48 protein-coding genes are annotated in these 57,413 nt (G+C 69.9%); 16 read left to right on the forward strand and 32 right to left on the reverse strand.

The window, feature by feature from the left end; translation table 11 throughout:
• Positions 1-77: 77 nt before the first annotated feature.
• Complete coding sequence (locus tag ABTZ59_RS23880; protein WP_351413716.1) at positions 78-1,121, reverse strand: NAD-dependent epimerase/dehydratase family protein; 1,044 nt, start codon at positions 1,119-1,121, stop codon at positions 78-80.
• Between the two features lie 114 nt (positions 1,122-1,235).
• Between ABTZ59_RS23880 and ABTZ59_RS23885 the strand changes: the two genes are divergently transcribed.
• Positions 1,236-2,027, forward strand: coding sequence for a hypothetical protein (locus tag ABTZ59_RS23885; RefSeq protein ID WP_351413721.1), 792 nt, complete (start codon positions 1,236-1,238; stop codon positions 2,025-2,027).
• Positions 2,028-2,086: 59 nt separating this feature from the next.
• On the forward strand, positions 2,087-3,679 hold the full coding sequence (locus ABTZ59_RS23890; RefSeq protein WP_351413731.1) for a PepSY-associated TM helix domain-containing protein: 1,593 nt from the start codon (positions 2,087-2,089) through the stop codon (positions 3,677-3,679).
• 111 nt (positions 3,680-3,790) lie between these two features.
• On the opposite strand, the gene ABTZ59_RS23895 is transcribed toward ABTZ59_RS23890, so the two are convergent.
• Both ABTZ59_RS23895 and glnII read right to left on the reverse strand, forming a co-directional pair.
• Positions 3,791-4,564 carry a winged helix-turn-helix domain-containing protein gene (locus ABTZ59_RS23895; protein ID WP_351413736.1) on the reverse strand — a complete coding sequence of 258 codons (774 nt, stop codon included), beginning with the start codon at positions 4,562-4,564 and terminating at the stop codon, positions 3,791-3,793.
• Between the two features lie 389 nt (positions 4,565-4,953).
• Positions 4,954-5,973, reverse strand: a complete 1,020-nt coding sequence (gene glnII, locus ABTZ59_RS23900; protein WP_351413745.1) for a glutamine synthetase — start codon at positions 5,971-5,973, stop codon at positions 4,954-4,956.
• Positions 5,974-6,198: 225 nt separating this feature from the next.
• On the opposite strand from glnII, the gene ABTZ59_RS23905 reads away from it, so the two are divergent.
• From ABTZ59_RS23905 to ABTZ59_RS23930, 6 genes are all read left to right on the forward strand, one after another.
• Positions 6,199-7,098: a Gfo/Idh/MocA family protein gene (locus tag ABTZ59_RS23905; RefSeq protein ID WP_351413751.1), complete on the forward strand. Its 900-nt coding sequence runs from the start codon at positions 6,199-6,201 to the stop codon at positions 7,096-7,098.
• A 401-nt stretch (positions 7,099-7,499) separates the two neighbouring features.
• Positions 7,500-8,912 (forward strand): family 2B encapsulin nanocompartment shell protein, encoded by a 1,413-nt coding sequence (locus tag ABTZ59_RS23910; RefSeq protein ID WP_351413764.1) that lies wholly within the window; start codon positions 7,500-7,502, stop codon positions 8,910-8,912.
• Between the two features lie 228 nt (positions 8,913-9,140).
• Entirely contained in the window at positions 9,141-10,505 is a 1,365-nt protein-coding gene (locus ABTZ59_RS23915) for a family 2 encapsulin nanocompartment cargo protein terpene cyclase (RefSeq protein ID WP_351413774.1), read from the forward strand.
• A 17-nt stretch (positions 10,506-10,522) separates the two neighbouring features.
• Positions 10,523-11,452: a geranyl diphosphate 2-C-methyltransferase gene (locus ABTZ59_RS23920; RefSeq protein ID WP_503003505.1), complete on the forward strand. Its 930-nt coding sequence runs from the start codon at positions 10,523-10,525 to the stop codon at positions 11,450-11,452.
• A 135-nt stretch (positions 11,453-11,587) separates the two neighbouring features.
• Positions 11,588-11,854: a hypothetical protein gene (locus ABTZ59_RS23925; protein WP_351413786.1), complete on the forward strand. Its 267-nt coding sequence runs from the start codon at positions 11,588-11,590 to the stop codon at positions 11,852-11,854.
• A gap of 93 nt (positions 11,855-11,947) precedes the next feature.
• A complete protein-coding gene (locus ABTZ59_RS23930; RefSeq protein ID WP_351413791.1) occupies positions 11,948-12,088 on the forward strand; it encodes a hypothetical protein in 141 nt (46 codons plus the stop codon).
• Here the strand turns inward: ABTZ59_RS23930 and ABTZ59_RS23935 are convergent.
• The 5 genes from ABTZ59_RS23935 to ABTZ59_RS23955 all read right to left on the reverse strand — a co-directional run bounded on the left by ABTZ59_RS23935 (position 12,069) and on the right by ABTZ59_RS23955 (position 18,216).
• On the reverse strand, positions 12,069-12,860 hold the full coding sequence (locus ABTZ59_RS23935) for an ABC transporter permease (protein ID WP_351413802.1): 792 nt from the start codon (positions 12,858-12,860) through the stop codon (positions 12,069-12,071). The genes ABTZ59_RS23930 and ABTZ59_RS23935 overlap by 20 nt on opposite strands.
• Positions 12,857-13,906 (reverse strand): ATP-binding cassette domain-containing protein, encoded by a 1,050-nt coding sequence (locus tag ABTZ59_RS23940; RefSeq protein ID WP_351413820.1) that lies wholly within the window; start codon positions 13,904-13,906, stop codon positions 12,857-12,859. Before ABTZ59_RS23940 ends, ABTZ59_RS23935 begins: the two co-directional genes overlap by 4 nt.
• A gap of 255 nt (positions 13,907-14,161) precedes the next feature.
• On the reverse strand, positions 14,162-15,055 hold the full coding sequence (locus tag ABTZ59_RS23945) for an oxygenase MpaB family protein (RefSeq protein WP_351413824.1): 894 nt from the start codon (positions 15,053-15,055) through the stop codon (positions 14,162-14,164).
• 24 nt (positions 15,056-15,079) lie between these two features.
• Positions 15,080-16,048, reverse strand: a complete 969-nt coding sequence (locus ABTZ59_RS23950; protein ID WP_351413830.1) for a 4-hydroxybenzoate octaprenyltransferase — start codon at positions 16,046-16,048, stop codon at positions 15,080-15,082.
• 95 nt (positions 16,049-16,143) lie between these two features.
• Positions 16,144-18,216 carry an SMI1/KNR4 family protein gene (locus ABTZ59_RS23955; protein ID WP_351413838.1) on the reverse strand — a complete coding sequence of 691 codons (2,073 nt, stop codon included), beginning with the start codon at positions 18,214-18,216 and terminating at the stop codon, positions 16,144-16,146.
• A 162-nt stretch (positions 18,217-18,378) separates the two neighbouring features.
• On the opposite strand from ABTZ59_RS23955, the gene ABTZ59_RS23960 reads away from it, so the two are divergent.
• Both ABTZ59_RS23960 and ABTZ59_RS23965 read left to right on the forward strand, forming a co-directional pair.
• Positions 18,379-19,455: an NAD(P)/FAD-dependent oxidoreductase gene (locus ABTZ59_RS23960; RefSeq protein WP_351413842.1), complete on the forward strand. Its 1,077-nt coding sequence runs from the start codon at positions 18,379-18,381 to the stop codon at positions 19,453-19,455.
• A gap of 79 nt (positions 19,456-19,534) precedes the next feature.
• Positions 19,535-20,176 (forward strand): SAM-dependent methyltransferase, encoded by a 642-nt coding sequence (locus ABTZ59_RS23965; RefSeq protein WP_351413847.1) that lies wholly within the window; start codon positions 19,535-19,537, stop codon positions 20,174-20,176.
• 178 nt (positions 20,177-20,354) lie between these two features.
• Here ABTZ59_RS23965 and ABTZ59_RS23970 read toward each other — a convergent pair whose 3' ends face one another.
• From ABTZ59_RS23970 to ABTZ59_RS23985, 4 genes are all read right to left on the reverse strand, one after another.
• Complete coding sequence (locus tag ABTZ59_RS23970; RefSeq protein ID WP_351413853.1) at positions 20,355-21,131, reverse strand: class I SAM-dependent methyltransferase; 777 nt, start codon at positions 21,129-21,131, stop codon at positions 20,355-20,357.
• A gap of 424 nt (positions 21,132-21,555) precedes the next feature.
• Complete coding sequence (locus ABTZ59_RS23975) at positions 21,556-22,215, reverse strand: hypothetical protein (protein ID WP_351413856.1); 660 nt, start codon at positions 22,213-22,215, stop codon at positions 21,556-21,558.
• Between the two features lie 52 nt (positions 22,216-22,267).
• Positions 22,268-23,170, reverse strand: a complete 903-nt coding sequence (locus ABTZ59_RS23980; RefSeq protein ID WP_351413860.1) for a 5'-methylthioadenosine/S-adenosylhomocysteine nucleosidase family protein — start codon at positions 23,168-23,170, stop codon at positions 22,268-22,270.
• Positions 23,167-24,927, reverse strand: coding sequence for a pentapeptide repeat-containing protein (locus ABTZ59_RS23985; RefSeq protein ID WP_351413865.1), 1,761 nt, complete (start codon positions 24,925-24,927; stop codon positions 23,167-23,169). The genes ABTZ59_RS23980 and ABTZ59_RS23985 overlap by 4 nt, the downstream gene beginning before the upstream one ends.
• An 85-nt stretch (positions 24,928-25,012) precedes the next feature.
• On the opposite strand from ABTZ59_RS23985, the gene ABTZ59_RS23990 reads away from it, so the two are divergent.
• The gene (locus ABTZ59_RS23990; RefSeq protein ID WP_351413871.1) at positions 25,013-25,732 is read left to right on the forward strand and encodes an NUDIX hydrolase; all 720 of its coding nucleotides are present in this window, start codon (positions 25,013-25,015) and stop codon (positions 25,730-25,732) included.
• A 719-nt stretch (positions 25,733-26,451) separates the two neighbouring features.
• Here ABTZ59_RS23990 and ABTZ59_RS23995 read toward each other — a convergent pair.
• Entirely contained in the window at positions 26,452-26,820 is a 369-nt protein-coding gene (locus ABTZ59_RS23995; RefSeq protein ID WP_351413879.1) for a hypothetical protein, read from the reverse strand.
• Between the two features lie 567 nt (positions 26,821-27,387).
• The gene (locus ABTZ59_RS24000; RefSeq protein WP_351413882.1) at positions 27,388-28,800 is read right to left on the reverse strand and encodes a hypothetical protein; all 1,413 of its coding nucleotides are present in this window, start codon (positions 28,798-28,800) and stop codon (positions 27,388-27,390) included.
• A gap of 209 nt (positions 28,801-29,009) precedes the next feature.
• On the opposite strand from ABTZ59_RS24000, the gene ABTZ59_RS24005 reads away from it, so the two are divergent.
• On the forward strand, positions 29,010-29,972 hold the full coding sequence (locus ABTZ59_RS24005; protein ID WP_351413886.1) for a hypothetical protein: 963 nt from the start codon (positions 29,010-29,012) through the stop codon (positions 29,970-29,972).
• Positions 29,973-30,104: 132 nt separating this feature from the next.
• Here the strand turns inward: ABTZ59_RS24005 and glnA are convergent, their stop codons facing one another.
• On the reverse strand, positions 30,105-31,514 hold the full coding sequence (glnA, locus tag ABTZ59_RS24010; RefSeq protein WP_351413897.1) for a type I glutamate--ammonia ligase: 1,410 nt from the start codon (positions 31,512-31,514) through the stop codon (positions 30,105-30,107).
• A gap of 271 nt (positions 31,515-31,785) precedes the next feature.
• Here glnA and ABTZ59_RS24015 point away from each other — a divergent pair, with 271 nt between their 5' ends.
• Positions 31,786-32,253: an RDD family protein gene (locus ABTZ59_RS24015; RefSeq protein ID WP_351413904.1), complete on the forward strand. Its 468-nt coding sequence runs from the start codon at positions 31,786-31,788 to the stop codon at positions 32,251-32,253.
• A gap of 177 nt (positions 32,254-32,430) precedes the next feature.
• On the opposite strand, the gene ABTZ59_RS24020 is transcribed toward ABTZ59_RS24015, so the two are convergent.
• The 4 genes from ABTZ59_RS24020 to lipB all read right to left on the reverse strand — a co-directional run bounded on the left by ABTZ59_RS24020 (position 32,431) and on the right by lipB (position 35,628).
• The gene (locus tag ABTZ59_RS24020) at positions 32,431-33,135 is read right to left on the reverse strand and encodes a DUF4191 domain-containing protein (RefSeq protein WP_351413909.1); all 705 of its coding nucleotides are present in this window, start codon (positions 33,133-33,135) and stop codon (positions 32,431-32,433) included.
• A 10-nt stretch (positions 33,136-33,145) separates the two neighbouring features.
• On the reverse strand, positions 33,146-33,394 hold the full coding sequence (locus ABTZ59_RS24025; RefSeq protein ID WP_503003536.1) for an SCO2195 family GlnR-regulated protein: 249 nt from the start codon (positions 33,392-33,394) through the stop codon (positions 33,146-33,148).
• A 295-nt stretch (positions 33,395-33,689) separates the two neighbouring features.
• Complete coding sequence (gene lipA / locus ABTZ59_RS24030; protein ID WP_351413916.1) at positions 33,690-34,652, reverse strand: lipoyl synthase; 963 nt, start codon at positions 34,650-34,652, stop codon at positions 33,690-33,692.
• A 160-nt stretch (positions 34,653-34,812) separates the two neighbouring features.
• The gene (lipB, locus tag ABTZ59_RS24035; RefSeq protein WP_351413920.1) at positions 34,813-35,628 is read right to left on the reverse strand and encodes a lipoyl(octanoyl) transferase LipB; all 816 of its coding nucleotides are present in this window, start codon (positions 35,626-35,628) and stop codon (positions 34,813-34,815) included.
• Positions 35,629-35,935: 307 nt separating this feature from the next.
• On the opposite strand from lipB, the gene ABTZ59_RS24040 reads away from it, so the two are divergent.
• On the forward strand, positions 35,936-37,387 hold the full coding sequence (locus tag ABTZ59_RS24040; RefSeq protein WP_351413925.1) for an NsdA family TPR-like regulatory protein: 1,452 nt from the start codon (positions 35,936-35,938) through the stop codon (positions 37,385-37,387).
• Between the two features lie 91 nt (positions 37,388-37,478).
• Here the strand turns inward: ABTZ59_RS24040 and ABTZ59_RS24045 are convergent, their stop codons facing one another.
• Positions 37,479-38,801, reverse strand: coding sequence for an NAD(P)/FAD-dependent oxidoreductase (locus ABTZ59_RS24045; RefSeq protein ID WP_351413933.1), 1,323 nt, complete (start codon positions 38,799-38,801; stop codon positions 37,479-37,481).
• Between the two features lie 563 nt (positions 38,802-39,364).
• Complete coding sequence (locus tag ABTZ59_RS24050) at positions 39,365-40,273, reverse strand: TIGR01777 family oxidoreductase (protein WP_351413940.1); 909 nt, start codon at positions 40,271-40,273, stop codon at positions 39,365-39,367.
• Positions 40,274-40,308: 35 nt separating this feature from the next.
• Between ABTZ59_RS24050 and ABTZ59_RS24055 the strand changes: the two genes are divergently transcribed.
• On the forward strand, positions 40,309-40,812 hold the full coding sequence (locus tag ABTZ59_RS24055) for a GNAT family N-acetyltransferase (protein WP_351413951.1): 504 nt from the start codon (positions 40,309-40,311) through the stop codon (positions 40,810-40,812).
• Positions 40,813-40,817: 5 nt separating this feature from the next.
• On the opposite strand, the gene ABTZ59_RS24060 is transcribed toward ABTZ59_RS24055, so the two are convergent.
• The 11 genes from ABTZ59_RS24060 to ABTZ59_RS24110 form a co-directional block, all read right to left on the reverse strand.
• A complete protein-coding gene (locus tag ABTZ59_RS24060) occupies positions 40,818-41,339 on the reverse strand; it encodes a DUF4240 domain-containing protein (protein WP_351414438.1) in 522 nt (173 codons plus the stop codon).
• Between the two features lie 108 nt (positions 41,340-41,447).
• A complete protein-coding gene (locus tag ABTZ59_RS24065; RefSeq protein ID WP_351413958.1) occupies positions 41,448-42,413 on the reverse strand; it encodes a helix-turn-helix transcriptional regulator in 966 nt (321 codons plus the stop codon).
• Positions 42,414-42,494: 81 nt separating this feature from the next.
• Positions 42,495-45,164, reverse strand: coding sequence for a pyruvate dehydrogenase (acetyl-transferring), homodimeric type (aceE, locus tag ABTZ59_RS24070; protein WP_351413967.1), 2,670 nt, complete (start codon positions 45,162-45,164; stop codon positions 42,495-42,497).
• A 216-nt stretch (positions 45,165-45,380) separates the two neighbouring features.
• Complete coding sequence (locus ABTZ59_RS24075; RefSeq protein ID WP_249950878.1) at positions 45,381-46,004, reverse strand: GntR family transcriptional regulator; 624 nt, start codon at positions 46,002-46,004, stop codon at positions 45,381-45,383.
• Between the two features lie 131 nt (positions 46,005-46,135).
• Positions 46,136-47,914 (reverse strand): 2-oxoglutarate dehydrogenase, E2 component, dihydrolipoamide succinyltransferase, encoded by a 1,779-nt coding sequence (gene sucB / locus ABTZ59_RS24080; RefSeq protein ID WP_351413978.1) that lies wholly within the window; start codon positions 47,912-47,914, stop codon positions 46,136-46,138.
• Between the two features lie 96 nt (positions 47,915-48,010).
• Entirely contained in the window at positions 48,011-49,399 is a 1,389-nt protein-coding gene (gene lpdA, locus ABTZ59_RS24085; RefSeq protein WP_351413987.1) for a dihydrolipoyl dehydrogenase, read from the reverse strand.
• Between the two features lie 248 nt (positions 49,400-49,647).
• The gene (locus tag ABTZ59_RS24090) at positions 49,648-51,180 is read right to left on the reverse strand and encodes a leucyl aminopeptidase (RefSeq protein WP_351413994.1); all 1,533 of its coding nucleotides are present in this window, start codon (positions 51,178-51,180) and stop codon (positions 49,648-49,650) included.
• A gap of 206 nt (positions 51,181-51,386) precedes the next feature.
• Positions 51,387-52,202, reverse strand: a complete 816-nt coding sequence (locus tag ABTZ59_RS24095) for an adenosylcobinamide-GDP ribazoletransferase (RefSeq protein ID WP_351414000.1) — start codon at positions 52,200-52,202, stop codon at positions 51,387-51,389.
• A 24-nt stretch (positions 52,203-52,226) separates the two neighbouring features.
• The gene (locus ABTZ59_RS24100) at positions 52,227-54,005 is read right to left on the reverse strand and encodes a phosphatidylglycerol lysyltransferase domain-containing protein (RefSeq protein ID WP_503003515.1); all 1,779 of its coding nucleotides are present in this window, start codon (positions 54,003-54,005) and stop codon (positions 52,227-52,229) included.
• 75 nt (positions 54,006-54,080) lie between these two features.
• Entirely contained in the window at positions 54,081-55,169 is a 1,089-nt protein-coding gene (gene cobT / locus ABTZ59_RS24105) for a nicotinate-nucleotide--dimethylbenzimidazole phosphoribosyltransferase (protein WP_351414022.1), read from the reverse strand.
• A gap of 675 nt (positions 55,170-55,844) precedes the next feature.
• A complete protein-coding gene (locus tag ABTZ59_RS24110) occupies positions 55,845-57,053 on the reverse strand; it encodes a bifunctional adenosylcobinamide kinase/adenosylcobinamide-phosphate guanylyltransferase (RefSeq protein ID WP_351414028.1) in 1,209 nt (402 codons plus the stop codon).
• A gap of 92 nt (positions 57,054-57,145) precedes the next feature.
• On the opposite strand from ABTZ59_RS24110, the gene ABTZ59_RS24115 reads away from it, so the two are divergent.
• A complete protein-coding gene (locus ABTZ59_RS24115) occupies positions 57,146-57,355 on the forward strand; it encodes a hypothetical protein (RefSeq protein WP_351414033.1) in 210 nt (69 codons plus the stop codon).
• Positions 57,356-57,413 lie beyond the last annotated feature (58 nt).

The following is a 57,413-nucleotide window of genomic DNA, read 5'->3' on the forward strand; positions in this document are numbered from 1 at the left end:
ATCTGGCACAACCGCAACACCGGCCGAACCATCACACGCTCGCTAACCGCCTACGACCACTAACCAAGCCTTCGGACTTACTCGTCTAGGTCCTGCCGGGCCAGCACCCCGGCCTCCACCTCCGGTGCCAGGCCCACCGGCGGGCGGTCGGGCCGCTGCGGGGCCCGGCCGCCGATCGAGCCGAGCCAGGACCAGGTGTCCGCCACCGTCTCGGCCACGGGGCGGCAGCGCAGGCCCGTGGCGAGCGCCTTGGAGACATCGCTGCCGTGCAGGCTGTCGTGCATCTCGCCCGGCGGGATCCAGACCGGCAGATCGGTCCAGGGCTCGATCCCGGCGGCGAGGATCGTCTCGGGGTCCGTCCAGCGCAGTTCGGCGTCGGATCCGGTGACCCGTACGCAGGCGTCGAGCAGCTCACCCATGGTGGTGTGCCCGGCCGGGCTCACCAGGTTGTACGGGCCGCCCAGGCCGTCCCGTAGGGCGTCCAGGGTCCATTCGGCGAGGTCGCGCGCGTCGATGTACTGCACGGGGTTGTCGCGTGGCCCCGGCGCCAGTACGGGTCCGCCCCGGGCGATCCGCCCCAGCCACCACGGCAGTCGGCCGATGTTCTCCCCGGGCCCGAGGATCAGCCCGGCACGGACCAGCAGCGCCCGGTCGCCGAAGACCGCCTCGGTGGCCAGCTCGCCGCCGCGCTTGTCCTGGGCGTACGTGGTCTGCCCGGCGGCCGCGGAGGCGCCTTCCACCAGGGGGCCGTCCTCCGTGAGCCCGGCGGGGGCGGGGTCCGCGTACACCGAGCGGCTGGAGATGTACGCGTACCGTCCGACGCGGTCCGCCAGCAGCCGGGCCGTGGAGAGAACCGCCGACGGCGCGGCGGACCACGTGTCGACGACCGCGTCCCAGGCGTCGGCTCCGTCCGAGATGTCCGAGCGATCCGAGAGATCCGGGAGGTCCGAGAGGGCGGCGAGACCGCCCGGGGCGGTGCGATCACCGCGCAGGGTGGTCACACCGGCGGGCGCTTCGTGAAGGCCGCGGTGGAAGACGGTCACCCGCCAACCCCGGGCGAGCGCCGCCTCCGTGACCGCGCGGCCGACGAATTCCGTACCACCGAGGATGAGGAGTCTCATGGCACCGACTGTGCCGCCGCGCCCGCGTCGGGGCCAGCGAATTCGCTGCCAGGAGAATCATGGATCCACGGCATCTGCCGTACGCACCCCTGGGGATGGCAGCATGTGCCCACCATGACAGATGTCAGATCGCCGATACGCGCCCTGCGGGCCGCCGCTTTCGCGGCGGTGTGCGTGACTTTGGCGGCGGTGGGGCATTCGTTCACATCCGGGCATGAGATCCCGGTCGGTGCGCTGTGGACGGCGTTCGCGGTGACCACGGGCGTGGCCTGGCTCGCGGGCGGCCGACGGCGCGGGTTTCGCTCGATCGGGGCCGGGCTGCTCGCCGTCCAGGGCGGACTGCATCTGATCTTCGCCGGAGCGCTGCCGCTCGGCGGGGCCCTCTCGTCGGACCACGCACCGCACGGCGCTGACGGCGTCACAGGCACCGGCTCTGGCACCGGCACCGGCTTCGGCTCCGGTTCTGGCTCGGGCAGCGGCATGGACATGGGAGTCGGCGCGGGCGCGGGCGTGCCCATGGGTGAGCACACCGGGAGCGGCGCCCTCCCCGTCGACACCGTAATCCCCTTCGGCCTGGACGGTCCGCTGGGGATGCTCGCCGCGCATCTCCTCGCCGCGGCCGTCTGCGCGCTCTGGCTGGCCCGCGGCGAGGCCGCGCTGTTCCGGCTCGCGACCGCCCTCGGTGGCCTGGCTCTTCCTCCGCTCCGGCTGCTGCTGGCCTCGGTCCGGCCGCCCGTAGCGGCGCTGCCGGAAGGGGCGGTACGGCCCGCTGCCGACGCTCCGGCTGCGCACCGCTTCCGGGGCGTCGTCCTCGCGCACACCGTGTCGCGGCGGGGGCCGCCCGCGCGCCGTGTCTCTCGCGCCACGGCCCCGGCAACGGCCCTCATCACCACTGTCCGACCTTAGGCAGGCAGGGCGGGCCCGGGGTCCGCTTCCCCATGCCCACGCCAACACCTAGGACAGTCATGGCCATTGACGACCCCGTACAGGGGCCCGAGACCGACGACCCGCCTGCCCGCCGGCCCGGCGAAGCGCCGGACACGGCGACCGGCGCCGACGCCGATACCGGCACCAATATCGGCGCCGACACCGGCACGAGAACCGGCGCCAACACCGGCACCAGAACCGGCGCCAACATCGGCACCAGAACCGGCGCCAATACCGGCACCCCCTCCGTCTGGAGTTCCCTGCGGCCCCTCGTGCTGCGGCTCCACTTCTACGCGGGCCTGCTCATCGCCCCACTGCTGCTGATCGCCGCCACCAGCGGATTCCTCTACGCGCTCTCCTTCCAGGCGGAGAAGGTCGTCTACCGCCACGAGCTGCGGGTCCCGGTCGGCGACCGCACCCTCCCGCTCTCCGAACAGCTCGACGCCGCCCGCGCCGCCCGCCCGGACGGCACCGTCACCTCCGTACGCCTGCCCGCCGAGGACGGCGCGACCACCCGGGTCCTGATGAGCACGCCGGACGCCGAGGAGAGCAAGTCCCTCGCCGTCTTCGTGGATCCGTACACCGCGGAGGTACGGGGAGAGCTGACCAGCTACGGCAGTTCGGGCGCCCTCCCGCTGCGCACCTGGATATCCGAGCTGCACCGCCATCTGCTGCTCGGCGAGCCGGGGCGCGTCTACAGCGAACTCGCCGCCAGCTGGCTGTGGGTGGTGGCCCTCGGCGGCGTACTGCTCTGGCTCGCCCGTACCCGCACCTCGAAGCGCGCGCTGCTCACACCGGAGCGCGGGGCCACCGGTCGGCGCAGAACACTCTCCCTGCACGGTTCGCTCGGTCTGTGGGCCGTGACCGGGCTGGTGCTGCTCTCCGCCACCGGGCTCACCTGGTCGAAGTACGCGGGCGAGAACATCGGCTCGGTCAAGGACCAGCTGGGCGGCGGCACTCCCGCCGTCTCCGCCGCGCTCGAAGGGGGCACAGGCGGAGCCGGCGGCGGTCATGAGGGCCATGAGTCGATGCCCGGTATGGAGGACATGCCGGGGATGGAGGGCATGAGCGGTGGGGACGTCGGTATCGATCTGGCGGTCGTCGCCGCCCGTCAGGCCGGTCTCGACGGACCGGTCTCGGTGACCCTGCCGACGCCGGGCACCGGCTATGTGGTCGCGCAGACCGACACCCAGTTCCCGGTACGGCTCGACTCGGTCGCCATCGACCCCGCCAACGGCACGGTCATGGACGAGCTGCGGTTCGCCGACTACCCGTTGCTCGCCAAGCTCACCCGCTTCGGCATCGACGCCCACATGGGCCTCTTCCTCGGGGTCGTCAACCAACTGGCACTCGCGGCGCTCGCCCTCTCGCTCATCCTGATCATCTGCTGGGGCTACCGGATGTGGTGGCTGCGCCGGCCCACCAAGGACCGGAAGCTGAGCGCGGGCAGGGCGATTCCGCGCGGTGCCTGGCGCAAGGTGCCGCTGACCATGCTGCTGCCGCTCGCGGCGGCCGTGGCGCTGATCGGCTGGTTCCTGCCGCTGCTGGGCATCAGCCTGCTGGTCTTCCTGGCACTGGACGGCCTGCTCGCCCTGCGGGCCCGCGCTCGCGCCCGTACGGCCCGCACCTGAGGGGAGCGGGGAGAGCGGGGGAGCCCGGCCGAGCCGGTGTCGGCAGGGCTCGGCAGGGCTCGGCAGGGCTCGGCAGGGCTTCCCCGTATCGTTTTCCTCGCACCGCCCCCGTCAGGGCGTGTACTTGTATCCGACCCGCCGTACCGTCTTGATGCTGTGGCGGTGGGCGGTCCCCAGCTTGCGGCGCAGCCGCGCCACATGGACATCGACGGTCCGTCCGTCGCCCACATGCCCGTAGCCCCAGACCGTGGTCACCAACTGGTCGCGGGTGTGCACCCGGTGGGGATGCGCCACCAGATGCGCGAGCAGCTCGAATTCGAGATACGTGAGGTCCAGCTGCTGTCCGTCCACGACGGCGGTCCGCTGGACGCTGTCGATCGACACGGGACCGCTGTCGGCGCCCCTGGACCCGGCCCCGGAGGATCCGGAGGACCCGGACCCGGAGGACCCGGACCCGGCGCCGCCCGGGGCCTCCGGGGCGGTGAGGGACGGCGCCGAGGCCGCCGCCAGTACCGCCGCGTGCTGATCGGCCGGTACGAGGACGAGATAGCCGACCATCGGCGGCTGTCCGGGCAGCGAGGGCAGGGTGTGCTGGGGCGCGGGCAGCCAGGTGGCGCCGGGCGGAAGGAAGTCCACGACCTGTCCGGCGGCGACCCCCGCCGGGAGAGACGGGAGAGACGGGAGAGACGGGAGAGACGGGAGCGTCGGGACAGCCGGGAGCGTCGGATGGGTGTGGCGGGCGACCGGGGCCGTTTCGTCGCGGTCGACGGCGCGGAGCCGGTGCCGGCCCGGCGCGGCCTGCTTCTGGTTCAACGCGGCCGCGGTGGCGGACGCGGTGGCGCCCGCCGACGCGGACGCGGAGGAAAGGGGGCGGGGATTCGCCATGGGAGGTCAGCTCTTTCGCGCGAAGGAGTCGTCGAATCGACGGGGACGGACGGGACGTACGTCATGCGCGGCGGCCGAAGGCCGGAAAGAAGGCTTTAGAGGGCCGGCGCGTTCCACGCGCGGCAACACACCCGGTCGAAGTCGTGATGCTGCCGGGACGGCCAGAACGGCTCCAGGTCGGAGCGACCTGTCGCGGGGTGCTGGAAGCTGGCCATGTCCCCATTGAAGCAGATACCGGACGGGCGCCGCAGGTCCCTTTCGGCTGTCGATACGGCCCGGTTCCGTGACGGCCGACACAGCGCGCGGCGGGGAACGCGACGAGGGGGCGGCCGCCGTCTGGCGGTCGCCCCCTCGCGGAGTGCGGTGTGAGCCGAGTACGAGCCGACGGCTCAGACCTGGCCGGCCTTCTCCAGCGCGGTGCAGCAGGTGTCGACGATCAGCCGTGTCACCACGTACGGGTCGACGTTGGCGTTCGGGCGGCGGTCCTCGATGTACCCCTTGCCCTCCTGCTCGACCTGCCACGGGATACGGACCGAGGCGCCGCGGTTGGAGACGCCGTAGCTGTACTCGTTCCACGGGGCGGTCTCGTGCAGACCGGTCAGCCGGTCGTCGATGCCCGCGCCGTAGTTCTTGACGTGGTCGAGCGGCTTCGAGCCCTCGCCGAGCGACTCGCACGCGGTGATGATCGCCTCGTACCCCTCGCGCATCGCCTTGGTCGAGAAGTTGGTGTGCGCGCCCGCGCCGTTCCAGTCGCCCTTCACCGGCTTGGGGTCGAGTGTCGCGGAGACGTCGAAGTCCTCGGCGGTGCGGTACAGCAGCCAGCGGGCGATCCACAGCTGGTCCGCCACCTCCAGCGGCGCCAGCGGACCGACCTGGAACTCCCACTGTCCCGGCATGACCTCGGCGTTGATGCCGGAGATGCCGAGGCCCGCCTTCAGGCAGTTGTCGAGGTGCGCCTCGACGATGTCACGGCCGAAGATCTCGTCCGCGCCGACACCGCAGTAGTAGCCGCCCTGGGCGGCCGGGAAGCCGCCCTCGGGAAAGCCCAGCGGACGGGCGCCCTTGAAGAAGGTGTACTCCTGCTCGATGCCGAAGACCGGCTCCTGGTCCGCGAACCTCGCCGCGACCTCGGTCAGCGCCGCGCGCGTGTTGGACGCGTGCGGCGTCATGTCGATGTTCAGGACCTCGCACATGACGAGGACGTCGTCGCCGCCCCGGATGGGGTCGGGGCAGGAGAAGACCGGCTTGAGTACCCGGTCGGAGGCGTGACCCTCGGCCTGGTTGGTGCTGGACCCGTCGAAGCCCCAGATGGGCAGCTCCGCGCCAGTGTTGAGGATCTTCGTCTTCGAGCGCAGCTTGGCGGTCGGCTCGGTGCCGTCGATCCAGATGTACTCAGCCTTGAAGGTCACGGGTCTCATCCTTTGCGGGTGCAGCAGGTATGCCCCGAAGCTTCGCAATCTGTGATTTCCCGTCTGTTGCCCCGCTGTGAACCACGCGTTACTCAGGTTTCCTTTGTTTCAGCCGCTGTTCCCGCGGTCGGTCGGCCTGGGCGGCGGGGGCATGGGGGGCATGGGGGGAGTCGCGCCGGAGGTCCGCGCCCCGGTCGCGCGTACCGACACGGCACACTGGCCGTCATGAGCAAGCCACGCATCGGACTCCTCGGCACCGGCCCCTGGGCGGAACGCACCCACGCCCCCGCCCTGGCCGCCCATCCCGGACTCGAACTCAGCGGCGTCTGGGGGCGGCGCCCCGAGGCCGCCTCGGCTCTCGCCGCCGCCCACGACACGACGGCCCACTCGGGCGAGGTCGGCCTCGACGCGCTCTTCGCCGAGAGCGACGCCGTCGCGTTCGCCCTGCCGCCCGACATCCAGGCACCGCTCGCGGCGCGCGCCGCCGCGGCGGGCTGTCATCTCCTCCTGGACAAACCCGTCGCGACGACGGTGGCGGGCGCCCGTGAGGTGGCGGACGCGGCGGCGGCCACCGGGGTCTCGTCCGTCGTCTTCTGCACGCTGCGCTTCGCGGCGGGCACCGCGGGCTGGCTCGGTGAGCAGGCCGCGAAGGGCGGCTGGTTCACCGCCCACGCGTACTGGCTCGGCGCCCTCTATCCGCCGGGCGAGAGCGGCGCGCACGTCGACTCCCCCTGGCGCCGCGAGAAGGGCGGCCTCTGGGACGTCGGCCCGCACGCGCTGTCCGTGCTGATTCCACTGCTCGGCGAGGTGACCGAGGTGACGGCGGTGCGCACCGAGCCGGACCTCACCCACCTTGTGCTGCGGCATGTCTCCGGCGCGGGCAGCTCGGTGGCACTGAGCCTGAGCGCGCCGAAGGCGGGCGCGGGTACGGGGATCGAGCTCCGGGGCGAGCACGGTACGGCGGTGCTGCCGGGGGAGTGGGGAGACCCGGTCACCTCGTTCGGGGCGGCGGCCGACGCGCTGCTGGAGTCGGTCCGTACGGGGCAGCCGCACGCCTGCGACGTACGGTTCGGGCTCCGGCTGACGGAGATCCTGGCGGAGGCGGAGCAGCAGATCAACGCCTGAGCACGTAAGCACATGCGCGCCTGAGCGCATACGCGCATATGCGGCGGCAGAGGCCGGTCGGCGGGTCCTTGAGGGCCGGCCGACCGGCCTCTCGCTGTGCTGTTCCGTCGGCAGGCCGTGATCAGGCGCGCCGACGACGAGGGCCGAAAACCACCCCGTGCCGACCACCGGGGCTGAAAACCATCGGGCCGCCCGGATAAACCCCTGCCCACGCAAGATCATCGTATTGAGTTAATGCCGACGGTTTCTCTGGGCCAGTTGGGTGCGCAGGCCGTTACTGTTCCCTGAGATCTGGACGGATTCCAACCGGTTCCGGGATATTTACTCACCTTTATCCGCTTTCTCGGTATCGCGCAACGCACTTCCGCCACCGCCCGCCCTCACGAAGGAGCGCTCGCCCCATGACTGTTGACACCAGCCCGGAAGCACCGCTGGGGTCGCCTCGGCAGTCCAGCCTGAGCACGGCGGCTGCCCGCAACCTCGCCACCACGACCAAGTCCGCCCCGCAGATGCAGGAGATCACCTCTCGCTGGCTGCTGCGGACGCTCCCCTGGGTGGAGACCAAGGGCGGCACCTACCGGGTGAACCGTCGGCTCAGCTACACCGTCGGCGACGGGCGCGTGGAGTTCGTTCAGGACGGTGCCAGCGTCCGGGTGATCCCCCGCGAACTCGGCGAACTGGCCCTGCTCCAGGGCTTCGAGGATGTGGAGGTGCTGACCACCATCGCCGACCGGTGCGTCCAGCGCGACTTCCGCGCCGGCGAAACACTGGTCGAGCGCGGCACGCCCGCCGAGCAGATCCATCTGATCGCCCACGGCCGCGTCAGTCAGACCTCCGTCGGCAAGTACGGTGACGAAGTCGCCGTCGCCGTACTCGCCGACGGCGACCAGTTCGGTGAGAACGCGCTGCTGGACGCGGACGCGCGGTGGGACTACACCGCCACCGCCGAGACCGCCGGCACCCTGCTGACCCTGTCCCGCGCGGACTTCGCCGCCGTGCTGTCCGCGGCGCCGAGTCTCCAGGCCCATGTCCTGCGGTTCAGCTCACTGCCCCACCAGCGGCAGAATCGTCACGGCGAGGCCGAGATCGCCATGTCGGCCGGCCACACCGGCGAGGCCGAGCTGCCTGGCGCCTTCGTCGACTACGAACTGAACCCGCGCGAGTACGAACTCTCCGTCGCGCAGACCATTCTGCGGGTCCATACGAGGGTCGCCGACCTCTACAACGGGCCGATGAATCAGACCGAGGAGCAGCTCAGGCTCACCATCGAGGCGTTGCGCGAACGCCAGGAGTACGAGCTGATCAACAACCGGGAGTTCGGTCTGCTCCACAACGCGGACTTCAAGCAGCGCATTCAGACCCACTCCGGCCCGCCCACCCCGGACGACCTCGACGAACTGCTCTGCCGGCGCCGAGGCTCCAAGTTCTTCCTCGCCCACCCCAAGGCGATCGCCGCGATCGGGCGTGAGTTCAACCGCCGGGGCCTCTACCCGACGCATGTCGACCTCGGCGGGCAGCAGGTCCCGGCCTGGCGCGGGGTCCCGATCCTGCCGTGCAGCAAGATCCCCATCACCAAGGAGAAGACCAGCTCGATCCTCGTCATGCGCACCGGCGAGGAGAACCAAGGTGTCATCGGTCTGCGCCAGACCGGTCTGCCGGAGGAGTACGAACCGGGCCTGTCGGTGCGTTTCATGGGTATCGACGAGAAGTCGATCATCTCGTACCTCGTCTCCACCTACTACTCGGCCGCCATCCTGGTGCCCGACGCGCTGGGCGTGCTGGAGAACGTGGAGATCGCCAGGAGGCACGACTAGGCCCTAAGCGGTGTCCGGGACATCGCGCCTGGTTCGCGGCGTCCGACGCGCGAGCGCGGACACCGGACGCCGCGAGCCCCGCCCCCTCCGGGCGGACGGGCCTTCGGACCTTCTCGTCCGGGGCCCGGCGAAAGACAACACCCGGCGGCAACGACAGCCAGGACCCTCCGGGCCGGCCGAACATGCCCGGGATCCGGGACACCCACCCCACCCACCAAGGAACCATGGATGCCCGACCCTGAGTTCTTTCCTCCGCAATCGAGCCTGCCCGGGGCCGCCGCCCACTTCGGGGCGTACGTCCTCGCCGACACGGCCGCCCGCGCCCGCGACATCACGGCCGCCCGCGCCGACGACATCGAGGCCGCCGCCGGACCGCCCCCGGTGTCCTCCTCACCCGCCCCGCCGTCCTCGTCCATCCCGCACTCCGTGGACGTACCCGCCGCCGAAGTGCGGACACCGACCGCTGCCCTGGAACGGATCCTGCGTGGCCCCAGCGGGCTGGGCACGGCGAGCCTGTACCTGACCCGGCGGGAGGAGCCGCCGACGCCACCGACGCCGTCGGCGCCGGAGTCGGCACCGGCACCGGAGACGACACCGACGACGGCACCGGCTGAAGGCACCCCCATCCCAGGCCTCTACCACCACCCGGTGCCGGAGCCCGACCCCGTGCGGGTGGAAGAGGTCAGCCAAAGGATCAAGGCCTGGGCGTTGGACGAGGTCGACCTGTACCCCGACGACTGGGAGGACCAGTTCGACGGCTTCTCGGTGGGGCGCTACATGGTCGCTTGCCATCCGGACGCTCCCACCGTGGACCATCTCATGCTCGCCACCCGCCTGATGGTCGCCGAGAACGCGGTGGACGACTGCTACTGCGAGGACCACGGAGGCTCACCCATCGGCCTCGGCGGACGCCTTCTGTTGGCACACACCGCCCTCGACCCTCTGCACACGACGAAGGAGTACCAGCCGCGCTGGGAGGAGTCGCTCCGCTCGGACGCGCCTCGACGTGCCTACCACTCGGCCATGGAGTACTTCCTCCAGATGGCCGGCGCCTCGCAGGCCGACCGGTTCCGGCACGACATGGCCCGGCTGCACATGGGATATCTCGCCGAGGCCGCCTGGGCCCAGCAGGACCATGTCCCGGAGGTGTGGGAGTACCTGGCGATGCGCCAGTTCAACAACTTCCGCCCCTGCCCCACCATCACCGACGCCGTCGGTGGCTACGAACTGCCGGCGGACCTGCACGCACAGCCCGCCATGCAGCGGGTCATCGCGCTCGCCGGGAACGCCACCACCATCGTGAACGACCTGTACTCGTACACCAAGGAACTCGCCTCCCCCGGCCGGCATCTGAACCTCCCGGTGGTGCTCGCCGAACGCGAGAACCTCTCCGACCGCGAGGCCTACCTCAAGGCGGTCGAGGTCCACAACGACCTCATGCGTGACTTCGAGGCCGAAGCCGCGGCCCTGTGCGCCGCCTGCCCCGTCCCGACCGTGCAGCGCTTCGTGCGCGGGGTGGCCGCGTGGGTCGACGGCAACCACTACTGGCATCAGACCAATACCTACCGCTACAGCCTGCCCGACTTCTGGTAAGAAGAATGGATTCATCTGTGACCAACACCGAGCTCACCACCGTCGCCGCCGGCACCAGCACCAGCAACGGCACCAGCACCAGGACCAGCAACGGCGCCTCCGTGTTCATCCCTTCCCCGGCGACGCCCTACCAGGGGGACATCGCCCGTTACTGGGACCACGAGGCGCGGCCGGTGAATCTGCGTCTCGGCGATGTCGACGGCCTCTACCACCACCACTACGGCATCGGCGACGTCGACCACGCCGCCCTGGGCGACGCCGAGGACAGCGCGTACGAGAAGAAGCTGATCGCCGAGCTCCACCGCCTGGAGTCGGCACAGGCCGAACTCCTCCTGGACCACCTCGGCCCCATCGGGCGCGACGACACCCTCGTGGACGCCGGGTGCGGTCGCGGCGGTTCGATGGTCATGGCCCACCAGCGCTTCGGGTGCAAGGTCCAGGGCGTCACACTGTCGGCCAAGCAGGCCGACTTCGCCAACCGGCGGGCCCGCGAACTCGGCATCGACGACCATGTCCAGGCCCGTGTCTGCAACATGCTCGGTACGCCCTTCGAGACCGGTCAGGCCGCGGCCTCGTGGAACAACGAGTCCAGCATGTACGTCGACCTGCACGACCTCTTCGCCGAGCACTCCCGCGTCCTCGCGGTCGGTGGCCGCTATGTGACCATCACCGGCTGCTGGAACCCGCGTTACGGCCAGCCCTCGAAGTGGGTCTCCCAGATCAACGCGCACTTCGAGTGCAACATCCACTCCCGACGGGAGTATCTGCGGGCCATGGCCGACAACCGGCTCGTACCGCAGGCAGTTGTCGACCTCACTCCCGCGACCCTGCCCTACTGGGAGCTGCGGGCGACGTCCTCACTGGTCACCGGCATTGAGGAAGCCTTCATCAACTCCTACAAGGACGGCTCCTTCCAGTACCTCCTGATCGCGGCCGACCGGGTCTGACGGTCGGCGTCCCGGCGTCGGGACGCACTGTCCTTGGACCCGTCAAATGGCCTCTGGCCAGGGGCGATTGTCAGTGGGGCGCGGTAAAATGGGGGTAGTTCGTGAGGGAACAACCACCGCGCCGGGAGGTCGCCGATGGCCGTTGCCACCATGCCGACGAAACCCTTCGAGAGTCAGCCAACCCTCAAGCGCAAGCCACTGCCCGCGGGACTGCCCCGTGAGTGGTACGAGACCCATAACCGCCGGCTCAAGGCCATGCGCCTCGCCATCGCCCTGCTCGACTCGGGCGTGTACCACCCGGCGAACGCGAACAACGGCCGGATACGGAGGACGGCGGCCCGGATCGGAATCCACCCGCCGTCCGACACCACCTGCCGCATGGTGCGAGCCCTGATCGGTTGACGCCTGTCCGACGTGCCGGGCTCGGGTCCGGCGTTGTGCCCCGCTCGGCCTCTTCCCGGCCTCCGGTCGCAGGGAAAGGAGCCGAGCGGGGCATTGTCGGTCGCGCCGTCGCACCGTTCACTGGTGCTGGTGCTGGTGCTGGTGCTGGTGCTGGTGCTGGTGCTGGAGTTGGACGGGACCCGGCCGCGGTTCGCGGTGCGCGAGGTCGTCCCGTTCACTTCGGGTCGCGGTTGAACAGCGCGGTGGACCAGCGGTGGCCGAGGGCGATCAGGCCGACGCACCAGGCGATCGCGATCCAGCCGTTGTCACCGATCTCGGTGCCGAGGAGCAGCCCGCGCAGGGTCTCGATGGCCGGGGTGAACGGCTGGTACTCGGCGATCGGCTGGAACCAGCCGGGCATCGTGTCGGCCGGGATGAAGGCGCTGGAGATGAGGGGCAGGAGGATCAGCGGCATGGCCATATTGCTGGCCGCCTCTGGGTTCGGGCTGGCCAGCCCCATTCCGATCGCGATCCAGGTGAGCGCCAGGGCGAACAGCGTGATCAGTCCGAACGCCGCGATCCACTCCAGGACGTTGGCGTCGCTGGAGCGGAAACCGATGGCCACGCCGACGGCGCCGACGAGGACCACGCTGATGACCGACTGGAGCACGCTGCCGACGACATGCCCGATGAGCAGAGAGCCGCGGTGGATCGCCATCGTGCGGAAGCGGGCGATGAGTCCCTCGGTCATGTCCATGGAGATATACACCGCGGCCCCGATCACGGTGCTGCCGATGGTCATCAGCAGCAGGCCCGGGACGAGATAGGCGATGTACTCGGAGCGGTCCGCGCCGCCGCCGCCGATGCCCGCGCTCATCACATCGCCGAAGACATAGACGAAGAGCAGCAGCATCATGATCGGCGTGAGCAGCAGGTTCAGGGTCGCGGACGGGTAGCGCCACGCGTGCAGCAGATTGCGGCGCAGCATGGTGGACGAGTCGCGTACGGCGAGGGAGAGGGAGCTCATCGGACGTTCTCCTTGGACTGCTCGTTCTGGCTGGGGACGTTCGGGATGTCCGTGATATCCGGGACGTTCGCGGCCTTGGGCGGGCCGGACGGGCCGGCCGGGCCGGTCAGAGCGAAGAACACGTCATCGAGGTCGGGCGTGTGCACGGTCAGCTCGTCCGCCTCGATACCGGCGGCGTCCAGCCGGTCGAGGATGGAGCGCAGCGCGCGCTGGCTGCCGTCGCTGGGGATCGTCAGGGTCAGTGCCTCGTCGTCCCGGGTGACCTCGCGCAGGGCGAGGGCGGCGGACTGGTAGGCGGCCGGGTCGGCGAACCCCAGCCGGACGTGTCCGCCGGGGATGAGCCGCTTGAGCTCGTCGGCGCTTCCTTCGGCGGCGATCCTGCCGTCGCTCAGTACCGCGATGTGGTCGGCGAGTTCGTCGGCCTCGTCCAGGTACTGGGTGGTGAGGAAGACGGTGACGCCGCCCGTGACGAGCTCGCGGATGATGCCCCACATGGTGTGGCGGGCGCGCGGGTCGAGGCCGGTGGTGGGTTCGTCGAGGAAGATGATGCGCGGATCGCCGACGAGGGTCATGGCGAGGTCGAGGCGGCGTTTCATGCCGCCGGAGTAGGTGGAGGCGGGTTTCTTCGCGGCGTCGGTGAGGTCGAAGCGTTCGAGGAGTTCGGCGGCGAACCGCCGTCCCTCGCGCTTGGACAGATGGTGCAGGTCCGCCATGAGGAGCATGTTCTCCTCGCCGGTGATCAGCCCGTCGACGGCGGAGAACTGCCCGGTGACGCCGATGGCGGCGCGCACGGCCTGCGGGTCGGTGGCGATGTCATGGCCCGCGATCTGGGCCTGCCCGCCGTCGGCCGTGACAAGGGTGGAGAGGATCTTGACGGCGGTGGTCTTGCCGGCGCCGTTCGGCCCGAGCAGCGCGAACACGGACCCGGCCGGAATGCGCAGATCGATGCCGTCGAGGACGGTCTTGTCGCCGTACGACTTGCGCAGACCGACGGCGGAGATGGCGGCCGGCGACACGTGCCGGTCCCCCTGCCTGGATGTGGGCATGACAGATGAACCCATGGGGATCTCCCGTTTCGAAGGCTGAAAAGGTTGAAGTGGCTGCGGGGCGATGCCCTCCGGGACGCACTTGAGCGCCCCCGTCACCTACTCGGTGTCGCTGACTACTGGTACACGGTAGTGCCGACTACCGGTACTTGGCAACACTGAATAGTGGCGGGGTGCCCGGTCAGGAAATCCGGTGAGCCGCCGGTTTCCCCCCACCGAAGCGTGCCGCTCCCGGACGCCGCGAAGATCGCGCCGTCATCCCTGCCGCGCCGCCGCCAGCCGCCCCCGCGCGGCGGCCTGGATCTTGGAGGGTCCGAGCCCCCATTGGAGGGTGCGTCCGACGGCCGTCGCCAGGGGCCGGTCCCAGCCGGTGCGTACGGGGGCCGGGCGGTGGATGCCGAGTTCGGTTCGGGCCCAGTCGGGGAGGAGTCCGACCGAGGCGTTCGTGAGCAGGCCGACGACCAGCCGCTCCCGTCGTGTGCGTCCGAACCGGCGGAGGAACAGCACGGAGTCCAACGCGGCCGGAGTGGCGTGGAGTTGGGGGCGGATACGGGCCAGGTAGCGCTCGGCTCCGACGGATGTGCGCGGTACGTTCCGAGCGCCCAACGCCTCGGCCATGGGGGCGGCTTGGCGGTAGTAGGCGTCGCACTCGGCGGGGGTCAGCCGGAGCTGCCTGGGTGCGTAGGTCTGGTGGCCGGCGAGGAAGCTGCGTACCTCGGCGGTGTGCACCCAGGTGAGCAGGTCGGGGTCCTCCGCGCGGTAGGGCCGGCCGTCGGGGGCGGTGCCGTGTACCCGGGTGTGGATCCGCCGGACGAGGTCGATCACCTCGCGTGCGGCGGCCGAGGAGCCGAAGGTGGTCGTGGTGATGAACCGTACGGTTCCGTTCAGCCGCCCGACCGGATCGGCGCGGAAGTCGGAGTGCTGGTCGACCCCCGCCATGGCCAGCGGATGCAGCGACTGGAGCATGAGCGCGGCGAACCCGCCGGTGAGCATCCCGGTGGCATGCCCGTGCACCCGCCACACCGGATCCCCCGGCGCGATCCCGAACAGTCCGGGATCACCGGGCGGCCCCGCGTACCGCTCCAGCTTGAGATCCCCGCCGTGCATGGTCGCCGTGAGCTCCGCCGCGATCCGCTCCCGCAGTCCCACCAGCACCTCCGGGGTCCGTGTCCCTCAGCCGAGGGTACCGACCCGCCCGGCGAGCACCGCCACGAGGATGAGCAGCCCGCACAGGGGGTTGGTGCCGAACGCCCGCCCGCAGGCTCCGACGTCCGCGGGGTCGGCCCGCCAAACCTGCCATCCCAACTGCCCGGCGACCATGCACAGTCCGGGCCAGTACAGCGGTCCGAGCCCGGCCACGACCCCGAACCAGGCGAGCAGCACCACACACCCCGCGTACACACCGCCCACCAGCACCCGGGTGTGCCGCCCCAGCAGCACGGCGGCCGACCGCACCCCGGCCCGCACATCGGCCTCCCGGTCCTGGCAGGCGTAGATCACGTCCGTCCCCACCGCCCAGCAGATCAGCGCCCCATACAGCACCCAGCCCCCGAGCCCCAGCCCTCCGGTGAGCAGGACGTACACCAGCGGCAGCGTCCAGTTGATGGTGATCCCCAGCCACACATGCGGCCAATGGGTGATCCGCTTCATGTACGGATACACCGCCGCCAGCGGCGCCCCGGCCGCCGCCCACAGCACGGCCTCCACACTCCAGAACCCCATCACCAGCGGAGCGACGGCCCCGACGACGACACACAGCACCAGTGCCCGCCCGGCCGCCAGCCGCCCGGAGGCCACGGGCCGTCCCGCCGTACGGGGCACCTGCGCGTCGAACCGCGCGTCCAGCACATCGTTGAGCCCGCTGGCTGCCCCTCTCGACAGCACCCCGTACACGAGGAGCAGCAGCCCGAGCATGACCCCCTCCCGGGGCCCGGCTATCGCTCCCAGGGCTATCCATCCGGGGACCACCAGCAGCCAGGCCCCCACTGGCCGGTCCAGCCGCAGCAACTCCAGATACGGCCGTACCCCGGCGGGGGCCCGGCCCACTAATCGCGCGGCACGGCCTTGGGCCGGGACGTGAGTCGGGGCTTGGGCCGGGGCTTCGGCGGGTGCGTGGGCCGGGGCTCTTGAGGCGACGGTCATACCGATTCCTGTCCCTTTCCAGGGGGATTGCGTACCGACCGGTCCAACCTAAGGCTGCTCACCGGGATTGTGGGGAAGTCGCGTACTGATCGACGTCACAAGGGCGCGACCGCGTGCAGTCGTCCCTGCCGGAGCGCGAACCGCGGCAGGGAGACCCCGAATACCTCCGAGATGGCGTCGAGACTCTCGTATTCGTCATCGGGATCCAGGGCCCAACCGCCGCCCGAGGCGCCGTCCGAGATGCCGTCCGAGGTGCCGTCCGAGTCGCCGCCGTACCGGCCGGGGCGCGCGTCCGTGTCCGCGTTGTCGTCCGCGTCGTCGTCCATGTCCTCGTCCATGTCCGCGTCGTCGTACGGGTCCTCGTCCCAGTCGGGGCCCGTGTCCGGGAAGAGATGCTCAGGATCGAGCACGTCGGGAATCACTCCCCACTGCTCGGTCTCTCCGTCGCGCACGGTGAATCCGTACACGCGCTCCCCGTCCTCCGCGTAGGAGAAGTGGAAGGTGCCGGGGCGCGCCGCGGACCTGCCACCGCGCTCGCACCACACCGTCACCGACTTCGTGCCCCGCGAGACCGCCTCGCTCGGCGGCTCCGTACCGATCCGCCCACTCTCGAAGGCGAAACTCCATCTCTCCGGGTGCGTTCCCCAGAAGCCGCACGATCCGATCCGTATGGCCTGCCCCGCCTCCGACTCGTCGCACGGCGCCAACAGCGGCCCCTGGCCGATCCGGTCGGCCAGCTCCTGCGGCGAGACGTCCTGGACGAGGACGAAGCGATAGGCGTCCGGCACCGGTGGCCGGGTGTCCTCGGCGAGCCAGCCGAGCCCGTCCAGCCTCGCCCGGGGCACGTTCACACCACCGTCGTCGTCCGCCGCGCTCCGGCCGTCGGCCCGGGGAGTCTCCAGGAGGAACCGCCCGCGCTCCGGGGTGATCACCGGTCCGAGGAGGGGATCGGCGAGCAGCCCCACCGGGGCCATGTGCTCCTCGCCGTACGGCTCCCAGTCGGCCACGGCCGCCGCCAGCGTGCGCCACGCGCCGTCCGTATCGCCCCATCGCGCCTGTTCACGCGCCGAGGCGACCGCGTCGCCGAAGGGCCCGGGAGCCTCGTACCGGAACGTACGCTCATCGATCTCCCGCAGCAGGGCCAGTGCCTGCTTCCGGTCGTCGCCGTCATGGTGACGACCATCGGGGGCCGGGTCGCGACCATCGGCGGCCGGGTCACGACCATCGGGGGCCGACAGGAACTCCGCCTCCTCATGGCCCGCCCAAAGGTGCTCCAGCGCGGCCAGCGGCACAAACTCGCGCGCGTACAACGGATCGTCCATCCGCCCGACGCCGTACCCGCTGCCCCAACTGCCGCCGCGGTCGCTGCGATCGCCGCCCCCGCGCACTCCGCGCGCTCCGCGTCCCCCGCGCGCTCCGCGTCCCCCGCCGCTCAGCATCGCTTCCACCTGGACACGCAGCCAATGGGCGCGCGGTCTGCCGCACTCGTCCGCCTCCGTGAGCAGTTCGAGCGCTCCATCGATGTCCGCACCGTCCAGACAGGCCAGCCGCGCCTCTTCGACATCGGCGTCGAGTTCGCGCGTCGTCTCGTTCACGAACCCCGGGTTGTCCCCATGAGCGCGGTGGAACTCCCGGAACAGGGCCTGCATGAGATCCATGAACGACCCGTGGCGCTCCGGCCGTTCGCCGCCGGCCCCGCCCCGGTGGAGATAGGCGGCCCACTCTCCGTTGGCATCCGGATCTCCGGGGTCGAGCAGGACCTCGACCGTGTCAGGGGCGGCGGTCAGCCGCAGCGCCCTGCCCCACATACCGGCCCTCAGCACCTCCTCCTCGGAGGCGTACTCGTCCAACGCGCCCTCCTCGACCGCCTGAAGGCCGTCGGGATCCCCGTACCAGTGGACGCCCTCCGCCGCACCCACCCGGCTGACGGCCGTCCCCGCTGGCCGCCACCCGTCGGTGGTCGCCAGGAACGACCGGTAGGTGGGCGGCAGCGGCACCCCCAACCGCGCCTCCAGCTCGGTGATCCGGTCCTCCCCGGCGGCCGGGAACCCCAGCCACCGGTCCCGGAGGACCGTCTCGTCCACGTCTCCACGCCCCCGCGCGTCGGGCGAGTCGAGCCAGTCCGCACTCCACCGCTCAAGGAAGGGGCGCCAGTTGTAGGTCTTCATGCGGTCATGGTGCCAGCGCCCACTGACAACGGACACCCGGCTCCGCCCGGACACAGGGCGCGCCCTCCCGTACGCCCTGCCTCTTTGCTGAATCGGCAAGGAGTTTTGTCGAAGAGTGGGGGGTGGGCGGACCATCTCCGGTGAGCGGAGGTAAGAGTGCGTATGAGTGAGCAAACAAGGCAGAACAGGACTGTCGGGACCATCGCCCCTCAGGCAGGGGAGCGCAGCCATGACGTCGTGGTCGTGGGCGGGGGAGCCGCCGGGCTGAGCGGGGCGCTGGCCCTGGCACGGGCACGGCGGTCGGTCCTGGTGATCGACGGGGGCCGACCGCGCAACGCCCCGGCGTCCCACGTCCACAACTTCCTGACGCGTGACGGCACACCCCCGTCGGAGCTGCTGGCCGTGGGCCGTGCGGAGGTGACCGGTTACGGCGGCGAGATCATGACGGGCGACGCCGTGGCGGCCGAGCGCCTGGACACCGGCGGCTTCCGGGTCACCCTCGCGGACGGGACCACGGCCCGGGCGCGGCGGCTGCTGGTGACCACCGGCCTGGTCGACGAACTGCCGCCGGTGCCCGGCGTGGCCGAGCGGTGGGGGCGCGAGGTGCTCCACTGCCCGTACTGCCACGGCTGGGAGGTACGCGACCAGCCGATCGGCGTCCTCGCCACCGGGCCGCTCGCCACACACCAGGCACTGATGTGGCGGCAATGGAGCAGCGAGGTGACGCTGTTCCTGGGCGCCGCGCCCGACCCGGGCGAGGAGGAGTACGAGCAGCTCGCCGCCCGCGACATCGCCGTGGTGGACGGCGAGGTCGCCGGTCTGGAGGTGACGGACGACCGGCTCACCGGCGTCACCCTGGCCGGCGGACGGACCATCCCGGTCCGCGCCCTGGTGGTCGCGCCGCGCTTCACCGCCCGCGCGGACCTGCTCGCGAGTCTGGGCCTGGCACCCGTCGAGCTGGCGAGGGACGGCGAGGTGATCGGTACGTACATCGCCTCCGATCCGGTCGGCGCGACGGCCGTGCCGGGGGTATGGGTGGCCGGCAATGTCACCGATCTGACGGAGCAGGTCCTCGGAGCCGCCGCCGCGGGCCTGCGCGCCGCCGGTGCGATCAACGCCGACCTGATCGCCGAGGACACGCGCCGGGCCGTCGCCGCCCGCCGCGATCCCTTCTCCCCGAGGCGCGAGCGGGAGGCCGCGGAGCACCGTGTGCTCAACGGTTCCGGGCACGGGCTGTGACCCTCGTATGGAGAAGACGATCACCGACCGGATCGCCCGCGAAAGTTCCCATACCCATGTGAAAGGGGAGAACACGTCAATGACGTATGAAAGCATCTCGGACGAGGCGTTCTGGGACACCCGCTACGGCGAGAACGACCGGGTCTGGAGCGGAAACCCCAACACCGTACTGGTGCGGGAAGTCACCGCCCTGGAACCGGGCAGCGCCCTGGACCTCGGCTGCGGCGAGGGAGCCGACGCGATCTGGCTCGCCCGGCACGGCTGGCGAGTCACCGCCACCGACGTTTCCCAGGTCGCATTGGACCGCGCGGCCCGGCACGCGGCGGAGGCCGGGGTCGGCGACCGCGTCGACTGGCGGCGACACGACCTCGCCACCTCCTTCCTCGCAGGCACCTACGACCTCGTCTCCGCCCACTTCCTCTACTTCCGCGGCGACACGTCCCGGGAAGAGGTGCTACGGGCCGCGGCCTCCGCCACCGCACCCGGCGGTGTGCTCCTGATCGTCGGGCACGCGGGATACCCCTCCTGGGAGCGGAACCCCGACCCCAGCGTGCACTTCCCCAAGCCGGACGAGGTCCTGGACTCGCTCCAACTCCCGGACGGCCAGTGGGAGGTACTCCTGAGCGAAGAACACGAACGAACCCAGCTGGACCCGGACGGCCGTCCGACCACCCGCACGGACAACGCGGTCAAGGTCCGCCGCGTCGCCGCCGATCGCTGAATCCCCGACACGGACACGGCGGGCCGGGACACGACCGCCCCGGCCCGCCGCTCCTCGCCGCGAGGTTTGGACGACGGGTCCTTCCGGGCGTCATCCGTACCAGTCGAGTAGTCCCGGAATTCGCTGAAGCCGTCCAGAGGGCTGCCCTCGTATCCGAATGTGACACCGCGGACGACTGTCAGCGACGGCAGATCAGGATGCCGGCCAGGCAGTTGATCTCAAACGCCCCGTTCCGCGCGATGTGGTCGTCGAGGAGGGCGCGGGAGCGCTCGATGGTCGCGTCGAACGGCACGTCGTGCCGATCCGCCCACGCACGGTAGGAGGCCAGGTACGCGACGACCGGTTCGGGGTCGCGGACCGTGATCACGCCCGGCAGCTCGATCGTCTCCACGCGGCTGAACTCCTCGCCGAGGAAGGCCGGCGCTTTCTCCAGTGAGAAGCGGGCGCTGAGCGAGACCCGGGCGCTGAGCGAGCCCCGCGCCGGGCCGCCTTGGGTGCCGAGGACATCGGCTGCGGCCCGTTGCCACACGTCATCGAGTTCGGTCTTGTCGCGTTCGCTGTTGGTGGAGGCGATCACCAGTCCGCCGCGGGTCAGGACACGGGACAACTCCCGGACCGCCAGGACGATGTCCGGAACGTGGTACAGCATGTGCAGCGCCAGGGCGGCGTCGACACTCGCCGCTGCGAGGGGCAGGCGGGCCACGTCCGCCACGGCGACCGGGCCCGGAACAGCGGCAAGAATGCCTGGAGCGACGTCCAGACCCAGCAGGGCCAGATCGGGCCGGTCCTGGCGCAGCCGCTGGATGAACTTGCCATTGCCACAACCGACATCGACCACGCGCCCGCGCACGCCGCTCAGCCCCTCGGCAACGATGCCGGGCAGGTCGTAACGAGGCGTCTGCCACTGGTAGAGCGACTGGCGCGCGGCAAGGTCCCGGTACGCCAGGGCCACCACCCCGACAGGGGGCGGCGGCCTTCGCCGCTGCTATGACGTCACGTCAGGCACCCGATGGTCCGACACCTGCCCGGTGCGCGAGGCCTCGGTGTTGCCCGGTCGTCCGACCGCACGTTCTAGATGTCGAAGTACAGCTCGATGAAGTCTCTGATCAGCACGGATGTCCCTGTACCGGGCGGGCCGGTGCACAACGGGTGCACACTCTCCGTCCGGAGGCGCGATCAGTAACGGCATGCTCGTGCGTCACCCCAGCACCGACCGCCATCGGTTGTGGAGCCCTTGCGGGAGACGACCTGACGAAGGCCGCGTGGTCGGCCAAGAGGACTCGCTTGGCTGGCATGTGCCGAGCTCTGGCCGTCGCGGATCACTCCGCAGGCCATGGGGACCGGCGTGGCCGCCTCCTGCGCGACAGCCGCCGACGATGCTACGAGGCTGTGGGTACAGGTGAACTGTCCATCCAAGCTGACTCGAACTGCTGTAAGGCGAAGATGTACAGAAGCCCGGTGGCGCGCGCATACAGGCAGGGAGAATTTCTCCCGTGAGCAGAGTTGCTGTAGAAGGTGATGTAGGCGGCCTGGTCTGTTGCGATCACCCGGTAAGAGTTGGGCAAATTGAAGCTGCGAAGCTCAAAGTTGCGTTGGGTGCCCGAGACATGGACGAGATAGTGGATATTCGTCTGCACCTGGCTTCTGAGTAGGTTCGGGGTGAAGCCGGGGTCGAAACGGCACACGTCGTGCGATCGTCGGTCAAGCCACGAGTCCGTCCGGGTGCTGGGGTCGGGTAACAGGATCTGCACTGATTCCAGGGGTAGCTCACCCGACCACAGCGGGGAGAAGACCTCACGAGTGAGGACGTTTCCACGCCCGGCCAGGACCTTGATCCAGCGAGCTCGGCCCAGCTCTCGTGCGATGTCTCCCTCGGCGGAGGACTGGCGCCGATATACGCGACCGAGCCCTGTGCCTGTAAACCAGGAACAGGTGGCGACCAACCACCAAAGTGGGCGTGAGCCGCGCAGCAGACCGAGGACGAGTATGACCCCGCTTGCTGCCAGGGAGCTGAGAACCCCGAACACAAAAGCAGTCATGTGTGCTCTCTCCTTGTGTTTGAGTATTCATGTGGTGCTTGGCGCTTCCCTCTTAGCAGAGGTATGACATGAGCCGCCCCAGAACATGAGCAGCGTTGCGCGCAGCCAGTTCGTGGTATCCGTGACCTTTTTCCTTGTCGGCGTTGTCGGACACGCCGCGCACGACGACCCAGCCAGGATTATCTCCGCCGTGGATCGAATTCTCCTGCCAGTACTGACTCAGGCCGCCGGCCTCCATGTCCACAGCCAGGACCTTCTCGTGATAGGCCGTGAGGTACTGTCGAATCTCGCTTTCACGGTCCGCGATCACCGCTTCGCCCGATCCCATCACGCCCGGGTAGACGGAGAATTCTTCCGATGCGTACGAAGGGATTTGACCGTGGATGTGTGCGGGAGTTCCATTGTCTGCGAAATAGGCGTTTACCGCATGAACCACCGGTGCAGGTGCCTGCCGATGCTCTCCGCGGCGCTTGACCTCCCCGCCGCCTTGGATTTTTCGGTTCTCGTAGTAGACGATATCTGTGGAGACGATGACGTTTCCTATGCGGGCGTGCTCATCGTGGATTCCGCCGCCGACGCCAACCAAGGCCCAAAGGCGCGGGTTGTAGTGGCGGCGCAAATTATCCAGCGCGGCCATTGTCGATCGTTGCCCCTGACTCTGACTCTGGGTTGCTACGACACGAATGATTGTTCCCGGTGCAGCATAATTTCCTCGGTAGAAATACAATCCGCTGGGCTCCTTGTGGCGTTCCAGACTCAACTCGCTCCTTACCGCCTGGAGTTCTTCGCTGAGGATCGTGACCACGCCGATGTCCCATGTCGGCCCCTCCTCGATGGTGCGAGTATCGTGCTCTTGGGGCGGTGCGGCGAAGGAGACGTGGGCCCGTTCACCGATTGCGTTGTTGCTGAAGCTGTTGTTGTTACCGTGGTTGGATATCCCTCGATTATTGGTCATTTTCTTTCTCCGTTTCCTTGATTTCCCGAACCTGCCGACTGATTTCCTGTGCCGCCTGCCTTGGATCCGTCGCCTACCGCGTTGTTACTGAAAGTGTTATTGTCGCCGAAGTTGAAAATCCCGCTGTTGATGATCTTCAGTGCGCGATCGTTAAACTCGGAAATGTCTACATTTTTGGCGCGCAGGAAGTCGCTGGCGGCATGCAGTAAACGCTGCTCTATGGTCTTCATTCGGCCCAAGATGCCGCTTTTCTCAAGCTGAATCTTGGACCATGACTGGGCTGCCTTCTCCCGAGCGCTGATACGAGTACCGACCAGGACGTTTCGGATTGGCGTCGAAGTGAGGTCGCTGGGGAGTAGCACAGCTTTTCCCAGAGCGTAGAAGTAGCGGATGATCCGCCAAGAGCGCGATATCTCTCCGGGTAGTGTGGACAGTTGCCTGATTGCTGTCAAGGCAACAGCTGCGGCACCGTTCTGGCCGAATTCTTCTGCGTGCTGGAAAGATCTGGGAGAATGAGCAAGAACGCAAGCCGCAGTCGAGATGCTCAGAGTTCTCCCCTGTAAGCTGACATTCAGCATTACGGTTGCAACGAACTCCCCTCCTTCAAGAGGCATAGTGATCTCAAGGAAGTGGTGTGACTTGGAGCCCGGCGTGTTGATGATGGCTCGCATGTCGTTCTCGTTGATCCGTGACGGAAGGAGGGTGCGATCCGCCGCCACGTCCGTCTCCGCCACGTATACACGGTCCCGGACCTGCACAGGAAGACGGACTTCCCCGTCATCGGCGTTCAACTGCTGAACCGCGTCTCGGATATGCTCGACCAACTCGTGAGCCTGAAAGGGAGGTACCGGGTGTTCGCGCTCATGAAGCGGCGCTTCGTCGTCATCGCCGGGGCGCAACAACTGAATGCATATCGGCGGGTTCCACTGGTAGACGAGTTCTCCTGCTCCGATAAATGGTGACTCGTCCCCGAAAAGCGTGAACACGGTGAGGTCGTCGTCCTCGTTGTGACGCGGGCGTCGGTACACTGCACAGACGTGACGCTGCTGTGTGTCCGCTACCCGTTGCCGACGGGATAGTCTCTTCGGTCTGAGATCCGTTGCTCGCAGAATGCGGTTCAGCATCACCTGCCGTGCGGCTCCGACGGCGAGGCATGAGACCGCAATTGTTCCGGCCGAGTAGAGGGCCGATATGGCGTGGACCGGGAAGAGAACCGCGACAGACAGCCCGACCAGGACCAGATTGAGTGCGACGACACCGATTTTCTTGAACGCGCTTATCTTCTCGGAGTACTTGATCCTTCCCGAGTACTTCCAAGTGAAGATCAAGGTGAGCAGCCTTATTTTCCTTCGAGCTGTTCCCAGCCCACGGCGCTTGGATTTCCGTTTGTACCTCGGTTCCGTCTCGACGTCCCGGAGTAACGCGGCGGCGTGGAGCAGCCACAGGAGGGCAAGTCCGCAGGTGACCAGGATGGCGGCGGGTAGGGCGCCCGCGAGGACCGGAAAGATCGCGGCCCCCATCACCGTCGCGCGGAGTAGTGCGCTCAGCGCTGCTGCCAGCCAGGCGTGATGCATAACCGGCACGATGTCGAATCCGTAAGACGGTGCGACTCTTCGGTGCGGGGCTGCGCACACCTCGTTGATCACGAGATCACGGAATCGTTCGTCCACATACACGCCGGCGCATAGGTGGCGTGTGGCGGCGGTTGGCTCATCGGTCGCTTCCTTGACCAGCGCCGGCGCATCAGAAGTGATCACGCTTCCCTCCACCTTGTAGAGTTAAGGTTCATCCGACCATAAGTGTCGGAACGCGTTCAGGTCAATATGACCTTTAGGGGATCTGGTGGATGACTGGCTGAAGCACTCCACGGAGGTGGAGGCGTCGTGGGTGACCGTGGACCTGACGATCTTTACTGTCAGGGACGACCAGTTGATGGTCCTCCTGGTTGAACGCGGGGTGGAACCGTTCCTCGGTCGGCCCGCGCTGCCCGGCGGATATGTTCAGAAGGATGAGACGTTGCGTGAGGGGGCGTTGCGGGAGCTCTGGGAGGAGGCGGGTATCGACGGGGGGCGACTGCATCTGGAGCAGTTGGGTGCCTACGGGACACCCCGTCGCGACCCCAGGGGCAGGGTGGTCACGATCGCCTATCTGGCGCTGGGGCCGGATCTTCCCGCTCCAGTGGGCGGCACCGACGCTGAGCGCGCGTACTGGTCACCGGTTTCTGAACTGGTCGGTGCTGGCGTTGGGTTGGCGTTCGACCATGCGGATATTCTCTTGGACGCCCTGGAGGAGGTGCGCAGGAAGCTTGAGTACACATCCGTCGCCACAGCGTTCTGCGGAGAATCATTCACTTTGAGCGAACTTCGCGGGATCTACGAGGTGGTCTGGGGTCAGGCGCTGGACCCGAGCAACTTCCGTCGGAAGGTGATCAAGACGGCGGGCTTCGTCCAGTCGACAGGAGAGCAACGGTTTCCCCACACGGGACGTCCTGCCGCCCTGTACCGCCGGGGCAACGCGTGGCTGCTCAGCCCACCCCTGCTGCGTGGTGGCCAGCAGACATAGGATCGACGGACTGCACCCTCCCGGACAACGCAGACTTCAGGCTCCGACGGACCAGCCGTCACACAACCCTCGATGCAAGCAGGGCCTCTGTCGCGATGCTGCGTGGCGTGGTTGCCGCTCAGTGTCAACGAGGATGGCGGCTGGGTCTCGCGAGTGGTGTGGGGACTCGGGCGAGGCGGTGCGCAGGCCCGCTGGAGGCGATGCCGACACCAGCCCCGGGCGTTCGTGGATACCACCGCGAGCGCTTTGTCGGCGTTCGACTGGCGGGCCCGCCTTCCATCTGAGCTTTGGCGTGTAGGGCATGGCATTGCGCCTGACCAGTATCACCGCCTCCTGCCAGAGACGCGCGGGCTGGCAGCTGGTGCACCTGGCGGCACGCAGTGACCATTTCTGGGCGGAGCGGCACTCTGGATGCTCGGCCAGGATGCATCGAGCGGATCATTCATCGATACTTTGTGCCGATGGTCCTCTCTGTGTTTCAGGCCGATAGGGCGTGTCAGAAGAACGCGCTGCTTCGGACGCCGGACCAACACCTCGGTCGTCGTATTCCGGCGAGGCCTCTTGGCGGTCAGGACCTGCCCCATTGCGGAGCTCGTTTCGTACTTGCCGCCAAGCACGGATGATCTGCGGAAGCTTCGACAACACCTCGCTCACCTGTGTCAGCAGGAGCGTGAGACAACCGAAGGCGGCAAGGATGACGAGGCTTAGGTTGTCCCAACTCACCGGGTGACCCCCGACTCCTGCTGCAGGGGGGCTCGCCGTCCGTACAAGCGCAAGGTCGCGTCACCCAACCGGACTTCGAAATGGTCGCCGGCGTCGCGAGCAATGGCATCGAAGACGCCGACGGGAGAAGCGGTCAGGGACGCGGCCACATCTTCGACGTAAGAGAGGCCGTTCCACTGAAACGTCCATCGGTGCCCGTATCCCTGCAACTGCTTCTTGTGTCGATCTTCACCTCTGTCATTGGACCAGCCGGGCCGCGTCAGCGGGTCGGAGAACCAATTGCCGATCGCGCATCTACCTTCGGAGTCCTGTGCGGCGATGCGGCACGTCAGACCCGTAAACAGCCGTTCGGCGTCGTCGCTCATGGCAGGGACTTCTTCTAACTCTGCCCCATCGGCTAACTCTGCCCCATCGGCTTCTGCGCAGGGCTTGTCGAGGGGATAGAAATCCCATCGAGGCGATGGGCGCAGCTTCCCGCCCCAGGTCCCGGAAGGGCTGCTGGTGATGACGAGTTGAGCCCCAGTGGGGAGATGGCGTGCCACGTATGAACGCAAGGCGCGAAGCCTACGCTGCTCGGGCGAGCAGGTGTCCAGACCGAGGGAGCCGTCACGCGGTACGGCGTCCTGAGCGGCTGACCTGGGTTCACTCAGGTACTGCATCCGAGTGCGGGCAATTGTCTTTGTGGTGTTTCTGGGCATGCGAATACCTCGCGCCAACCCGGCTGGCACTTCAGGTCACATACCTAGTGAGCCCACGAATGATTACCGCGGAGCTGAGCAAACCCCGCCCATGCGCAGCGTCCCAGGGGGCCGGGCCCGTAGGAAGATGCCGCCCACCGACTCTCCGCGAGCCGGATGTATTGATGGTATTCCCCATTGCAGGGGCTTATCCGCCCCAAGCCCGTCAGCTACCGGGTGGTCCAGATGGTGGAATTACGCGAGCAGGGCCCGGCGGGAAATCCAGTCGAGGGCGGCTGCCCCGAGCCTGTCGGGCGCTTCGAGCAATGCCGCTTCCACTGCCGCGAGGTCTGTCAGAGCCCCGGGTGCGTCCGACCGGTCCAGCACGGCGAGACGCTCCATACCTGAGGTGACGGCGCCGGGCCAGCCCGGCATACCGAAGTGAGTCGGGGCCTTGAACGCGGCCGAAGCGGCTCTGTGCAGGAGCGCCGCTCGCCAGCCTCGTTCACGCATCACGTTCGCGGTGAACCAGACCCGGTCGTCGACGTGCTGTACGAACTCCGCCACGGATTCGGACACCGACCGCAATGCGAAGCCCGAGCCGCCGGCCCAGGGAAGGTCCACGTCGGAGGCGACGGCCACGAACGCGAGCAGCACCTCGGGCCCGTCGTCCTGCGCGGCCACCAGCGCCGTGCGGGCCCTGCGGTACAGATCGACACTCTGCGCGAAGATCTCTCCGTCACTTGGTCCGTCGTCTGCCGCGTGGATCATGTCCAGCGGCCCGTCGCGCCAAGCGTCGGCGACCAGGCCGACCGCCGCCGCGCTCACCAGGACGTCCGTGACGTCCGCGTCGATGCCGAAGTGCGCCAGGATCACGGGAGCCGCCTCCTCGATGTCCGGAAGTGGTGAGTCTTTTTCCTCGGCCTCGGTCCTCTCTGAGAGGGCGGTGAGCCGAGGTGTCAGGGGTTCGGTCTCTGCCTGCTCCACGGTGATGCCATGCTCCGAAAGATCGTCGAAGACAGCGTCCGGCCCGCAGTCGATGTGCGTGTAGTCGTGGCGTCCCGAGCAGCCTTCAGAGCATTCGAACTCCTCGCACATCTCCGGCTCCTCAGGCTGCGTGTCGTTGAGAAGGTGATATGCCAGCCGCTCCGCCACCGCCCCCCGCGCCGCGATCATGGCCAGGTTGAGCCGGAAAGTCTCGTCCTTCATCTCCGAGTCTTCACGATCCACAGAACCGGGTGGTTCCGGAGCGTCGGGGAGCCAGGTATGCGCGGACTCCAGCGAGACCAGTAGCCAGGCGACGCGCAGTGCCTCGGTGTCTTCGCCCCGGGCCAGCTCGGCCACGGCCTCAGCGGCCTGCCGCACGCTGCAGAGCCGGGCGAGATGGCGTTTACGTACCGGCATCCAGGCCGCGGACTCCGCTTGCGCGCGCTCGGCGTCGTGTGTGAGTGCTGCGTCGCGGGCCCGCCGTGACCGGGCGACCAACCGAGTTAGACAGGGGTGGCAGCCGAAGAGTCCCGACGTTGGAGTCGGCCCGAGCGGTACAGGCGACCGATCCTCAAAGGGCTTGTCGCAGAGGCAGCAATCCAGCGCACCCACCTGGCGGGAGGTGGGCACAGTCGGAAGTGCGGACCGGATCATGGCATGGGCATAGTCAGGGATGTGCATGGGGCAACTCCTTGGGAAACTGCGCCGGTTCGCTCACGACGCTGACTCCATGCTCAGGTCCGTATTCGAGTGCTTGTCGGTGTTTGACACCCAGGACGGCAAGTTGGCGAAATCTGACGTGTGGCCCTTTGCCTGCGAGTTCTACACTCTTGGCGCTATCTGACGGTCATCCTGCCGTCACATGAAAGGCCGAAGGGATCTGTCGTTTCGTGACCACCGATACCGTCTCTCCTTCGAACGAAGCTCACCAGGAGCTGGTGCGCGCCCTGGAAGAACTTCACCGGGCGGCGGGCCGCCCCGGCATGCGAAAGGTGAGCACCCTGATCGCTGAGGGTGTCCACCCGGCGGTCGTCAGCCATGAGGGCGTCCGTACGACTCTCAAGGGCCTGAACGTCCCGCGCTGGGAGACCGTGCAGTCGATCGTGGCGGTGCTCGCCGCTGCCTGCGTGGACCCGCCCCGGGATCCGACGGCCGAGGTGGCGCGGTTCCTGCCCCTATGGCGCGCGGTGCGGGAGGGAGAACCGGGTGGCATGAAGTCGGCCCGAGAACTGGCGCTGTCACAGGGTTGGGGCACGGATGACGGGCGGTGGACCGCTGAGGCGGTCGTCGGCATGATGATCAACCCGTTCAATGCCATTGAGATTGCTCCCTCGCTCGCGGTGCCGCACGAGCCGGCGATCTCGGAGGACGAATGGGTGCAGGTCGGTGTTCGCCTCATCGAGGAGAACGGAGCCGAGTTTGCCCTGCGTGCCCTCCTTCGAACTCTGAAGGGCGACTACTTGGGCGCTGAGGATGGCAGCCCCTTCGGCTACCGCTATCCGGACCAGGAAGCGGTCGAAATGCATACGGCCTTCCGCTACGGCTGCGACCGGGCACTCCAGCGCCTGGCAGTGGAGCCGAACCTTCTTCAGCGGTCGATCAGCGCCATGCATGCCGACAAGACCATGGACCGTGAGGACCGCATCGAGATGCTGCGCGCCGAATCGGATGTGTCCTTGATGAGAGAGGTGATGACGGCGACCCCGGAGACCTGGCATGAACTCTCTGAGGAGGCCCACCATCAGGTCTTCGGCTATCTCATCAAAGAGATCGGCCCGGTGGGCAGATTCGGGCTTCCACCGGACCAGCGGTTCCGCATCAGCTGGCGCATCCCCGAGCCGCCGACGGCGTAGGTTCCTCGTGGGGGCTTTCGTTCCCCAAAGCAGCTGCCACATCTTTAGGCAAAACGAGCGTTGACTCCACACTCTGGGTGGAGTCAACGCTCGTTGCGATCGGCTGTTGCTTTCGAGCTCGAACTCTACATCTTAGATGTCGAAGTACAGCTCGAACTCGTGCGGGTGCGGGCGCAGTTGGATCGGGGCGATTTCCTTCGTGCGCTTGTAGTCGATCCACGTCTCGATCAGGTCCGACGTGAAGACGCCGCCCGCCTGCAAGTACTCGTTGTCCGCCTCCAGCGCGTCCAGGACCGCCGGGAGGGACGTCGGGACCTGGGGGACGCCCGCGTGCTCCTCCGGGGCGAGTTCGTAGAGGTCCTTGTCGATCGGCTCGGCCGGCTCGATCTTGTTCTTGATGCCGTCGAGGCCCGCCAGGAGGAGGGCCGAGAAGGCCAGGTACGGGTTCGAGGACGGGTCCGGGGCGCGGAATTCGACGCGCTTGGCCTTCGGGTTCGAGCCCGTGATCGGGATGCGCATGGCCGCCGAGCGGTTGCGCTGCGAGTAGACCAGGTTGACCGGGGCCTCGAAGCCGGGGACCAGGCGGTGGTACGAGTTCACCGTCGGGTTGGTGAAGGCCAGCAGCGACGGGGCGTGCCTGAGGATGCCGCCGATGTAGTAGCGGGCGGTGTCCGAGAGGCCCGCGTAGCCCTGCTCGTCGTAGAAGAGCGGGGTGCCGCCCTGCCACAGGGACTGGTGGACGTGCATGCCGGAGCCGTTGTCACCGAAGATCGGCTTGGGCATGAACGTCGCGGTCTTGCCGTTGCGCCAGGCCACGTTCTTCACGATGTACTTGAAGAGCATCAGGTCGTCGGCCGCGGCGAGCAGCGTGTTGAACTTGTAGTTGATCTCCGCCTGGCCGGCCGTGCCGACCTCGTGGTGCTGGCGCTCGACCTGGAGGCCGGACGCCTCAAGCTCCAGGGAGATCTCGGCACGCAGGTCGGCGAAGTGGTCGACCGGCGGGGCCGGGAAGTAGCCGCCCTTGTAGCGGACCTTGTAGCCGCGGTTGTCCTCAAGCGCACCGGTGTTCCAGGCGCCGGCCTCGGAGTCGATGTGGTAGAAGCCCTCGTTCGCGGTGGTGTTGAAACGCACGCTGTCGAAGACGTAGAACTCGGCCTCGGGGCCGAAGTACGCGGTGTCCGCGATGCCGGTGGAGGCGAGATACGCCTCGGCCTTCTTGGCGATGTTGCGCGGGTCGCGGCTGTACTGCTCGCCCGTGATCGGGTCGTGGATGAAGAAGTTGAGGTTCAGCGTCTTGTCACGCCGGAAGGGGTCCAGCCGGGCCGTCGACAGGTCCGCGCGCAGCGCCATGTCCGACTCGTGGATGGCCTGGAAGCCGCGGATCGACGAGCCGTCGAAGGCCAGCTCCTCGGCCGGGTCGAACGCCTTCGCCGGGATCGTGAAGTGCTGCATCACGCCAGGAAGGTCGCAGAAACGGACGTCGACGAACTTGACGTCCTCGTCCGCGATGAACTTCTTGGCCTCGTCGGCGTTCTGGAACATCCAGCTCCTCCTCCTCCCGACCCAGGGAGGGGCGGGGGTTATCGGTCGTGCGGCCAGTGCGGTGGCACACGCTGGACCCGACCATAGGTTTCCGGGATTTCTCCAGCATGACCCATTTGTTTCGCCGAAGTTAACCAGCCCGGGTGCGCGCCGGGGCGTACGACGCCTCCGCACACCCGACGCCCACCCCCACGTACCCGTGCGGGTACGTGGGGGTACCCGCGGCTACCCCGTTCCCGTGGCCGAGAACGTGTCCCAGTACCGTGGACGGGTGGACAACAGGCAAGCAATCGGATCGTGGCTCTCCGGCCCCCGCGCGGCGGCCGAGGACATGGGCGTCGACTTCGGCTACCGGGGTGAGCGGCTCGGTCTGCCGGAGCACGGACCGGGCTCCGTCGCCCCGCTCGGCCGGCGCTTCGGTGCCCTCTTCGTCGACTGGGCGCTGTGCATGCTGATCGCATACGGGCTGCTCGCCGGGGGTGACTGGCAGGCATCGGGCAACTGGGCCCTCGGCGTCCTTCTCGTACTCAGCGTGCTCACCCTCGGTACGGTCGGCTTCACACCCGGCAAGCGCCTCTTCGGCCTGCGAGTCATCACCGAGAGCGGCGAGCGGATCGGATTCGGCCGGGCGTTCGTACGCAGCGCGCTGCTCTGCCTCGCCATCCCCGCGCTGATCTGGGACCGCGACGCCCGCGGGCTGCACGACCGCCTCGCCCGCGCCGTACAGGTGCGGATGTAGATCTGCGGATGTGGATCCCGGCTGTAGATCCCGGCGCCCAGCCGCCGCAACGGGTGAAGCACAGAGCGCGGATGAGCACGATGAGCACATAGAGAGGGCGGTCCGGAACCTCGTTCCGGACCGCCCTCTGATGCTCTGACACTCTCCAAGCTGTGTGCCCAGCCGCGTACGCGAAGATCAGCGCGGCTTTCCGCCGCCGCCCTTCGGCATCCGCATGCCCTTCGGCATCGGCCCCTTCGGCAGCGGCATATTGCTCATCAGGTCGCCCATCGCCCGCAGCCGGTCGTTGGCCGCCGTCACCTGCGGGCCCGCCAGCACCCGGGGCAGCTTCAGCATCGTCGTACGGACCTTCTTCAGCGGCACCTGGCCCTCGCCGTCACCGACGATGATGTCGTGCACCGGCACGTCCATCACGATGCGCGCCATGCGCTTCTTCTCGGCCGCCAGCAGCCCCTTCACCCGGTTCGGGTTGCCCTCGCCCACCAGCACGATGCCCGCCTTGCCGACGGCCCGGTGGACGACGTCCTGGTTGCGGTTCATCGCCACCGCGGGCGTGGTGGTCCAGCCGCGTCCGACGTTCTCCAGGACGGCCGCCGCCGCTCCCGGCTGGCCCTCCATCTGTCCGAAGGCGGCTCGTTCGGCGCGGCGGCCGAAGACGATCGCCATCGCGAGGAACGCCAGGATGAAGCCCAGGATGCCCAGATAGATGGGGTGGTTGATCAAGAAGCCGATCGCGAGGAAGACACCGAAGGTGACGATTCCCACACCCGCGACGACAAGACCGACCTTCGAGTCGGCCCGCCGGGTCATCTTGTAGGTAAGGGCGATCTGCTTCAGTCGCCCCGGGTTCGCAGCAGTGTCTGCGTTTTCCTTCCTCGCCATGCCCAGAAGTTTACGTGGCGCGGGAAGTGGCCTCGGACACGGCCTCCAGTACATGCTCCGCCTCGACCCGGTCCTTGGCCCTGCGGCGGTCCTCCAGCACGGCCGTCCAGGCGTTTCGGCGGGCCGTGCGCTGGCCGCCGCTCAGGAGCAGGTACTCCACGGCGCGCAGCGCGGTGGAGACGGAGGGCAGCACCATGCGGGTGCGGGGGGTGGCCGCGGCCACCACTTCGGTGACGGGTCGTACCGGCGCGACCTGCATGGCGGCGGTCCCTTCAGGAGCGGTGAAGGTGAACGTGAACGTAGCGGCGAAAGCGCGGACACCTGTACGCGGAACGTGCATTCAGGGTCACTCACTGGTGTTACCAGTGCGTGACCCACCGGTCAAACGCGAATGAAACCCTGACGCGGCCCCCGGACCACCCCGCGGACGCGGCCGCGGCCCGTACGCCCCCATGACCTGCGGGATCGTACGGGCCGCGGGACGACTCGTCTCTACTGCCCGGTAATCGCTTGTGCTCAGGTTCACACAGCCTGGCCGGGGCCCGAATCCCTTATCAGGCCTGGGCGGTGACGGCCGCGCCGCGCCGCTCCATCGCCTGCTGGTACAGCCGGCCCGCGCGGTACGACGACCGCACCAGCGGTCCCGACATCACACCCGAGAAGCCGATTTCCTCGGCCTCGTCCTTCAGCTCGACGAACTCGTGCGGCTTCACCCAGCGTTCGACCGGATGGTGACGTACGGACGGACGCAGATACTGCGTGATCGTGATCAGCTCGCAGCCCGCCTCGTGCAACTGTCGCAGCGCCTCGCTGACCTCGGCGCGCTCCTCGCCCATCCCCAGGATCAGATTGGACTTGGTGATCAGGCCCGCCTCACGGGCGCGTGTGATCACTTCGAGGGAGCGCTCGTACCGGAACCCCGGACGGATCCGCTTGAAGATCCGCGGCACCGTCTCGACATTGTGCGCGAGCACCTCCGGCCGGGACGAGAAGACCTCGGCCAGCTGCTCGGGTACGGCGTTGAAGTCCGGGACGAGCAGCTCGACCTTGGTGGCGCCGCTCTCGCGCCCCGCCGTCTGCGCGTGGATCTGGCGCACGGTCTCCGCGTACAGCCAGGCGCCGCCGTCCTCCAGGTCGTCGCGCGCGACGCCGGTGATCGTGGCGTAGTTCAGATCCATCGTGACCACGGACTCGCCCACGCGGCGCGGCTCGTCGCGGTCCAGCGCGTCCGGCTTGCCCGTGTCGATCTGGCAGAAGTCACAACGCCGGGTGCACTGGTCACCACCGATGAGGAAGGTCGCCTCGCGGTCCTCCCAGCATTCGAAGATGTTCGGACAGCCCGCCTCCTGGCAGACCGTGTGCAGCCCCTCGCTCTTCACGAGGTTCTGCAGCTGCTTGTACTCGGGACCCATTTTCGCCCGGGTCTTGATCCACTCGGGCTTGCGCTCGATGGGGGTCTGGCTGTTCCGGACCTCCAGGCGCAGCATCTTGCGTCCGTCGGGTGCGACAGCGGACACGTCCGGCACCTCTCTCTGCTGGCGCGGCATTCGATTCTTCGGCGAACACCAGGTTACGCCCGATATTTGCGTGGCATTACGTGTGGCCAACCCGTGGCCAGAGGGACACATTCCCCCGGTCGGCCCAGCAGCCGCGTACGCCCCGGGCCGTGTGTACGTCCTAAGCGCTCGCGCGCTCGACAGCGCTCGCGCGCTCGACCTCGCGCGGCTTCGGCTCCGCGTGCTCCAGTACGTCCCGCAGATGCCTCTCCACCACCGGGACGACCTCCTCCACCGTGATCTCCCGGCCCAGCTCATACGCCAGGGAGGTGACGCCCGCGTCCCGGATCCCGCACGGCACGATCCGGTCGAACCAGGTGTTGTCCGGGTTCACATTGAACGAGAAGCCGTGCATGGTCACGCCCTTGGCGACCCGGATGCCTATCGCCGCGAGCTTGCGGTCCTCCCGGCGCTGGCCCGCGTTGGACGGCGCGTACTGCGGACCGTTCAGCCGCGGGTCGAACTCCTCGTCCGCCACCCGTGGGTCGAAGTCCAGCGAGAGCCCGCCCGTGGCCGGCCGTCGCGCCACCGGATCCCCGAGCACCCACACCCCGCTGCGGCCCTCGACCCGGGAGGTCTCCAGACCGAACTCGGCGGCCGTACGGATCAGGGCCTCTTCGAGCCGGCGGACATGCTCCACGACATCCACCGGGCGCGGCAGCTTCAGGATCGGGTAGCCCACCAGCTGGCCGGGGCCGTGCCAGGTGATCTTCCCGCCGCGGTCGACATCGACGACGGGGGTGCCGTCCAGGGGGCGTTCACTGTCCGCCGTGCGCCGTCCGGCCGTATACACCGGCGGGTGCTCCAGCAGCAGACAGGTGTCGGGGATCTCGTCCGCGAAGCGGGCCGCGTGTACCCGGCGCTGCTCCTGCCATGCCTCCTGGTACTCGACGGAATCCTCGCCGAACCCCAGGCGGATGTACCGCAGCTCACTCACGGCAGTGCCTCCTTAGAACCTTCACCGTGCACGTATCGCGCCCTCGCCACTGTACGGCGGGCCCTCGGCGGCGAGCCGGGCAGGTGCTCCCGGGCACCTCCCGCGGGTTCCCCGAGGGGCCTGCGCCGGATCACTCACGCGGTCCCTTCAGGACCGCCGCCGCCCGCCTGTCAGCAACGCCCTCGATCCTCACACGAACGGATGAATATCGGACGAAGCCGCCGGTGAAACCGGTCACTGCTACTAAATTCGCGCCGTTCCATGAGGGCTGCTCCCCGGGCCCGGAAGGCAGGAGACCGTACAGCTGATGTCGGAACGACCTCCGCAGCGCATCCCCAACCGCCAGCTCGCCGCGCTCATCTCAGAAGCCGGTTTCTCCCACGCCGGTCTCGCCCGTCGGGTGGATCAGCTCGGTCTGGAGCACGGCCTCGATCTGCGGTACGACAAGACGTCGGTGACCCGCTGGCTGCGCGGGCAGCAACCACGCGGCACCACCCCCGCACTGATCGCCGAGGTCTTCACCCGCCGCCTCGGCCGCCGGCTCTCCGCCCAGGATCTCGGCCTGGACGCCTGCGCCCCCGTCTACGCGGGCCTCGAATTCGCCGCCACCCCCGAGGAGGCCGTCGACATCGTCGGCGGACTCTGGCGCAAGGACTCCGGCAGCCACAGCGAACTGCGCAAGATCGCGTTCACCCCGGCCGGGCTGGTCGTCCCCAGCCGCGACTGGCTGATCGGACGCCCCGACGAGCGGGTGGCCCATCCGGCCGCCGTCCCGCACAACGGCGCCCGCGTACCCACCCAGGCAAGAGCCGCGTCCTCGGCCGTCCCCCGGCAGCGCACCGAACGCGCCGTCGGCCAGCGGGTCACCACCGGGGACATCGAGGCCCTGCGCTCGGTCGGTGACCTCTTCCGCACCCTCGACCACGCCTATGGCGGCGGGCACGCCCGGCAGGCGCTCGTCCGCTATCTGGAGCACGAGGCCGAGCCGATGCTGCGCGGTCTGTACGGGGAGAGCACCGGGCGCAGACTCTTCGCCGCCGCGGCCGATCTGACCCGGCTCGCGGGCTGGACCTCGTACGACATCGCCGCCCATGGCCTCGCCCAGCGCTACTTCGTCCAGGCCCTGCGGCTCTCCCAGGCGGCGGGCGACCGGGCGTACGGTTCGTACGTCCTGACCACCATGAGCCGCCAGGCCGTCTATCTCGGCCACGGCCGGGAAGCCGTCCAGCTGGCCCGCGTCGCCCAGCAGGGCATCGGCGCGTCCGCACCTCCGGTCGTCCAGGCGCTGCTGCACTCCGCCGAGGCCCGCGGACACGGCGTCCTCGGTGAGGTACGGGCCTGTACGGCCTCCCTCGTACGGGCGGAACGCGCCCTGGGGACGGCGCGCCCCGGCGACGACGTCCCGCACTGGGCCCGCTTCTTCGACGAGGCGCAGCTCGCCGACGAGTTCGGGCACTGCCACCGCGACCTCCAGCAGTACCGCGCCGCCGTCCAGCACGCCGAACGCTCACTCCAGTTGCGCTCCCCGGCGTTCGCGCGCAGCCGTCTCTTCTGCCGTGTCGTGCTCGCCTGCGGCCGTCTGGGCCTCGGTGAGCTGGACCAGGCGTGTCTGCTGGGCGCGGAAGCGGCGCAGCAGGCCACCGAGATGCGGTCGGCGCGGGCGGTGGAGTACGTACGGGACTTCGAACGGCGCCTGGAGCCCTACCGGGACGCGGCCGCCGTACGGAACTACCGCGACCGGGTCGCGGCACTCGGCTGAACCGCTCGGCATCCACCGCGAGTTGAGCCGGTCCCGCCCGAGGTGAGTCGGCACCCGGACGGGACCGGAGCCCCTGATGTGCGCGGGCGAGTTACGCCACCGCCGCGCGCCGCGCCGACCCGTACGCGGGGCGTACGCCCAGATCGCGCAGGATCGCGTGCGCGGCGCGGCGGCCCGAGAACAGCGCGCCCTGGACCGTGTTCGTATCGCGGTGATCGCCGCACACATACAGCCCCGACAACAGCCGTACGGGGCGGCGCAGATCGTGGGGCGGCGGCATCGCGGGCACCGCCTCCGGGTCGTGGTGGACGGCCAGCAGCTCCCACTCGTCGGTCGGCGTCCCGTAGAGCCGCGCGAGCTGCGCGCGGACCGTACGGTCGAGCACGGCGGCCGGGGGAGGGGGCCCGAGCACCGTCGACGAGATCAGCACACGACCCTCCGGCGCGCGCGAGGGGTCCACCGCGCTCATCACGGCCGTATGTGCCACCGGTCCGCTCCGGTCGGCGTCCAGCAGCAGCGTCGGATCGGTCAACGGGGCCGCGGGCGCGGTGTGGTGCAGCACCGTCACCGCGTGGAAGTCCGGCACCCGAAGCCCCGGCAGCAACTCGGCCGCGGCCCGCGCGCCCGTCGCCACCACGAGCGAGCGGCAGGTGATCTCGCCGTGCTCCTTGGTGGTGACACCGGAGATCGACGCGTCCGTCACACACACATCCGTACGGACCGTGCCCTGCGGCAGCGCCCGCGCCAGCAGTTCGGGCAGTACGGAGGAGCCACCGGCGGTCACACACAGCCTGCCCCGGGCGAACGCGCGCAGCGCGAGGTCGGCGCACCGGCTCGACGTGGTCAGCTCGGGGTCGCAGAGCAGCGCGGACAGCAGCGGGCGGACAAAGCCGTTGACCGTACGTGTGGGCAGCCCCCGGACCGACAGGGCCTCCAGCGCGGTGCGTTCGGGGCGGGCCAGCAGCCGGGAGGTCGGCGTCGTCGCGAGGCGTCCGAGGACCGCGCCCAGCCGCGCCTGGTCGACCGCGCCGCCGAGCGGTGGGCGGGGGGCGCTCGCCAGGGCGCGCGCCACTGTCAGTGCGCTCCGTGCGCTCCCTACGGCCCCGGTCCGGTAGTTCCGCCCGTCGCTGTGCACGACCACCCCCGGCGAGAACATCCGCAGTGCGGCGCCCTCCAGACCTGGGGTGCGCAGCAACTCCGGATACGAGGTGGTGAGCAGCCGCCCGCCGCGGTCGAGCCGGAAGCCGTCGACCCGGTCGGTGGCCATGCGACCGCCGACGCGGGGAGCGGCCTCCAGGACGCTGACTCTCACCCCGGCGCTGGTCAGATGATGAGCCGCGGCCAGACCCGCGAGGCCGGCTCCGATGATGACGACGTCTGCGTGGTGCGCGCTGCTGAATGCGGTGCTGAGCACGTGCCCCTCCCCGAGGTCGGCGCGGCTGGGTGGGGCCTGATGCGCGCATCAGGCCCCTGGAACGCCCGAGTTGGGTCGAGAGTAGGGAGGGAGGGGACGGGGGGCGGACGCGCGCGACGGGGGTCACGGAGGCATGGGGGGCGGTTCCGCCGTCCGGCGGGGGGTGGGGGCGCGGGGCGCGGTGGGTGGTGCCGGGGGCCGGGGCCTCCGGAGGTCCGTGTCCGGACTGCGCTGCGTTCGATATGCGACTCCGTCGCGTGGTCACCGTGCTTCGCACGAGTTGCGACGCTTTACGTCCGGACACGCACCTCCTCCGACCCCGACCCCCTCCCGCCCGTGGGCGCACTCGGCCTCGTGCCCGGCCGGGCCAGTCCGTGACGGGCGGTGAAGGGGGGCGCGCAGGGATCGTGTCCGGGACGTAGAGCGTGATTTGTGGCGCACGAACGCCCGAACCAACGACTGGCCAGAACGCGCCGTAAATCATGCAGTCCAGGACGCGAACCCGGAGCGCACCCCGGCGACAACCCGCACACAACCACCGGCCCCAGCCGAAACGCACCGCGTCAACCGCCCCCGCCGGACGCCGCGCGTACCGCCTCCTCGATCGTCGGGAACGCGAACCTGAAGCCCGACTCCAGCAGCCGCGTGGGCACCACCCGCTGGCTGCCCAGGACCTCCGCCGACAGCTCGCCCAGCACCACCCGCAGCGCCACCGCCGGCACCGGGAACGGCGTCGCGCGGTGCAGGACGCGGCCCATCGCCGCCGTGATCTCGCGGTTCGTGACGGGCTCCGGCGCGGTGAGGTTCACCGGGCCCTCCAGGGCTTCCGTGTCGATCAGATGCCGCAGCGCCGCCACCTCGTCGTGGAGCGCGAAAAAGCTCCAGTACTGGCGTCCCGAGCCGAGCCGTCCGCCCAACCCCGCGCGGAACAGCGGGAAGAGCCGGCCCCAGGACCCGCCGCCGCGCGCGACCACGAGGCCCGTGCGCGCGAACACCGTTCGTACGCCCGCCTCTTCGGCCGGTCGGGCCGCTTCCTCCCAGTCCACGCAGAGCGAGGCCAGGAATCCGTCGCCCGGAGGCGCGCTCTCGTCCACCTTGCGGTCCCCGGTGTCGCCGTAGAACCCGATGGCGGATCCGCTCACCAGCACTCGGGGCGGCTGGTCGAGCGTGGCGACGGCCTCCGCGATGGCGGCGGTGCCGAGGATCCGGCTGTCGCGGAGTTCCTTCTTGTAGGCCTCGGTCCAGCGGCGGTCGCCGATGCCGGCTCCGGCGAGATGGACGACTGCCTCGCAGCCGTTGAGGCGGTGGGCGTCGACCCGCTGGCGCAGGGGGTCCCACTCGACCTCGTCGGCGGTCCGGACGGGGCGCCGCACCAGGCGGACCACCTCGTGGCCGTCGGCGTGCAGGGAGCGTGCGAGTGCCGTACCGATGAGCCCGGTGGAACCGGTGATCGCGATCCTCATGGGACCCATCCTGCCCGTGGAACGGCCCATGGCACAGTTGCGCCATGTCCGACGCACAGATACGTCCCGCACTCCTTTCCGACGATGGCGCCCTGGGTGAGCTCGACCGGGCGACCTGGTCGTCGCTGCACGCCGTGTCGCCGCGGCCGGAGCCGCCCTACGGTCCGTTCTTCGACGCGCTGCACCGGCCCGAGGACTTCCTGGTCGCGGAGGTCGATGACGAGCGGATCGCCGGCTATGTCCGGGTGGTGCCGCCCACGCCGCTCGCCAGTAACGCGCATGTGCGGCAGATACAGGGGCTCGCGGTCCACGAGTGGGCGCGGGGGCGCGGGGTGGCCCGCGCACTGCTGCGCGCGGCGGCGCTGCACGCGCGCGACCAGGGGGCGCGGCGGCTGACGCTGCGGGTGCTCGGCCACAACGCCCCGGCGCGGGCGCTGTACGAGGCGGAGGGCTATGTCGTCGAGGGGGTTCTGCCCGGGGAGTTCTTCCTCGACGGCGAGTATGTGGATGATGTGCTCATGGGGATCTCGCTGACGGACAGCCCTTAGCGGATCTACTCGCCGCCGAAGCGTTCCGAGAGCCGCGGGAAGCGCTCGGCGAGCGCCGCCTCGTCCTCGAAGTCCAGCGGTGTGCCCTCCGGTTCGGCCGGCTGCGAGGCGATGCCCAGGGCGGGTGCCACCACGCCGGTCAGCTGCTCGTACGCCTCGTCCGCCGCGTACCCCAGCTCCTCGCCGTCCCCGTCGAGGTCGGGGTCGAAGTCGTCCAGCAGCTCGGCCAGCGCGTCCGGATCGTGCAGCGCGCCCTCGAAGATCTCGCGGCCCTGGCCGATGAGCCAGCAGCGGAAGTAGTCGAAGGCGTCGTCGCTGACGCCGCCGAGCAGAACGGCGGCGGCGCCCCACAGGTCCCAGCGGTACGCGCGGTTGTAACGCGACTCGAAGTGGCGCGAGAAGTCCAGTACGGAGTCGGGGTCGAGTCGCAGCAGCCGCTCGACCAGCTGATCGGCCTGGTCCTCGGGGTCGCCCTCGGCGGCCTCGCGGGCGCTGTCGACGATCTCCCAGAACTCCGTCTCGTCCATCACGGGTCAAGCATCGTGCTTACGGGAGGGCGGCGCACGCGGAGCCACGGATTGTGAGCCGTTTCGTTGCCGGATGTTCGGGTACGCCGACGCCGCGCGGCGGCCCCGTCACTCGTACAGCGTCCGCATCCGCCGTGCCGCCTCGGCGAAGCGGTCCCGCAGGGTGTCCGGTCGCAGGACCTCCACGTCCGGTCCGAGCGTGAGGAGCTGGGCGTACGCCACGTCCTCCGATTCCACCGGCAGGGCGAGCGTGAGCAGACCCCGGTCGTCCGGTGGACCGGCCGTCGCCAGCGCCTCGCGGGCGGCCACGCGGTCGACGGCACGCGGCAGCAGCCGGGCGCCGTCCGCCGAGAGCCGGACCACGATCTCCGTACGCAGCAGGGAGCGGACGAATTCGGTGGCGCGCTCCTCCCAGAATCCGGGCAGATCGAAGGACTCATCCCGAGAAAAACGTTCCTGCAAGGTCTCCGCCGAGGTGAACCGGTCCACCCGGTAGACCCGGAAAGCCCCCTGGGAACAGGCACAGACGTACCAGACACCGGCCTTCAGCACGAGACCGTACGGAGCCAGCTCCCGCTCCACCTCGGCGTCCTCGCGGCGGTAGCGCGCCGCGACCAGCCGGTCGTCCCAGACCGCCTCGGCGAGGACCGGCAGCAGCTCGGGCGTCTCCGGCTCGTGGTACCAGCCCGGCGCGTCCAGATGGAAGCGTTGCGCCGCCGAGTCCGAGGCGCCCCGCAGCGACGGCAGCAGCGCCGCCGACACCTTCAGCCGGGCCGCCGACGAGACATCGTCGAGCCCCATCTCCCGCAGCGCGCCCGGCACTCCGGAGAGGAACAGCGCCTCCGCCTCGTCGCGCGCCAGCCCGGTCAGCCGGGTGCGGTAGCCGCCGACCAGCCGGTAGCCGCCGGTTCTGCCGCGGTCCGCGTAGACCGGGACCCCGGCCTCGGAGAGCGCCTGGGCGTCCCGGGTGATGGTCCGCTCGGACACTTCGAGCTCCCGGGCCAGTTCGCCCGCGGTCATGGAGGGCCGGGACTGGAGCAGGAGCACCATCTTGATCAGCCGAGCAGCACGCATTGCACCATGATGCCGGGAGCCCCCGCCACACCGTGACAGGGGCTCCGCGGCAATCAGCGGGCCGTGAGCGACCCGACGGGCTCAGAGGCCGTAGCGCTCGCGGGCCTCCACCACCCGCTCCGGCTTGACCTCGCCCCGGCGGGCCAGCTGCGCCAGCGCCGCGACCACGATCGACCGGGCGTCCACACCGAAGTGACGGCGGGCCGCCTCCCGGGTGTCGGAGAGACCGAAGCCGTCCGTACCGAGCGAGGTGTAGTCCTGCTCGACCCACTGGCTGATCTGGTCGGGTACCTGACGCATCCAGTCGCTGACCGCGAGGACAGGACCGGGCGCGCCGGACAGCGCGCGCGTCACATACGGCACCCGCTCCTCGCCGCGCAGCAGCGCCTCGTCGGCCTCCATCGCGTCCCGGCGCAGCTCGCCCCACGACGTCGCGGACCAGACATCGGCGACGACGCCCCAGTCGGCGGCGAGCAGTTCCTGCGCCTCCAGGGCCCAGTGGATCGCCGTACCGGACGCCAGCAGCTGGGTACGGGGGGCGTCGGCCGCGGCCGGGGTGCCCTCCTTGAAGCGGTACAGGCCCTTGACGATGCCCTCCTCGACACCCTCCGGCATCGCGGGCTGCGGCATCGGCTCGTTGTAGACCGTCAGGTAGTAGAAGACGTCCTCGGCCTCGGGGCCGTACATCCGCCGCAGGCCCTCCCTGACGATCACGGCGATCTCGTACGCGAACGCCGGGTCGTAGTTGAGCGCGGCCGGGTTGGTGGACGCGATCAGATGGGAGTGGCCGTCGGCGTGCTGGAGGCCCTCGCCGGTCAGGGTCGTACGGCCCGCGGTGGCACCGACGATGAAGCCCTTGCCGAGCTGGTCGGCGAGCTGCCACATCTGGTCGCCCGTACGCTGCCAGCCGAACATCGAGTAGAAGATGTAGAAGGGGATCATCGTCTCGCCGTGCGTCGCGTACGACGTCGCCGCGGCGATGAAGTCCGCCATCGAACCGGCCTCGGTGATCCCCTCGTTGAGGATCTGGCCGTCCTTGGCTTCCTTGTAGTACATGATCTGGTCGCGGTCGACCGGGTCGTACGTCTGGCCCAGCGGCGAGTAGATGCCGGCCGACGGGAACAGCGCCTCCATACCGAAGGTGCGGGCCTCGTCCGGGACGATCGGGACCCAGCGCCTGCCGGTCTCCTTGTCCCGCATCAGGTCCTTCATCAGCCGGACGAACGCCATGGTGGTCGCCACGGACTGCTTGCCCGAGCCCTTGTAGACCGCCTGGAACGGCTTGTCCGACGGCTCGGGCAGGGCCACCGCGTGCACCCGGCGGGCCGGCGCGGGGCCGCCCAGCTCCGCGCGGCGCTCCTGGAGGTAGCGCACCTCGGGCGAGTCGGCGCCGGGGTGGCCGTACGGTACGAGGCTGTCGTCCAGCTTCGAGTCCGGGATGGGCAGGTCGAGCAGGTCCCGCATGGCGCGGAACTGGTCGCCCGAGAGCTTCTTCATCTGGTGATTGGCGTTGCGCGACTCGAAGCCGGCGCCGAGCGTGTAGCCCTTCACGGTCTGCGCCAGGATGACGGTCGGGGCGCCCTTGTGCGCGAGGGCCGCGCGGTAGGCCGCGTACACCTTGCGGGCCTCGTGGCCACCGCGCGAGGTGTAGAAGCACTCGGCGATCTTCGCGTCGGGCAGCAGCTCGGCGAGAGCGATGAGCGCCGGGTCCACACCGAAGAAGTGCTCGCGGATGTAGGCGACATCGCGGGTCGCGTACGTCTGGAACTGCGCGTCGGGCACCTGGCGCAGCCGGCGGACCAGCGCCCCCGTGGTGTCCAGCGCGAACAGCTCGTCCCAGGCCGAGCCCCACAGCGACTTGACGACATTCCAGCCGGCGCCGCGGAACTGCGCCTCCAGCTCCTGCACGATCTTGAAGTTGGCGCGGACGGGGCCGTCGAGCCGCTGGAGGTTGCAGTTGATGACAAAGGTCAGGTTGTCCAGCTGCTCACGGGACGCGAGCGCCAGTGCCGCCGTCGACTCGGGCTCGTCCATCTCGCCGTCGCCGAGGAACGCCCAGACGTGCGAGGCGGAGGTGTCCTTGATCCCGCGGTTGGTCAGATAGCGGTTGAAGCGCGCCTGGTAGATCGCGGAGAGCGGGCCGAGACCCATCGAGACCGTGGGGAACTCCCACAGCCAGGGCAGCCGGCGCGGATGCGGGTACGAGGGCAGACCCTTGCCGCCCGCCTCCTGGCGGAAATTGTCGAGGTCCGACTCGGTCAGCCGGCCGTCGAGGAAGGCGCGGGCGTATATGCCGGGGGAGGCGTGGCCCTGGATATAGAGCTGGTCGCCGGAGCCGTCCCCCTCCTTGCCGCGGAAGAAGTGGTTGAAGCCGGTCTCGTAGAGCCAGGCCGCCGACGCGAAGGTGGCGATGTGGCCGCCGACGCCGTAGCGGGCGCCGCGGGTGACCATGGCCGCCGCGTTCCAGCGGTTCCAGGCGGTGATCCGGGACTCCATCGCCTCGTCGCCGTCGAAGGCGGGCTCCGAGGCGGTGGGGATGGTGTTCACATAGTCGGTCTCCAGCAGCGCGGGCACCGGGACCCCGGCCGTTCCCGCGTGATGGAGGGTGCGCCGCATCAGATAGGCGGCGCGGTGCGGGCCGGCGTGCTCGGTCACGGCGTCGAGCGAGGCCGCCCACTCGGCGGTCTCCTCGGCATCACGGTCCGGGAGCTGGTCGAGCTCGCTCGGAAGTTTGCCTACGGGGTCGGGCATGGTCGCCGCCTTCCGGACAGGAGGGGGGTGGAGAAGAGCCTTGTCTGGCAGGACAGGGCGGAGGACTGGGTGCAGTCCGCCTAAGACTGTAAATCGCTGATCGATGATCGATCAAAGGGTTGAAAGGCAAAACTTCTCGATCTGGAGAAATTGGCATTCCGTGCCGCAGAACGGGGCACCGAGTGACGGAGAGTGAGTCGTGACAGAAGGGGTGAATCAGGCGCGCGGCGCACATCCGAGCACATGGTCCTTCACCAGTGCGCCAATGCCCGGATCCCTTCTGCGGAACGCCTGGACCAGCTCCTCGTGCTCCTCGGCGTACGACTTCTGCACCGTTCCGAGCCAGCGGATCGACAGCGCGGTGAAGACCTCGATGCCCAGCCCCTCCCAGGTGTGCAGCAACACACTGTTACCGGCGGCCCGCACCAGCTCCCGGTGGAAGGCCACGGTGTGCCGCACCTGACCGGTCCCGTCGGCTCTTCGGTCCGCCTCGTACAGCGCCAGTACATGCGGCTCCAGCGCCGAGCAGTCCAGCGCGAGGCGCTCGGCGGCCAGCTCCGCGGCGATCTGCTCAAGACCCGCCCGCACCGGATAGCTCTCCTCCAGATCGGCCGCGGTCAGATTCCGAACCCGTACGCCCTTGTTCGGCGCCGACTCGATCAGCCGCAGACTCTCCAGCTCGCGCAGCGCCTCGCGCACGGGCGTCTGGCTGACCCGCAGTTCGGTCGCGATGCGCCGCTCCACGATCCGCTCACCCGGCTTCCACCGGCCGCTGACGATCCCCTCCACGATGTGCTCGCGGATCTGTTCGCGCAGCGAGTGGATGACGGGCGGGGTCATGAAGCGCTCCTGGGGGCAGCGGTCGATGGATGAACGATACGGCGGCGCGCACCATACGGCGGCGCCCCCGCCCGGAAATGATCCGGGCGGGGGCGCCTTTGCCGTACAGAGTGCCGTCAGGCGTTCGGGGCCTACAGTCCGAGCTCGACCTCGAACTCGCCGGCTTCCAGAATCGCCTTGACCGCCGTCAGATAGCGGGCGGCGTCCGCGCCGTCCACCAGCCGGTGGTCGTAGGAGAGCGCGACGTACGTCATGTCGCGCACCGCGATCGTCTCGCCGAGGTCCGGGTGGTTGATGACCACGGGACGCCGGACGGTGGCGCCGATCCCCAGGATGGCGACCTGGCTCGGCGGCACGATGATCGTGTCGAACAGCGCCCCACGCGAACCGGTGTTGCTGATGGTGAAGGTCGCGCCGGCCAGATCGTCCGGGGTGATCTTGCTCGCCCGGACCGCCGTCGCCAGCTCCGCGGTCTTCTTGGCGATACCGGCGATGTTCAGATCGCCCGCACCCTTGATGACCGGGGTCATCAGACCCTTCTCGGAGTCCACGGCGATGCCGATGTTCTCCGAGTCGAAGTACGTGATCGTGCCCTCGTCCTCGTTGATCCGGGCGTTGATGACCGGGTGGGCCTTCAGCGCCTGGGCCGCCGCCTTGACGAAGAACGGCATCGGGGAGAGCTTGACGCCCTCGCGCGCGGCGAAGGAGTCCTTGGCCCGCGCGCGCAGCCGCATCAGCTTGGTGATGTCCACCTCGACCACGGAGGTCAGCTGGGCCTGCGTGTGCAGCGCCTTCATCATGTTGTCGCCGATGACCTTGCGCATGCGGGTCATCTTGACGGTCTGACCGCGCAGCGGGGACGCCTCCAGCGTGGGCGCCTTCGACGCGGCGGCGGGAGCGGCGGCCGGAGCCTGGGCGGCGGCCCGCGCGGCGGCCTTGGCGGCCTCCGCGGCGGCGATGACATCCTGCTTGCGGATACGGCCACCGACGCCGGTGCCCTTGACCGAGGCCAGGGCGACACCGTTCTCGGCGGCGAGCTTGCGCACCAGCGGGGTGACATACGCGACGTCGTCCCCGGTGGTCGCGGCGGGCGCCGGGGTGACCGGGGCCGGGGCCACGGGTGCCGGGGCGGCCGGAGCGGGAGCCGGGGCCGGGGGAGCGGCCTGGACCGGCACGGGCGCCGGAGCCGGGGCCGGGGCCGGGGCGGCGACGGGAGCCGGGGCAGCGGCCGGAGCCTGCTGGACCGGTGCGGGCGCCGGAGCGGCCGGAGCCGGAGCGGCGGCCGGGGCGGCGCCCGGAGCACCGATCACCGCGAGCTTGGCGCCGACCTCGGCGGTCTCGTCCTCGCCGACCACGATCTCCAGCAGCACACCGGCGACCGGGGCGGGGATCTCGGTGTCGACCTTGTCCGTGGAGACCTCAAGCAGCGGCTCGTCCTCCGCCACCTCCTCGCCGACCTGCTTCAGCCAGCGGGTGACGGTGCCCTCGGTGACCGACTCGCCCAGCGCGGGCAGCGTGACGTCGGTGCCGGAGGCGCCACCGGCCGGAGCGGCGGCGGGCGCGGCGGCCGGAGCGGGGGGCGCGGGAGCCTCGGCCACCGGGGCCGGGGCCGCGGGGGCGGGGGCAGGGGCGGGGACAGTCTGCGTCGGCTGGGCCGCCGCGAGGCCGCCCGTACCGTCGTCGATGATGGCCAGCTCGGCGCCGACCTCCACGGTCTCGTCCTCGGCCACCTTGATGGAGGCCAGCACACCGCCGGCCGGGGCCGGGATCTCGGTGTCGACCTTGTCGGTGGAGACCTCAAGCAAGGGCTCGTCGGCCTCGACGCGCTCGCCCTCGGCCTTCAGCCAGCGGGTGACAGTGCCCTCGGTGACGCTCTCGCCGAGCGCCGGCAGGGTTACGGAAACCGCCATGGTTTCAGTTGCTCCTAACGATGGAGTCTCCCCAGCTCGCGCGGAGCGCCGAGTGAGGGGAAGTGCGGTAGTGGTCGTCGAGCCCGGACTGAAGCATCAGTCGTGGGAGTGGAGGGGCTTGCCGGCCAGGGCCAGGTGGGCCTCGCCGAGAGCCTCGGACTGGGTCGGGTGCGCGTGGATGAGCTGCGCGACCTCGGCCGGCAGGGCCTCCCAGTTGTAGATCAGCTGAGCTTCGCCGACCTGCTCGCCCATACGGTCACCGACCATGTGGACGCCGACCACGGCGCCGTCCTTGACTTGGACGAGCTTGATCTCGCCCGCGGTCTTGAGGATCTTGCTCTTTCCGTTGCCCCCGAGGTTGTACTTGAGGGCGACGACCTTGTCCGCGCCGTAGATCTCCTTGGCCTTGGCCTCGGTGATACCGACGGAGGCGACCTCGGGGTGGCAGTACGTCACCCGGGGCACGCCGTCGTAGTCGATCGGAACGGCCTTCAGGCCGGCCAGCCGCTCGGCCACCAGGATGCCCTCGGCGAAGCCGACATGCGCGAGCTGGAGGGTCGGGACGAGGTCACCGACCGCCGAGATGGTCTCCACGTTCGTGCGCATGTACTCGTCGACGAGGACATAGCCGCGGTCGGTCGCGACGCCCTGCTCCTCGTACCCGAGACCCTCGGAGACCGGACCGCGGCCGATCGCGACGAGCAGTATCTCCGCCTCGAAGGTCTTGCCGTCGGCCAGCGTCACCCGGACACCGTCAGGCGTGTACTCGGCCTTCTCGAAGAACGTACCGAGGTTGAACTTGATGCCGCGCTTGCGGAAGGCGCGCTCCAGCAGCTTGGAGCTGTTCTCGTCCTCGACCGGGACGAGGTGCTTGAGGCCCTCGATGACCGTGACGTCCGTGCCGAAGGACTTCCACGCGGAGGCGAACTCGACGCCGATGACGCCGCCGCCCAGGATGATCGCGGACCGCGGCACCCGGTTCAGCGTCAGCGCGTGGTCCGAGGAGATGACGCGCTCGCCGTCGATCACCAGACCCGGCAGCGACTTCGGTACGGAACCCGTCGCGAGGAGGACATGACGGCCCTGGACGCGCTGCCCGTTCACATCGACGGAGGTGGGGGAGGAGAGCCGGCCCGTGCCCTCGATGTAGGTCACCTTGCGGGAGGCGACCAGACCCTGGAGGCCCTTGTAGAGGCCCGAGATGACCTCGTCCTTGTACTTGTGCACACCGGCGATGTCGACGCCGTCGAAGGTGGCCTTGATACCGAACTGCGCGCTCTCGCGCGCCTGGTCCGCGATCTCGCCGGCGTGCAGCAGAGCCTTCGTGGGGATGCAGCCGTTGTGCAGGCAGGTGCCGCCCAGCTTGTTCTTCTCGATCAGGGCGACGTCCAGGCCCAGCTGCGCTCCACGCAGCGCCGCGGCGTAACCGCCGCTACCGCCACCGAGGATCACTAGGTCGAAAACGGTGCTGGCGTCGTTCGCCACGTCACGTCCTCCATGCATGTGCGCCGGGCGCGGTCCGGTGACCGGGCGGCGGCTGGTCTTCGGCCGCTATGTCTTCGGCCCTGTGGTGGGGGCCCTGTCCTGCCGAGAACCCATCTTCGCACTTGTCGAAGCAAGACGGGACGCGGGGCCCCGGAGGTGAGACGGGCGACATAGTTCTGCCGCCCCCACCCGCCTCCGGAGCCCCGGTCCGCCGGCCTTCGCGCGTGGACCGTGACCCGGCCGGTGCCTCAGCCCAGGTCGCCCGCGGCGATGCGCTCCGCGAGCTTCACGAGCGTACGGATCGAGGAGCCCGTACCGCCCTTGGGCGTGTAGCCGTACGGCGCCCCCTCGTGGAAGGCCGGGCCCGCGATGTCCAGGTGGGCCCAGGTGATGCCCTCGCCGACGAACTCCTTCAGGAAGAGTCCGGCGACCAGGCCGCCGCCCATCCGCTCGCCCATGTTCGCGATGTCGGCGGTGGGGGAGTCCATGCCCTTGCGCAGGTCCGCGGGGAGCGGCATCGGCCAGGACGCCTCGCCCGCCTCCTCCGCGATCTCGTGGATCGAGGTACGGAACGCCTCGTCGTTCGCCATGATCCCGAACGTCCGGTTGCCCAGCGCCAGCACCATCGCGCCGGTCAGGGTCGCCACGTCGACGATCGCGTCCGGGTTCTCCTCGGAGGCCCGGGTCAGCGCGTCGGCCAGGACGAGCCGGCCCTCGGCGTCGGTGTTGAGGACCTCGACGGTCTTGCCGCTGTACATGCGCAGCACGTCACCCGGGCGGGTGGCGGTGCCGGACGGCATGTTCTCCGCGAGGGCGAGCCAGCCGGTGACGTTGACGGGGAGACCGAGCCGCGCGGCCGTGACGACGGCGGCGAACACCGCGGCGGCGCCGCTCATGTCGCACTTCATCGTCTCGTTGTGACCGGCCGGCTTCAGCGAGATGCCGCCCGAGTCGTAGGTGATGCCCTTGCCGACGAGGGCGAGGGTCTTCTCCGCTTCGGGGTGCGTGTAGGCGAGCTTCACCAGCCGCGGCGGGTTGGCCGAGCCCTGGCCGACCCCGAGGATGCCGCCGTAGCCGCCCTTGGCGAGCGCCTTCTCGTCGAGGACCTGCACCTTGATGCCGTTCTCCTTGCCGGCGGCGGTGGCCACGGCGGCGAAGGACTCGGGGGTGAGGTCGTTCGGCGGGGTGTTCACCAGATCACGGGCGCGGTTGACCTCCTCGGTCAGCGCGATCGCGCGGTCGGCCGCGGCCTTGTGCGCCTTGTCGCGCGGCTTGGCGCCCAGCAGCGCCACCTCGCCGAGCGGCCGCTTCGGACCGTTGTCGCCCTTCTTGGCCTTCTTCTCGCCGCCCTGGTACGCGGTGAAGGCGTACGCGCCGAGGAGGGCGCCCTCGGCGACGGCCTCGACGTCCTCGGACGCCTCGATGGGCAGCGCGAACGCGGCCTTCTTCACACCGGACAGGGCACGCGCGGCGACCCCGGCCGCGCGGCGCAGCGGCTCGGCGCCGTACGTCGCGTCCTTCTTCGGGACCGGGCCGAGCCCCACCGCGAGAACGACCGGTGTCTTCAGGCCCGACAGCACGGGCAGCTTGGTCACCTCTCCCTCGGCACCCGTGGCGCCGAGGGTCTCCAGGACGGAGGCGAGCTTTCCGTCGAACGCCTTGTCCACGGCCTCGGCGCCCGGCGCCACGACCGGCCCCTTGGCGCCCTTCGCGACACCGACGACAATCGCGTCGGCGCGCAGCGTCGCCGCCCCGGCAGTGCTGAGAGTGAGAGCAGTCACGGTGGTGAAATCTCGCTTCCGTTAGGTTCATTGGCGGTCGAGGGGTGGGCCGACCGTGCCCGCCGCATCGTAAGCGGGCGCTGCGCGCGGCGGGAACGAGCCTACGCTCAGTGATATACGTCGCTCACCGGGGAGCCGGTTCCTTCGGCTGTGGGCGGCTTTCGCACCATTGCGGTTCGCCGGAGCGCACCCCGGTCAGCCGGGTCTCACAAGCCCAGCGTCAGCGCGACCAGCGCCACGGTCGCGGCCGTCTCCGCGAGGGCGCCGAAGACATCGCCGGTGACCCCGCCGAAGCGCCGTACGCAGTGCCGCAGCAGCAGTTGGGCCGCGACCAGCCCGGCCACGGCCGCCAGTGCGTGCCGCACGGCGCCGTAGGGACCGGACAGCGCGCCCGCCGCCGCGCAGGCCGCCAGCACGAGCAGCGCGGCGACCGCGGCGGACCGTACCGGCACCACCCCCGCCACCGCCGCGCCCAGACCGTCGGGCCGGGCCGGCGGCACCCCCGTACGGCACGCCAGAGTGAGCGCGAGCCGCGCCGTCACCCCGGCGACGACCACCGCCACCGCGCCGCGCACCGCGCTCCCCGCGTACAGACCGGCCACCGCCGCGATCTGCCCCAGCAGCACCAGCACCAGCGTGACCACCCCGAACGGACCGATGTCCGACCGCTTCATGATCCGCAGCGCGTCCTCGGCCGGCCTGCCGCTGCCGAGACCGTCCGCGGTGTCGGCGAGACCGTCGAGATGAAGAGCGCGGGTGAGGACCGCGGGTACGGCCACCGCCGCCACCGCCGCGAGCGGCGCCGGCGCTCCCGCCAGGAGCAGCAGCGCCCCGGCGCCCGCCGCGCCCGCCCCCACGACCAGCCCGGCGGCCGGCGCGCTCAGCATCCCGGCACGGGCGGCGCCGCGGTCCCAGCGTGTCAGCCGGACCGGGAGCACGGTGAGGGTGCCGAAGGCGAACCGTATGCCGTCGGCCACCGGGGCGCGTGCGGCGTCCACGCGTTCGCCGTCCATGGGGGTCATCGCGCGAGAGTAGCCCCCCGACGCTCAGCGGCGCGTCCCCAGCCTTCTGCGGTGCAGCCACCCCGGCAGCCCCGGCGCCTCCAGGAAGCCCTCGGCGCGGCCCGCGGCGATACCGATGCGCAGCAGATCGGCGCTCTTCTCGAAGAGCATGAAGCGTGGCTCCCAGATCGGCCGGTACTTGGCGTTGGCGCGGTACAGCGACTCGATCTGCCACCAGCGCGAGAAGAAGCTGAGCAGCGAGCGCCACAGCCGGAGCACGGGGCCCGCGCCCAGCTTCGCGCCCCGCTCGAAGACCGACCGGAACATCGCGAAATTCAGCGAGACCTGGGTGATCCCGATCTCCCCCGCGCGCCGGAGGAGTTCGATGACCATGAACTCCATCAGCCCGTTCTCGCTGTCCCGGTCACGGCGCATCAGATCGAGCGAGAGCCCCTTGGGCCCCCAGGGCACAAAGCTCAGCACCGCCCTCAGCTCGCCCTTCCCGTCATGGCATTCGAGCATCACGCACCGGCCGTCGCCCGGGTCGCCCAGCCGGCCGAGCGCCATCGAGAAGCCGCGCTCGGTCGCGCCGTCGCGCCAGTCGTCGGCGCGGCGCAGCAGCTCGGCCATCTCGTCGGCGGGGATGTCCTCGTGCCGCCTGACCGTGACCCGGTAGCCGGCCCGCGCGACCCGGTTGTACGCCTGGCGCACGGTCCGCATGGCCCGCCCCTCCAGGGTGAACTCGGCGGTCTCGACGAGCGCCTCGTCGCCCAGTTCCAGCGCGTCCAGACCGTGCCGGGCGTAGATCGTGCCGGCCTCCTCGCTCGCCCCCATCACGGCGGGCAGCCAGCCGTGTTCCCGCGCCTGCGCCAGCCAGGGTTCGATGGCCCCAGGCCATGCCTCCGGATCACCGATCGGATCGCCGGAGGCGAGCGACACCCCGCCCACCACCCGGTAGGTGATGGCGGCCTTGCCGGTCGGCGACCACATCACGCTCTTCTCACGGCGCAGCGCGAAATAGCCGAGCGAGTCACGCTCCCCGTGCCGGTCCAGGAGCACCCGCAGCCTCGCCTCGTCGTCCCCGGTGATCGGGTCGACCGCGCGCCGCGAGCGGAAGGCCGCGTACAGCACGGCGAGCAGCAGCAGCGTGGACAGGACGTTGATGGTGACCTTGACCCAGCCCGGTGTCACGATCCCCGGGAACCGGGAGTCGTCCGCCATCAGCGAGACGAGCCGCGCCGTGCCGTAGCGCCAGCGCTCGGTGAAGGACGAGGAGCCCCCGGCGGTGTTGGTGACGGTGACGAGCAGCGCGGCCAGCAGCGAGGTGACCAGCAGCCCGCCGACCGCCACGGCCGCCGCCAGCCTCGGGTTGGAGCGGTCGCCCTTCGCGTAGAACTCCCGCCGCCCCAGCAGCAGCGCGCAGACGAAGGCGCCGGTCAGCCCCAGCGACACCCAGTTCTGCGGGTACCGCCTGATCTCGGGAAAGACCATCACGAACGAGAACAGCAGCAGGAAGGACCCGGCCAGAACGAGATTGAGAATCCAGGCGGCACGCTTGCGGCGGCGCATGGTGATCGCGAGGAAGAGCGTGAAGACACCGGACGCGAAGCCCGCCGTGAGCAGATACGGGGTGAAGTAGTTGTCGACGTTGTGCCGCCGCAGATCCTGACCGAGCGAGACCCACACGGCGCTCAGGAAGTTGACGAAGGTGACGGCGCGCAGATACCAGACCGCGAACGCCGCGCCGCGCCGCGAACGTTCGGTGGGCCGGCTCGCCCCGGTCGCCCGGCCCAACGGATAGACAGCCATGCGGACTTCTCCCATAAAACACGATCATATGGGGCATCGTGTTTCATGCAGACTGATACGGCCGCCCGTGGTAGCGACCGCACCGATGCCTCACCCGGTGACGTACTCCGAGGAGTCCTCCGCGTCCTTCGCCGCGGTCCGCTCGGGCAACTCCGCCGCGAGAGCGGCCGCCGCCCGGACGAGCGGGAGCGCGAGCAGCGCCCCGGATCCCTCCCCTACGGTGACGCCCTGGTCCAGCAGAGGGTTGAGCGCCATCCTGTCCAGCGCCTTCGCCTGCGCGGGCTCCCCGGTCAACTGGCCCGCGAGCCACCAGTCGGGAGCACGGAACGCCGCCCGCTGGCCGACCAGGGCGCACGCCGCCGAGACCACACCGTCGAGGATCACCGGCATCCGCCGCACCGCGCTCTGGAGCAGGAACCCGGTCGTCGCGGCCATATCCGCGCCGCCCACCGTCGCCAGCAGCTCCAGCTGATCCCCCAGCACCGGCCGCGCCCGGCGCAGCGCGTCCCGCACCGCCGCGCACTTGCGCATCCACGCCAGATCATCGATCCCGGCGCCACCGCGCCCGGTCACCACGGACGCGTCCGTACCGCACAGCGCGGCGATCAGGGTGGCCGCGGATGTCGTGCCGCCGACGCTGAGATCGCCCAGTACGACGAGATCCGTGCCCGAGTCCGCCTCCTCGTCGGCGATCGCCATCCCGAGCCGTACGGCCCGCTCGGCCTCCTCGATCGTCAGCGCGTCCTCGATGTCGATCCGCCCGCTGCCACGCCGCACCCGGTGCCGTACGACCTCGTCGGGCAGCAGCGCCGGATCGCAGTCGAGCCCGGCGTCCACGATCCGCACCGGCACCTCCGCCAGCCGGGCCAGTACGGCGACGGGGCTCTCGCCCTCCAGCACCGCGCGCACCAGCGACTGCGCGCTGCCGGCGGGCCGCCCCGAGACATCGAGCGCGGCGACGCCGTGATCACCCGCGAACAGCACGACACGGGGCTGCCGGACGGCCTTGACCGGTACGGACCCCTGCGCGGCGGAGAGCCACTCACCGAGCTCATCCAGGCGCCCCAGCGCCCCACTCGGCACGGCCAGCCGCTCGCGCCGTTCCTCGGCGTCCCGCCGCGTACCGCTGTCGGGGCGCTCGATCAGATCGGAGAAGTCATCGAGATTAAGCGAGCTCATTTCGCCGAGATTACCGTCCGGCGGTGGTGCGTTCCGGGCCGCGCTCCGTTTTGGCGGGGGCCGGTGGGCCGGGTGCGGGTTGTTGCCGGGGTGCGGTCCGGGCGGTGCGCGTTTTGGCTGGGGCCGGTTTCCTGGTGCGGGTTGTTGCCGGGGTGCGCTCCGGGTTCGCGTCCGGGACTGCATGATTTACGGCGCGTTCCGGCCAGTCGATGGTTCGGGCGTTCGTGCGCCACAAATCACGCTCTACGTCCCGGACGCGATCCCTGCGCGCCCCCCTTCACCGCCCGCACAAGCGGCCCGGCCGTGCGCGGGGCGGTGGCACCGTCCCGCACCCCACCACCGGGCCGATAGCGGCGGAGTCGGGCTGGGTGCCCACCGGGCGGGAGGGGGGCGGGGTCGGAGGAGGTGCGTGTCCGGACGTAAAGCGTCGCAGCTCGTGCGAAGCACGGTGAGGAAAGCAGTCCGGACACGGACCTCCGGAGGCCCCGGCCCCCGGCACCACCCACCGCGCCCCGCGCCCCCACCCCCCGCCGGAGGCGGAACCGCGCCCCGCGCCGGAGGCGCACCGCACACTCGCCGGAGGCGCACCGCATCCCGCGCCGGAGGCGCACCGCGCACCACACCCCCCGCCGGACGGCGAACCGCACCCCGCGCCGGACGGCGCACCCCCGGAGCTCAGCGCAGCGTCACCGCCTGGCCCGCCACCACCAGCAGCACATGCTCACACTCCCCCGCCACCCCCGCGTTCAGCCTCCCCAGCTCATCCCGGAACCGCCTCCCCGACACCGTCGCCGGCACCACCCCCGAGCCCACCTCGTTCGTCACCGCCACCACCGTGCGCCGCGTCGCCCGTACCGCCGCCACCAGCGCCCCCGTCCGCTCCCGCAGCGCCTTCTCGCCCCCTGTCGCCCACGCCGCGTCGTCCCACGCGTTGACCCGGTCCATCGCGTCCGTCAGCCACAGCGACAGGCAGTCGATGAGCAGCGGCGGCCCCTCCGCCGTGAGCAGGGGCACGAGGTCGCAGGTCTCCTCCGTGCGCCAGGAACCCGGTCGGCGCTCACGGTGCGCGCGGACTCTGGCGTCCCACTCCGGGTCGCCTTCGCGACCGCCGCCGGTCGCCACGTACAGCACCCCGGGAAACGCCGCGAGCCGCCGCTCCGCCTCCCAGGACTTGCCCGAGCGCGCCCCGCCGGTCACCAGGGTGCGCCGTGGCACCTGGGGTACGGGGTGGTACGCGCCGACGGTCAGCGTCGTTCCGTCGGGTACGGCCCGCGCGCCCGCCGCCGCCAGCCGCCGGTCCAATTCGGGGCCCGGCGGCACATCGTGGTCGAGATGGACGGCGATGACATCGGTGTCGGGCCCGATCGCCCCGGCCGCCCGCAGCCGCGCCACCGCGTCGGGCCGGCCCACCACGTCGGCGGCGACCATGTCGTAGGGGGCCGTGGCCCGGCTGTTCTCGGGTGGGAGACCCGCGGGCGCGCCGCCGGGCGGCAGATACAGCAGCCGCTCGCCGCCGGACGCCGTCACCTCGTACCCCGTTCCCGGCGCGTCCATCGGCACCGCACGTACCCGGTGTCCGCCGAGCAGCGTCAGTACCCGGCCGTCGGCCACCCGGCCCGCGGCGGGCAGTCCGGCGGGCAGCTCCACCGCGGGACCGTCGTGCGGATGGCTGAGCAGGACCTGCCGTACGCCCGCGAGGGAGTGCCCGGCGCGGGCCGCGGCGAGCGCCGCACCCGGGGTGAGGTCGAGCAGCAGGACGCCGTCCACCAGCAGGGCGGTCGCGGCGCGGGCGCGTTCACCGCGGGCGGTCGCGCAGGCGGCGCAGGTGCAGTGGGGGCGGGGGAGTCCCGAGGGGGCTCCGGTGCCGAGCAGAGTCAGTTCCACGGGGCGATCCTCCCGTGTCACCGCTCACGGTGCGCGCCCGGCTACGCTGCGGGCAGGAAATCGATCAGTTCCGCGGGACCCGGGAGGCGCACATGGCGTGGATGTGGCGGTTCGAGAAGGCCGACGGGACGGAGGTCTCGCCGGCGGTGGAGCCTGAGGAGTTCACGACGCAGGGGGATGCCGAGTCGTGGGTCGGCGAGGCGTGGAAGGAGCTTCTCGCCGGAGGCGCGGAGCAGGTCTCGCTGTTCGAGGACGGTGCCAAGATCTACGGTCCGATGAGCCTGCGGGCCGACGAGAGCTGACCCGTACGGGGTGCCCGCGGAGCGGTCCGCGGGCACCCTGGGGCTTCTCGGCGTGATC

Source organism: Streptomyces sp. NPDC094034 (assembly GCF_040303865.1).
Classification (GTDB): Bacteria; Actinomycetota; Actinomycetes; order Streptomycetales; family Streptomycetaceae; genus Streptomyces.

Excerpts from the sequence above, each read along its gene's own strand:
- ABTZ59_RS23880 (WP_351413716.1), bottom strand. The coding sequence starts at position 1,121 with ATGAGACTCCTCATCCTCGGTGGTACGGAATTCGTCGGCCGCGCGGTC.
- ABTZ59_RS23885 (WP_351413721.1), top strand. The coding sequence starts at position 1,236 with ATGACAGATGTCAGATCGCCGATACGCGCCCTGCGGGCCGCCGCTTTC.
- ABTZ59_RS23890 (WP_351413731.1), top strand. The coding sequence starts at position 2,087 with ATGGCCATTGACGACCCCGTACAGGGGCCCGAGACCGACGACCCGCCT.
- ABTZ59_RS23895 (WP_351413736.1), bottom strand. The coding sequence starts at position 4,564 with ATGGCGAATCCCCGCCCCCTTTCCTCCGCGTCCGCGTCGGCGGGCGCC.
- ABTZ59_RS23905 (WP_351413751.1), top strand. The coding sequence starts at position 6,199 with ATGAGCAAGCCACGCATCGGACTCCTCGGCACCGGCCCCTGGGCGGAA.
- ABTZ59_RS23910 (WP_351413764.1), top strand. The coding sequence starts at position 7,500 with ATGACTGTTGACACCAGCCCGGAAGCACCGCTGGGGTCGCCTCGGCAG.
- ABTZ59_RS23915 (WP_351413774.1), top strand. The coding sequence starts at position 9,141 with ATGCCCGACCCTGAGTTCTTTCCTCCGCAATCGAGCCTGCCCGGGGCC.
- ABTZ59_RS23925 (WP_351413786.1), top strand. The coding sequence starts at position 11,588 with ATGGCCGTTGCCACCATGCCGACGAAACCCTTCGAGAGTCAGCCAACC.
- ABTZ59_RS23935 (WP_351413802.1), bottom strand. The coding sequence starts at position 12,860 with ATGAGCTCCCTCTCCCTCGCCGTACGCGACTCGTCCACCATGCTGCGC.
- ABTZ59_RS23940 (WP_351413820.1), bottom strand. The coding sequence starts at position 13,906 with ATGCCCACATCCAGGCAGGGGGACCGGCACGTGTCGCCGGCCGCCATC.
- ABTZ59_RS23950 (WP_351413830.1), bottom strand. The coding sequence starts at position 16,048 with ATGACCGTCGCCTCAAGAGCCCCGGCCCACGCACCCGCCGAAGCCCCG.
- ABTZ59_RS23955 (WP_351413838.1), bottom strand. The coding sequence starts at position 18,216 with ATGAAGACCTACAACTGGCGCCCCTTCCTTGAGCGGTGGAGTGCGGAC.
- ABTZ59_RS23960 (WP_351413842.1), top strand. The coding sequence starts at position 18,379 with ATGAGTGAGCAAACAAGGCAGAACAGGACTGTCGGGACCATCGCCCCT.
- ABTZ59_RS23965 (WP_351413847.1), top strand. The coding sequence starts at position 19,535 with ATGACGTATGAAAGCATCTCGGACGAGGCGTTCTGGGACACCCGCTAC.
- ABTZ59_RS23975 (WP_351413856.1), bottom strand. The coding sequence starts at position 22,215 with ATGACTGCTTTTGTGTTCGGGGTTCTCAGCTCCCTGGCAGCAAGCGGG.
- ABTZ59_RS23980 (WP_351413860.1), bottom strand. The coding sequence starts at position 23,170 with ATGACCAATAATCGAGGGATATCCAACCACGGTAACAACAACAGCTTC.
- ABTZ59_RS23995 (WP_351413879.1), bottom strand. The coding sequence starts at position 26,820 with ATGAGCGACGACGCCGAACGGCTGTTTACGGGTCTGACGTGCCGCATC.
- ABTZ59_RS24000 (WP_351413882.1), bottom strand. The coding sequence starts at position 28,800 with ATGCACATCCCTGACTATGCCCATGCCATGATCCGGTCCGCACTTCCG.
- glnA (WP_351413897.1), bottom strand. The coding sequence starts at position 31,514 with ATGTTCCAGAACGCCGACGAGGCCAAGAAGTTCATCGCGGACGAGGAC.
- ABTZ59_RS24020 (WP_351413909.1), bottom strand. The coding sequence starts at position 33,135 with ATGGCGAGGAAGGAAAACGCAGACACTGCTGCGAACCCGGGGCGACTG.
- ABTZ59_RS24025 (WP_503003536.1), bottom strand. The coding sequence starts at position 33,394 with ATGCAGGTCGCGCCGGTACGACCCGTCACCGAAGTGGTGGCCGCGGCC.
- ABTZ59_RS24040 (WP_351413925.1), top strand. The coding sequence starts at position 35,936 with ATGTCGGAACGACCTCCGCAGCGCATCCCCAACCGCCAGCTCGCCGCG.
- ABTZ59_RS24050 (WP_351413940.1), bottom strand. The coding sequence starts at position 40,273 with ATGGGTCCCATGAGGATCGCGATCACCGGTTCCACCGGGCTCATCGGT.
- ABTZ59_RS24055 (WP_351413951.1), top strand. The coding sequence starts at position 40,309 with ATGTCCGACGCACAGATACGTCCCGCACTCCTTTCCGACGATGGCGCC.
- ABTZ59_RS24060 (WP_351414438.1), bottom strand. The coding sequence starts at position 41,339 with ATGGACGAGACGGAGTTCTGGGAGATCGTCGACAGCGCCCGCGAGGCC.
- ABTZ59_RS24065 (WP_351413958.1), bottom strand. The coding sequence starts at position 42,413 with ATGCGTGCTGCTCGGCTGATCAAGATGGTGCTCCTGCTCCAGTCCCGG.
- aceE (WP_351413967.1), bottom strand. The coding sequence starts at position 45,164 with ATGCCCGACCCCGTAGGCAAACTTCCGAGCGAGCTCGACCAGCTCCCG.
- ABTZ59_RS24075 (WP_249950878.1), bottom strand. The coding sequence starts at position 46,004 with ATGACCCCGCCCGTCATCCACTCGCTGCGCGAACAGATCCGCGAGCAC.
- sucB (WP_351413978.1), bottom strand. The coding sequence starts at position 47,914 with ATGGCGGTTTCCGTAACCCTGCCGGCGCTCGGCGAGAGCGTCACCGAG.
- ABTZ59_RS24095 (WP_351414000.1), bottom strand. The coding sequence starts at position 52,202 with ATGACCCCCATGGACGGCGAACGCGTGGACGCCGCACGCGCCCCGGTG.
- ABTZ59_RS24100 (WP_503003515.1), bottom strand. The coding sequence starts at position 54,005 with ATGGGAGAAGTCCGCATGGCTGTCTATCCGTTGGGCCGGGCGACCGGG.
- cobT (WP_351414022.1), bottom strand. The coding sequence starts at position 55,169 with ATGAGCTCGCTTAATCTCGATGACTTCTCCGATCTGATCGAGCGCCCC.
- ABTZ59_RS24115 (WP_351414033.1), top strand. The coding sequence starts at position 57,146 with ATGGCGTGGATGTGGCGGTTCGAGAAGGCCGACGGGACGGAGGTCTCG.